Here is a 55118-nt window from a genome sequence, read left to right as displayed (position 1 = left end):
TCTTGTCCAGTCCCATCAGGGGCGCGGCGATCACCTTGCCGCCGATGAAGATCAGCAGCACGGCCAGGGCCTGTTTCAGATAGGCGAAGCGGTGAATGACCGCCGCCAGGGCGAAATACAGCGCCCGCAGGCCCAGAATGGCGAAGATGTTCGAGGTGTAGACGATATAGGGGTCGGTGGTGATGGCGAAGATGGCCGGCACCGAATCCACCGCGAACACCACGTCCGCCAGTTCGATCATCACCAGGGCGAGAAACAGCGGCGTGACGTGCAGCGCCGTCCGGCCCGTCTTGTTCGGCTGACGCACGAAGAAGGCGTGTCCGTGCAAGGTCTCCGTCACCGGCAGGCGGCGACGCAGCCAGGCCAGCAGCCGATTGTCGGCGATGTCCTGCTCGGTCTCGTGACGGGCGGCGAACATCTTGATCCCGGTAAAGACCAGGAAGGCCGCGAAAAGATACAGCACCCACTCATAGCGGCTGACCAGGGCCGCGCCCCCCGCGATCATCAGGGCCCGCAGGACGATCACCCCGACGATGCCCCAGAACAGCACCCGGTGCTGGTAGATGCGCGGGATGGAAAAGGCCGCGAAGATCATGGCGATGACGAAGACATTGTCCATCGCCAGGCTCTTTTCGATCGCGAAGCCGGTCAGATACTCCAGCCCCTTTTCCGACCCCAGCTCCCACCAGACGAAGCCGCCGAACGCCAGGGCGATCGCAATGTACATCGAGGACAGCAGCAGGCTCTCGCGAACCCCGATTTCATGATCCTTGCGGTTCAGAACGCCCAGGTCGAGCGCCAGCAGCAGGGCTACGATTCCGATAAAGCCGACCCACATCCAAGCGGGCTTGCCCAGCCATTCGGCCAGCAGAAAATCCACGTCTACCTCCACCAATGTCGAGAGGCGGCCGACATCGCGATCGGGAGGGATCGCCAGAGGGGCCCGGATCGCCGCCTCTTATGGCTAAGACAGAGCCGATATCGCGTCAACGGGCGCGACAAACGGTCTCGCCGGGTCCACATAGGGGCCAGTGGAACCCTGCCGATAACGCCTCGCTAGATCCCCATGACGCAAACCGCTTCCTCCTCTCCCGCCGCCGCATCGCGGCGCCGCCACGACATCGTCATCATCGGCGGCGGCGCGGGCGGGCTTGAGCTCGCCGCACGCCTCGGCCGTCGGTTCGGTCCGCGCGAGGGCCGTCGGCGCGTCCTGCTGATCGACCGCTCCATCTTCCACCTGTGGAAGCCCAGCCTGCACGAGGTGGCGGCGGGGTCGCTGGACAGCCATCAGGAGGGCCTGTCCTATCCGGTCCTGGCGCGCCGCAACCATTTCAGCTTCGCCTTCGGCGACCTGACCGGCCTCGATCCGGCGAACAAGACCCTGACCCTGGGCGAAATCCGCGATCAGGACGGCGCCGTCCTGGTCGCCCCGCGCACCCTGGCCTTCAACACCCTGGTGCTGGCGATCGGCAGCGGTTCGAACCTGTTCAACACGCCGGGCGCGGCCGAACACGCCCATCTTCTGGAAGACGTCGCCGACGCCGAGGCTTTCAACAAACGTTTGACCAGCGCCTTCCTGGCCGCGGCCTATTCGGATGATCGCAGGCTGAGCATCGCCATCGTCGGTGCCGGCGCCACGGGGGTGGAGCTGTCCACCGAACTGATCGAAGGCCATGACGAACTGTCTGCGGGCCTGACGCCGGACCAGAGGTTCGACATCGACGTCACCATTGTGGAGGCCGCGCCCCGTATCCTGGGCGGTCTTCCGGAACGGGTTTCGACCAAGGCGGCCCAGGCCCTGGAGGCCAAGGGGGTGAGGCTGCTGACCGACGCCAAGGTCCAGGCCGTCCATGCGGACCGGCTGGAGACGTCCAGAGGCGCGGTCCCCGCCGACCTGATCGTCTGGGCCGCAGGGGTCAAGGCCGCCGAGACCAACCGCGACCTCGGCCTGACGACGGGACGTCTCAATCAGTTCGTCGTAGACGACCGGCTGCGGACCTCCGCCCCCGACATCTACGCCCTGGGCGACTGCGCCGAAGCGCCAGGCCCCGACGGGCGCCCGGTCCCCGCCCGCGCCCAGGCCGCCGCCCAACAGGCCGCCTATCTGGCCCAGGCCCTGGCGGACCCGGCTCGCGATCCCGGCCCCTATGTCTATCGCGACCGGGGGTCGCTGGTGTCGCTGGGCGGGGACCGGGGCGTGGGATCGCTGATGGGCAATCTGAGCGGGCCGAACTTCCTTATCGAGGGGCTGATCGCCAAATGGGCCTATATGGCCCTGCACCTGGACCACCACCGGGCCATTCTGGGCGTCCGTCGCACCGTCATCCTGGCCTTGTCACGGCTGCTGCACCGCCGCGTCTCGGGTCGGCTCAAGCTGCACTGAGGCGCCGTGATCAGTGCGGCGGCTCCTCCGCGCCGCGTGGCGGGGCGTGGGCGCGCACGCACCAGATGACGCTGACGATCATCATCAGTATGGCCAGTATCTCCACCAGGGCCGGCCCCCGCCCCTCCCAGACATAGCCGTAAACGAAGGCGAACACCGTCTCGAACACGATCATCTGGCCCAGCATGGACAGGGGCAGGCGGCGGCTGGCCTGGTTCCACAGGGCGTTGCCGATGATGGAGGCCAACAGGGCCACGCCCAGGCAGACCCCCGCCAGATGCAGCCATTGCCCCCCGCTCCAGCCGTGGGCGGTCCAAACCGCCGGGACCGCCAGGATCAATGCCAGGCCGCCGGTCACGACGCCGGTCAGCAGGGACCAGTCATGGGGCGAGACCTCGGGCAGCCGCGCCATCCAGCGGCTGTTGCCCACCGCATAGGCCGACCAGGACGCCAGGGCGCCTAGGGCGCAGACCAAGCCGATCAGGGCCTGAGCCCCCGTCGGTCCCTCCGCCCCCGCCTCCCCCTGAGCCAGGGCCCGCCAGCCGATCAGGGCCACCGCCAGGGCGGCCAGGACGATGGGGGGCGCCGCACGCGACAGGGACGGTCCGCTGCGGTCCCTCAGCCCCCACAGGGCCACCACCACCGGCACCATGCCGACGATCAGGGCCGAGGCCGCCACCCCGGCCAGATGCACCGCGACCACGACAAAGGCGAAATAGACCAGATTGCCCGCCAGGCTCAGCCAGACCAGGGCGCGCCATGTCCGCCCCTCGATCAAGGGCGCCAGCCGCCGCCAGCGCGGGGCGATCAGGACGGCGGCGATCAGCCCATAGGCCAGATACCGCCCGGCGGTCAGCAGCAGGGGCGAGGCCTCGGGCGCAAACTTCGGCGCCAGGAAGACCAGCCCCCACATCGCGCCTGCGCCCAGGCCGGAGGCGACGCCCCACAGCCGGCCCGAGGATGCCGCCGTCATATCGCGCTCCGCCTTAAACCTGGCCTGCGCTTACACGGTTCGCCTTACAGCGAAAACCGCCCTGGACGTCAGGCCGCCTCGACCGCCTCTTCGGCCGGGACGGTGCGGATCATATAGTCGAAGGCGGCCAGCCCTGCCTTGGAGCCCTCACCCATCGCCACCACGATCTGCTTATAGGGCACGGTCGTCACGTCGCCCGCCCCGAAGACGCCTGGCTGAGACGTCTCGCCCCGGTGATCCACCTCGATCTCGCCGCGCGTCGTCAGGGCCACGGCGCCGTGCAGCCATTCGGTGTTCGGCACCAGGCCGATCTGGACGAAGACGCCTTCCAGATCGACGTCGTGATGGGCGTCGGAGTTGCGGTCCTTGTAGACCAGGCCCGTCACCTTCTCGCCGTCGCCGCGCACCTCGGTCGTCAGGGCCGAGGTGACGATCCGCACGTTCGGCAGGGTCGCCAGCTTGCGTTGCAGCACCGCATCGGCCCGCAGTTCGCTGTCGTATTCGATCAGGGTCACATGGGCCACGATGCCCGCCAGGTCGATCGCCGCCTCGACGCCGGAGTTTCCGCCGCCGATCACCGCCACCCGCTTGCCCTTGAACAGCGGCCCGTCGCAGTGCGGGCAATAGGCCACGCCCTTGTTCTTGTACTGGTCCTCGCCCGGCACGTTCATCTGGCGCCAGCGGGCGCCGGTCGACAGGATGACGGTCCGCGACTTCAGACTGGCGCCGTTCTCCAGCACCACCTCGTGCAGACCGCCCGGAACCTTGGCCGGGATCAGCTTGGCCGCCTTCTGCAGGTTCATCAGGTCCACCTCGTACTCGCGGACATGCTGCTCCAGATGGGCGGCCAGTTTCGGCCCCTCGGTGTGCGGCACCGAGATGAAGTTCTCGATCGCCATAGTGTCCAGCACCTGGCCGCCGAACCGTTCGGCCACGACGCCGGTGCGGATGCCCTTGCGGGCCGTATAGATGGCGGCCGCCGCCCCGGCGGGGCCGCCGCCGACCACCAGGACGTCGAACGGGTCCTTGGCCTTCAGCCGCTCGGCGGCCCGCGCCTCGGCTCCCGAATCCAGCTTGGCGACGATCTGCTCCAGCTCCATCCGGCCCTGGCCGAACAGTTCGCCGTTCAGGAAGACCGTCGGCACGGCCATGATCTTGCGCTCCTCGACCTCGTCCTTGAACAGGCCGCCCTCGATGGCGACGTGTTTGATGCGCGGATTCAGCACGCTCATCAGGTTCAGGGCCTGCACCACGTCGGGGCAGTTCTGGCACGACAGCGAGAAATAGGTCTCGAACACATAGTCGCCCTCCAGGTCCTTGACCTGCTGGATCACCTCCTGCGCCGCCTTGGACGGATGGCCGCCGACGTGCAGCAGGGCCAGCACCAGCGAGGTGAACTCGTGGCCCAGCGGAATCCCCGCGAACCGCACCCCGATGTCGGTGCCCTTCCTGCGGATCAGGAAGCTGGGCTGGCGTTCATCGTCATAGTCGCGGCCCATCTCGACCTTGCCGTGCGAGACCGAGACGATCTCCTCCAGCAGGGTCTTCAGCTCGATCGACTTCGGCCCGGCGCCCAGCGAGGCGACCAGTTCGACCGGATGGACGATGTTCTTGAGGTAGCTCTCGAGCTGAGATTTCAGATTGGCGTCCAGCATGGGGCAGTCCTCGAATTCCAGGGTGACGCGCCGCCTTCGAGCCGATCCCGGCGAGGCTTGCGCGATAGGGTCCGGCCCCCACGAAACAGGGCGGCGGCCGGGTGGGTCCGACCCGAAGGCCGGACCCGATAGGCGTTCCGTCTTAGATCTTGCCGACGAGGTCGAGCGACGGCGCCAGGGTGGCTTCGCCCTCTTCCCACTTGGCCGGGCAGACTTCACCCGGATGCGCGCGCACATATTGCGCGGCCTTGACCTTGCGCAGCAGTTCGGCGGCGTTGCGGCCGATGCCTTCCGAGGTGGTCTCGGTGAACTGGATCACGCCGTCCGGATCGACCAGGAAGGTCGCACGGTCGGCCAGGCCCACGCCCGGCCGCATGGCGTCGAAGTTGTTGGTCACCAGGCCCGAGGGATCGCCCAGCATGGTGTAGGTGATCTTGCCGATGGCCGGGGAGGAGTCGTGCCAGGCCTTGTGCGAGAAATGGGTGTCGGTCGACACCGAATAGATCTCGACGCCCAGCTTCTGGAACTCGGCGTAGTTGTCGGCCAGGTCTTCCAGCTCGGTCGGGCAGACGAAGGTGAAGTCGGCCGGATAGAAGAAGAAGATCGCCCACTTGCCCGCCACATCGGCCTCGGTGACGGTCAGGAACTTGCCGTCCTTATAGGCCTCGGCCGTGAAGGGTTTGATGGTCGTGTTGATGAGGGCCATGCAGGGCTTCCATTCCGTTGGGAGGTTGGGGAGGCCCGCTTCCTACCGCATCGCAACAGATAAGCCCAATCACTTATTTGCAGATGCGTGATAGATTTTGGTTATAGAAAGACCGCACCCCACCCCGTCGTCCTCGGGCTCGACCCGAGGATCCAGAACCCCGGTGTTTGGGCAGCGATCTCAGGACGCAGACAACAGGCAGCCCACCCTGTTTTGCGAGAAAGGGGACGTTTCGACTTGGTGAACAGCGGATCCGGTCCCGACAGCGTCCGTGAGGACTTGATTTTCGCGCTGGACGTGCGTGCTATCGCTTCGGGATTGGAGTGGACAATGGCAGATGGCATCGCCTTAGACGCGTACGTGAAAGAAACCCTGCTGAGCATCGTGAAAGCGGTGATCGCGGCTCAAGACGACGCCACATGTGGCGGCTTCATTGGTCGGGCAGCGTATGGCGGTGCTCACGCGCCAAAGGACGAATCGGAAAACGTCGTGACAAACGTCTCCTTCGACCTCGCAACAACGGTCGAAGACAGGGGCACGGCCGGTGGCGCCGCTGGCGTGAAGGTGATCCCCTTCATCAAGGCGGACATCCAAGGCCAAATCCAATCCGCTCATTCCACCGTCAGTAGGATCGCCTTCACCGTGCCGGTGGCTATTCCGCGCCCAAAAGCCCAACGGGATGAGGATGCTCGTCGCGAAGCCAATGAGCGCGCCCAATTTGAGCGAGAAACACAGATGATGAACAACCGACACAGCGGGTATTGACGCCAGACAGGTAAATCGCCGCCCGCCTTAGTACAGCAGGAACCCCCGCCGCGCCTCTTCCCACGCCGCCTCATCCGGCCGCGTCGCCGCCTCCAGATCGCCCGGCCCCGCCGCCGCGTCGTCCACCCATTCCCGCAGACCCGGTCCGCCGTTGATCACGTCGATGGGCAGTTTCCCGAAGGCATATTCATACGGAAAATCCCGCCACAGGTCGTAATCCGGATACAGCCGCAGGATCGCCTTGAATCCCAGGGCCTGCACCCGCCACGGTCTGAAGGCGGCGTGGTCGTAGCCGGGGTGATCGACATGGAGCTGCACCCCGCTGCACAGTTTGCCGACATGTTTGTGGAAGGTCGGCTCGAACCACATGTCACGCAGCACGCAGCCGCCCAGCCACTCCGGCGCCAGCGCCTGCATCTCGGCGATCACCGCCCGCGCGTCTATGTCGGGCGCCCCGAACAGCTCCAGCGGCCGGGTCGTGCCGCGGCCTTCCGAAAGGGTCGCCCCCTCCAGCATCACCGTGCCGGCGTAACAGCGCGCCATCGACAGGTTCGGCGCATTCGGGCTGGGGTTGACCCAGGCCCGCTCGCCCAGCGGCCAGCCGAAGCCCGGTCCCGCCTCGGGCGCCCAGCCCTGCATCTCCACGACGCGATAATCCACATCCAGCCTGAACTGGTCGATGAACCACAGGCCCAGTTCGCCCATCGTCATGCCGTGCCGCATCGGCATCGGTCCGGCCCCGACGAAACTCTCCCAGCCGGGCTTCAGCGTCATCCCCTCGACCGGCCGCCCCGCCGGATTGGGCCGGTCCAGCACCCAGACCGACTTGCCGTGTTTCGCCGCCGCCTCCAGCACATACAGAAGCGTGGTCACATAGGTGTAGATGCGGCAGCCCAGGTCCTGCAGGTCGATCAGGACGACGTCGAACGTCTCCATCCATTCGTCCTTGGGCCGCCGCACCTCGCCGTACAGGCTGAAGACGGGGAAGCCGTGCACCGGATCGCGATAATCCGGGCTCTCCATCATATTGTCCTGCAGATCGCCCTTCATCCCGTGCTGCGGCCCGAAGGCGGCGGTCAGCTCGATCTCGGGACAGGCGGCCAGGGCGTCCACCGCATGACCCAGGTCCTTCGTCACCGAGGCCGGGTGCGCCAGCAGGGCCACGCGCCGCCCCTTCAGCTGCGCCCTCAGGGCGTCGTCGGACAGCAGGCGGTCGAGACCGAAGTTCATGGCAGTTCCAGCGCGAACGAGTCGGGATGATGAAAGTCCGGCTTATCCGAAGGATGCGCCAGGGCCCAATAGGCGATCGCCCCATCCAGCGCCTCGACCACCGCCGTCAGCCCGACCGGCCCCGTCGCATCCTCGGGCAGCTCCACATCGACCGTCAGAACGAACCGCCCCTGGGCCATGCGCGTGACGATGAAGGGCGCCGCGATCTCCAGCCCCCGCATCCCCTCGCGATAGCCGTCGAACCGATAGGCCGCCCAGGCCCCCGACGGCGACAGATTATATTCGACATAGCCGCCCTCCGTCCGCACGAAGGCCTCGAAACAGGTCGTCCGCCACAGCTCGTCCGTCCGCACCCGCGCCGTCGCCTCGGGCCACCGCACCCTCTCGACCGGCCCGGCCAACAGATACTCCAGGCTCAACACCCGCCCCGCCCGCCGCGCCTCGACCTCCAGCGTCAGCCCGGCGGGGGAACAGGTCGGGTGCGGGATCAGGGGCAGACGCATCCCGTCTTCGTAGCGCAGGCTTGACGCCGGTCAACGCTGCGCCTTATCCAGAACCCATGTTCGCCGCCCGCGCCATCACCGGCCTGTATTACCGCCCGCTGTAAGCGAGCGGCCCGCGAACACGCGCCGCCTTCGCTGGCGACGCGCTCTTCGGAAATGGAAGACGACCGCCGGCATCCCTGCTAACGGAGCCTCCGCCATGACCGACCAAGCCTTCAAATCCGACTTCCTCCGCACCCTTCAGGTGCGCGGCTACATCCATCAGATCACCCATCCGACCGAGCTGGACGAGGCGGCCGCCTCGGGCGTGGTTGCCGGCTACATCGGCTTCGACGCCACCGCTCCGTCCCTGCACGTGGGCAGCCTGATCCAGATCATGATGCTGCGCCGGCTCCAGCAGGCGGGCGGCAAGCCCATCGTCCTGATGGGCGGCGGCACCACCAAGGTCGGCGACCCGACCGGCAAGGATGCGTCGCGCCCCCAGCTGACCCAAGAGACCATCCAGTCGAACATCGACTCCATCAAGACGGTCTTCGCCAAATTCCTGACCTTCGGCGACGGCCCGACCGACGCGGTGATGGTCAATAACGACGACTGGCTGTCGACCTACGGCTACATCCAGTTCCTGCGCGACTTCGGCACCCATTTCACCGTCAACCGGATGCTGAGCTTCGACTCGGTCAAGCTGCGGCTCGAGCGCGAGCAGCCGATGACCTTCCTCGAGTTCAACTACATGCTGATGCAGTCGGTGGACTTCCTGGAGCTGAACCGCAGCCTGAAGGTCACGCTGCAGATGGGCGGGTCGGACCAGTGGGGCAACATCACCTCGGGCGTGGATCTGGTGCGCCGGGTGGACCAGAAGGCCGCCTTCGGCCTGACCACCCCGCTTCTGACCACGGCCTCGGGCGGCAAGATGGGCAAGACCGCCCAGGGCGCCGTCTGGCTGAACGCCGAACAGCTGAGCCCCTACGACTACTGGCAGTTCTGGCGTAACGCCGAGGACGCCGACGTCGGCCGCTTCATGCGCCTGTTCACGGACCTCAGCCTGGAGCAGATCGCCGAATACGAAGCCCTGGAGGGCGCGGCCATCAACGAGGCCAAGAAGGCCCTCGCCGACGCCGCCACCACCCTGCTGCACGGGGCCGAAGCCGCCGCCACCGCCCGCGCCGCCGCCGAAAGCGCCTTCGAGAAGGGCCAGCTTTCCGCCGACCTGCCGACCGTCGAACTTCCGGCCGCCGAGATCTACGGCGCCATGATCGCCGCCGTCGTGACCAAGGCCGGCCTGACCGCCTCCAACGGCGAGGCGCGCCGCCTGGCCCAGGGCGGGGGCTTGCGCCTCAACGACGTCGCCGTCTCCGACGGCGCCCAGCTGCTGACCGAGGCCGATCTGAAGGACGGCGTGATCAAGCTGGCGGCCGGCAAGAAGAAGATCGTCCTGGTGAGGCCCGTTTAATCTCCGTCACCCTCGGGCTTGACCCGAGGGCCGGACCATCCGCCGCTTGTGCGAACAAGCGCCGCACTCCGAGCACCACATCCGATCCTCGGGTCAGGCCCGAGGATGACGGAAGGAGACAGCCCATGTCCACCGATGAACGCCAGCCCGCCCCCGCCCTCGACCTGCCGACCGACAACGGCGGCCGCGTCTCCCTCGCCGCCCTGAAAGGCAAGCCCGCCGTCGTCTACTTCTATCCGAAGGACGACACGACCGGCTGCACCCGCGAGGCCCAGGACTTCACCGCCCTGGCCGCCGACTTCGCCGCCCTGGGCTGCCCGGTCATCGGCGTGTCCAGGGACACGGTGAAGAAGCACGACAGGTTCAAGGCCAAGTACGACCTCGCCGTCATCCTGGCCTCCGACGAGGACGGCGCCGCCTGCGAGGCCTGGGGCGTCTGGGTCCAGAAGAAACTCTACGGCCGCGAATATATGGGCATAGAGCGCGCCACCTTCCTGATCGACGCCCAGGGTCGGATCGCCCGCGCCTGGCGCAATGTGAAGGTCGCCGACCACGCCGCCGAGGTTCTGGAGGCCGCCCGCGCCTTGGGCTGAGAACGCCGAATCGCCTTCAAGGGGAATCCCGTCCAAGCGGGTTCTCGCATTCCGGGATTCTCAAGGCACTTTTGCGTGAAAATGCCCAAAAACGCCTGAAATGATAGTTAACAACAGGTGAACCATCTTGCCGCTGTCATAAAGGCGGCGGATAAACCCCACCTCGACGTGGGGGCGTTGCTTTATGGACCTGGAAGAGAAAGCGCCGAAACGCTCCTTCATGGATCGTTTTTTGCCCGTCCGTTACGTCTATCTCCGCAGCCATGACGAGGTTCGGGCCTACGCCCTCACCGCCCGGCGTCAGATCCTGCTCGGCCTGGCGGCATCGGCCTTCTTGGTCTGGTCTCTGGTCGCCTCGGGTGCCTTCCTCTTCGACATCGTGACCCGGCGCCACGCCGACTCCGAGGTCATCCGCGCGCGCGCCGCGTCAGAGCGGCTGAACGCGGACCTTCAGGCGCGGCTGGAAAGCGCGGTCGTCCGCATGTCCGCCACGAACGGCGCCCTGGACCAGACGGCCGCCATGATCGAGCGGCGTCACGCCGCCCTGGCCCAGATCATGACCGGCTTGAACGGCGTGGACGGGGCGGTTCAGGCCCTGGCGCCCAAGCCGCTGCGCGCCGACATGCCGCCGATCCAGCGCATCCTGGCGGTTCGGCTGGATCAGGAACGGCTGCTGGATCGGGCCGAGACCTTCGCCCAGACCCGCGCCGAACGGCTCCGGCTGGCCTTCCGTCTGGCGGGGCTCAATCCCGCCGCCTATGTCGCCGCCGCCGAACCGCTGGGCGGCCCCCTGGTGGAGGCGCGCGATCCCCGGGCCCTGGCCGCTATTCTGGACGTGGACGAACCCTTCGCCGTCCGCATCCGCCACGCGGCGACCAATCTTAACGAAATGCGGACCCTGTCGGAGGCCGCCGAAGAGCTGCCGTTCAAACGACCGACCCAGGCCCGCACCACCTCCGGCTTCGGCGTCCGCTTCGACCCCTTCAACGGCCGTCCCGCCATCCACCAGGGCCAGGACTTCGCCGCACCGCTGAACACCCCCATCTACGCCACGGCGCCCGGCGTCGTTTCCTTCGCCGGCGTTCGTTCAGGGTATGGCAATACGGTCGAGATAGACCACGGGCGCGGCTTCAAGACGCGCTACGCCCATCTGAACGCCCTGGCCGTCCAGCCGGGGCAGTCGGTCGCGCTCGGCCAGAGGATCGGCGCCATGGGCACCACCGGCCGATCGACCGGCGTCCACCTCCATTACGAAGTCTGGCTGAACGGCCGGCCGCAGAACCCCGCACGCTTCCTCAGAGCAGGAGATCAACTTGTTCAACAAAATTAGCAAACCCGCGACCCCGACGCCGTCGTCGCCTCGTCCTGCGGCCCCGGCCATTCCGCCGCTGCCGGACATGCCGGCCGCCCCGCGCCCCGGCGCAGCCCCGGCCGCCACGACGCCAGGCCGCGGCCTGTCCACCCTGTCCTCCGACCTGGCCTTTGAAGGCAATATCACCGGCGCGGGCGATCTGCAGATCGATGGACAGATCAAGGGCGACGTCCGCGTCGGCCGCCTGATCGTCGGCGAGACCGGCGCGGTCGAGGGAAATGTCCAGGCCGACTATATCGAAGTGCGCGGCCGCATCGTCGGCGGCGTCCAGGGCAAGCAGATCAAACTGGTCGCCACAGCCTATGTGGAAGGCGACATCACCGCCGAACAGCTGTCGATCGACGTCGGCGCCTTCTTCCAGGGCCGCGTCGCCCAGGGCCAGCGTCAGGCCCCCGCCCCCGCGCCGGTCGCCCCCGTCGCGCTCCAGCCGACGCCCGCCCCGGCGAGCGAGGCCAAGGCTGACGTCGTGGCCCTGAAGCCGAACGCCTGATCCGCGTCGCGGCCTGATCGCCGGATTTCAGCGATCAGGCCGCGCCCTCGCCGTCAATCGGCGACCGAGCCCCGCGTCTGGCCGACCCGCGCCGCCAAGGCCGCCCCCATGAAGGCGTCAAGGTCACCGTCCAGCACCCCTTGCGTATCCGAGGTCTCGACCTCGGTCCGCAGGTCCTTCACCATTTGATACGGCTGCAGCACATAGGATCGGATCTGGTGCCCCCAGCCGATGTCCGTCTTGGCGTCGTTCAGGGCCTGGGCCGCCGCCTCGCGCTTCTGCAGTTCCAGCTCATACAGACGCGCCCGCAGCATCTTCCACGCCTGTTCGCGGTTCTGGTGCTGCGACCGGCCGGTCTGGCAGGACACGACCGTATTGGTCGGAATGTGCGTCAGACGCACGGCCGAATCCGTCTTGTTGATGTGCTGACCGCCGGCGCCCGAGGCGCGATAGGTGTCGGTGCGCACGTCGGACGGATTGATGTCGATCTCGATCGTGTCGTCGACGACTGGCGAGACGCCGATCGAGGCGAACGAGGTGTGCCGCTTGGCCGCCGCATCATAGGGGCTGATCCGCACGAGGCGATGGACGCCGGATTCCGACTTCAGCCAGCCATAGGCGTTGGGGCCGCTGATCAGAACGGTGGCCGACTTGACCCCCGCCTGTTCGCCGTCCTCCTGAGCCTCGACCGTGACTTCATAGCCGTGAGCCTTGGCCCAGCGGCTGTACATCCGCAGCAGCATGCCCGCCCAGTCGTTGGATTCTGTGCCGCCGGCGCCGGAGTTGACTTCCAGATAGGCGTCGTTTCCGTCGGCCTCGCCGGACAGCAGGGCCTCCAGCTCGGCCCGCGCCGCCCGCTCCTTGATGCCGCGCAACAGGGCGCGCGCCTCTTCCAGAGCGGCCTCGTCGCCTTCTTCATCGGCCATATCGGCCAGCATGACCCCGTCTTCCAGGTCCTGCTCCATCGCCTTGACGGCGTTGATCTGGCCTTCCAGGCGCGAACGGTCGCGGCTGACGGCCTGGGCCTCTTCCGGCCGGTCCCACAGGGTCGGGTCCTCGACCCGTGCGTTCAGCTCATCGAGCTTTCTGACGGCGACGTCCCAGTCAAAGACGCCTCCTGAGCAGAGCGACGCTCTGCTCGATGTCGGCCTTCATGGCCTCGACATCCGGTCTCATCGCAATCTCCAGCGACACTAGGCCCTCAAGCAGCGCGGCCCGCAGGTCGCGCGATAGGGCGAAAAGAATGAAGAACGGCGCGCCACGAGGACGCGCCGTTCGGAAGGCCTACCTAGAGCCTCAGTACAGTCCGCTCAAGTCCTCGGCCGGCGCCTTCTTCGGCGGCGGCGGGGCGGCGGCGGGCGGCGGGGCGTTGGCGCCGGCGGCCGCCGCCTCCTGTTCGCGACGGATCACGTCATAATAGTTCTGGGGTCCGACCGGCTGGCTCGGGGCCTGGACCGGGGCCGGCGCCTGGCGTTCAGTGCCGGGGCGGAAGGCTTCCTCGATCCCATTCACCGTGCGGAAAACGGCGTTCTTGGGCCGCACGAATGGCCGGGCCGGCCGCTCCTTCAGCGCCGTCTGCATGAATTCGGTAAAGACCGGCACGGCGGCCGAGGCGCCGGCCTCGCCGGACCCCAGCGACCGGTTGTCGTCAAAACCGATGAAGACCCCGACCACTATGTCGGTGGTGAAGCCGACGAACCAGGCCGAACGGTATTCATTGGTCGTGCCGGTCTTGCCGGCGACCCAGCGACCCAGGCCGCGCGCGCTGGCGGCCGTGCCCCGCTGGACCACGCCTTCCAGCATCGAACTCATCTGATAGGCGGTGATCGGATCGATCACCTGGGTTCCGCGCGGCTGAAGACGCGGCGATTCCTGACCGGAGAAGCCCCGCCCGCATTCGCGGCAGTTGCGGGCGTCCGCGCGGAAGATGGTCTGGCCGTCCCGGTCCTGAACATAGTCGATCAGATAGGGGGTCACGCGCCGTCCGCCGTTGGCGAAGGCCGAATAGGCGGCCGTGATCTCCAGCGGCGTCACCTCGCCCGCGCCCAGGGACACCGACAGATTCGGCGTCAGCCCCGGAATACCCATCCGGGCGGCCTGATCGACGATCTTCTTCATGCCGACCGACTGGGCCAGGCGCACCGTCATGACGTTGCGTGACAGCTCCAGCCCGCGCCGCAGCGTCTGGGGTCCGTAATATTCCCGGCTGTAGTTCTCAGGCGTCCAGCGCTGGCCGTTGGGGCCGCCGGCGAAGCTGATCGGGGCGTCCAGAACGATGGAGGCCGGGGTGAAATCCCCCTCCAGCGCCGTCGCATAGACGAAGGGCTTGAAGGCCGACCCCGGCTGTCGCTTGGCCTGGGTCGCCCGGTTGAAGCTGGACAGGGCAAAGGAATAGCCGCCCACCATGGCCAGAACCCGGCCCGACTGGGGCTCGATCGCCACCAGGGCGCCGTTGACGCGCGGCACCTGTTTCAGGGCGAACTGGCCGTTCTTCTTCTCGACGAAGATCAGCTCGCCGCGCCGCAGCTGCCGATTGGCGTTGGCCCAGGCGGCGTCGGCGGCGATCAGGGTTCCGCTCTCGTCGCCCTTGGCCGTGCGGATGCGAACCGTGTTTCCGCTGACGCTCTCGATGGCGGCGGCCTGCCAGCTGCGGCGTTCGGGCGGCGCCTGTTCCTTCAGGGCGGCGGCCTGCCAGCCCTCGGCGAAGTCGGTCGAGCCCCACCCTCCGCGCCAGCCGTGGCGACGGTCATAGTTCTCCAGACCTTGCATCAGCGCCTGGCGCGCGGCTGTCTGCAAGGTCGGGTCCAGGGTGGTGCGCATATAGAAGCCGCCGGCGCGCAACTGGGCGCCGAAATCGGGATTGGCCGCCGCCTGACGCCGCGCCTCCTCCACAAAGAAGTCCGCGTCCTTATATTCCGACCGCTGCGGCGCGTCGCGCGTGACCAGGGGCCGGGCGCGCGCCTCGGCCAGCTGAGCCTGGGTCAACCAGCCGCTCTGCTCCATCTCGCCCAGCACCCAATCGCGCCGGCCCTTGGCCGCGCCGGGGTGGCGCTTGGGGTGATAGTTGTTCGGCCCCTTAGGCAGGGAGGCCAGAAAGGCCGCCTCGTCCGGCGTCAGCTGGTTCAGCGACTTGCCGAAATAGTTGTAGGCGGCCGAGGCGATGCCGAACGACCGGTAGCCCAGGAAGATCTCGTTCAGATACAGGCCGAGAATCTGCTCCTTGGACAGGGTCGCCTCCAGACGATTGGCCAGGATGGCTTCCTTCAGCTTGCGGTTCAGGCTCGATTCATTGGTCAGCAGGACGTTCTTGGCGACCTGCTGGGTGATGGTCGAGCCGCCTTCCAGCCGGCGCCCCTGCGCCAGGTTGAAGACGTTCTTCAGCGACGCCCGGCCTATGCCGCCCACATCGATGCCGCCGTGCTGGAAGAAGTTGCGGTCCTCGGCGGCCAGGAAGGCCTGCACCACCGTCGCCGGAATCTGGTCGTAGGAGACGTAGATTCGCCGCTCGTCCGAAAACTCCCCGATCAGGGTGCCGTCGCCCGCATAGACTCGCGTCGCCGTCGGCGGACGGTAGTCCGCCAGTTCCGAGGCGTCGGGCAGGTCGTGGAACAGCCAGGCCGCATAGACGGCCACCGCCACCCCCGCCAGGGCGATGCCGCCCAGCAGGACCATGCCCGCCCATACGAACCAGCGTTCGGCAATCTTCACGGCCTACTCCGACGACACGCCCCGAATTGGTGCTTTAGCCCGCGTCGGCCCCGAAAGGCTAGGGTGCGGATGCAACGCCCCCCTTCCCTGCCTCGTTCAGCCCCCATCTGAAGCCTTCCCAACACAGGAGACCGCCATGGAAGTTCTGTACCGCGCCCAGGCCACCGCCTCGGGCGGCGGCCGCGAAGACGGCCGCTCGACCACCGACGACGGCAAGATCGACGTCAAACTCTCTACGCCGAAGGAAATGGGCGGAAAGGGCGGCGACGGGACCAATCCCGAACAGCTGTTCGCCACCGGCTATGCGGCCTGTTACCTGGGGGCGCTTCGTCTGGTCAGCGGCAAGGCGGGCACGCCCGTCGGCCCCGACACCAAGATCACCGCCGGCGTCGGCTTCGGCAAGAACACCCGGGGCGAAGGCTTCAACCTGGACGTCGATCTGACCGTCACCGACCACGGCCTGGACCAGGCTGTGATCGAAGACCTGATCGAAAAGGCCCACCAGGTCTGCCCCTATTCCAACGCCACGCGCGGCAATGTGGACGTCCGCCTGGCGGCCAAGTAAGACCTCCGCTCATCCCCGCGAATGCGGGGATCCAGTGCCTTGGGCGATGATCGCCGCCGTCTGCAAAAGCGCATCGCCCAACGCACTGCCGAGCAAAAGAACGGGATCCCCGCTTTCGCGGGGATGAGCGGGGTTTAAGTGATCCCGAACGTGCGCTAATCGCACAGGCATGACCTCCCCGCTCGACGCCTCCCCCGATCCGCTGATCACCCTGGAACCGACCCGCCGCGTGACCCTGCGCGAGGCCTTCGGGATCGACAGCGACATGACCGTGCCCGCCTTCGCCGAGCGCGACAGCCATGTGCCCGAGATCGACGAGGCCTATCGCTTCGACCCTCAGACCACGATCGCCATCTGCGCCGGCTTCGCCTTCGACCGCCGCGTCATGGTCCAGGGCTATCACGGCACCGGCAAGTCGACCCATATCGAACAGGTCGCCGCCCGCCTGAACTGGCCCCTGGTCCGCATCAATCTGGACAGCCACGTCAGCCGCATCGACCTGGTCGGCAAGGACGCCATCGTCCTGAAGGACGGCAAGCAGATCACCGAGTTCCGCGAGGGCATACTGCCCTGGTCGCTGCAACGCCCCGTCGCCCTGGTCTTCGACGAATATGACGCCGGCCGTCCCGACGTCATGTTCGTGATCCAGCGCGTGCTGGAGGCGCAAGGCCGCCTGACGCTCTTGGACCAGAACCGCGTCATCCGCCCGAACAAATATTTCCGCCTGTTCGCCACCACCAACACCATCGGCCTGGGCGACACCACGGGCCTGTATCACGGCGCGCAACAGATCAATCAGGCCCAGCTGGACCGCTGGAACATCGTCACCACGCTGAACTACCTCGACCACGACGTCGAGGCCGAGATCGTCGCCGCCAAGGTCCCCGAATGGTCGGACGCGGAAGGGCGCCGCCGCATCGCCGCCATGGTCCGCGTCGCCGACATGACCAGGAACGCCTTCATGAACGGCGACATCTCCACCGTCATGTCGCCCCGCACCGTCATCACCTGGGCCCAGAACGCCCTGATCTTCGGCGGCGACGTGGCGCTCAGCTTCCGCCTGACCTTCCTGAACAAGTGCGACGAACTGGAACGCCCCACGATCGCGGAATTCTACCAGCGGGCGTTCGGGGAAGACCTGCCCGAGGCGGCGACGCGGGTGAAGGTGGGGTAGGGCCGGATTGAGGGCTCATTAAGGTCCTCCCCTTATGGCGAAGCTCGTAAGAGGGGCGCCGCCGCGTGATCCAGAAAGCCGACTATATCCGGGCCTATGCCGACCGGTATCGCGACATGTTCGCGGTCCGGCTGACGACCATCGTCGCCGTCATTCTGGTGGCCGCCTGGGTGCTGGACTGGGGCTGGGCGGCGAACTTCGGCCTGATCCAGCTGGGCCTCTATGTCCTTTTGTGGCGGACGGTGGAGATCGCCCGCACCCGGCCCGAGGAGCCGGGCGCCGGGCGGCGGTTCCGTCTTCGGACCGAATGGATCACCCTGGGCCTGGCCTCGCACAACGCCGTCTACATCCTGGCCGCCTGGTGGGTTCGGCCCGATACGATCGACTATCTGCGGCTGCTGCTGGCGGGCAATCTGATGGTGGGCGCCCTTCAGGTCCACATCAGCCGGCGCAGCTTCCTGGCGGCCGTGGCGCCGCCGTCGATCGCGGCCATGATCATCGCCGCCCACCAGCCCCAGGCCACGCCGACGCTGAAGTTCGCCGTCGCCCTGTTCGTCCTGGGCATCATCGCCGCCGCCTGGCGTCAGTGGCGCGGCGACCGCGAGACGGTGGAGCTGATGGTGGCCCTGACCGAACGCAGCCGCCAGCTTCAGGCCGCCCTGGGCCAGGCCGAGACCGACCGGGCCGCCGCCGAACGGGCCAACAAGGCCAAGTCCCGCTTCCTCGCCATGATCAGCCATGAGGTCCGCACCCCCCTGAACGTCATCCTGGGCCTAACCGAGGTGCTGCGCGGCCGGCGCCGGCCCAAGGCCGAGGCGGTCATCATCGACGACATGGCCGAGGCGGGCGGCATGCTGCTGCGGCTGCTGAACGGGGCGCTGGACATCTCCAAGATCGAATCGGGTCAGTCCGATCTTCAGATCGGCCCCGTCGACGTCGCCGCCCGGATCGAGGCCATCGCCCGGGTCTGGCGCACCCGCGTCGCCGAACTGGGGCTGACGCTGGAGGTCGTGCTGGACGGCGACCCTGCCGATTTCGCGGTCCTGACGGATCAGGCGCGGGTCGAACAGGTGCTGATCAACTATCTGTCCAACGCCCTGAAACTGACCCCGGCGGGAACCATCCGCCTGGTCGCCCAGGCCCGGCCCCAGGCGGACGGCCGGATCGCCCTGAGCCTGGAGGTCCACGACCAGGGCCCCGGCGTGCCCGAGGATCAGCGCGAGCGCATCTTCCAGCCGTTCGAACAGCTGGCCGCCGGGCGGGCCGCAGGCGGGGCGGGTCTGGGCCTGGCCCTGTGCCGCGCCGCAGCCGAGGGGCTGGGCGGAAGCGTCGGCGTGCGTCCGGCCGAGGGCGCGGGCGCCGTCTTCTGGTTCCGTTTCACCGCCCCGCGCGCCCCCGTCGAGACGGACGCGGAGGCCGCTCCGGCCGCACCGACGCCCGACGCGCCCCCAGCCCTGCGCGTCCTGGCGGCCGAGGACCATCCGGCCAATCGCAAGCTGCTGGCCCTCTTGTTCCAGTCGTTCGGCCTGGACCTCGCCCTGGTCGAGAACGGGCGCAACGCGGTGGACGCCCTGCGCGCCGACCGGTTCGACCTTGTGCTGATGGACGCCATGATGCCGGTGATGGACGGGGTCGAGGCGGTCAGGCTGATCCGCGCCGAGGAGGCCGCCGAGGGCCGCCCCCGCACCCCGATTCACATGCTGACGGCCAATGTGTTCGAGGACGACGTGGCCCGCTATCGGGCCGCCGGGGCCGACGGCGTCCTGGGCAAGCCGATCCAGATCGGCGCGCTTCAGGCCCTGCTGGAACAGACGGCCGCCTCCGCCGTCCCCGCCTGACGGAAACGGTCCGGCCCTGACCGGCGTGGCGCGAATCCCTTCGCCCCCCTATCTTGGCGGGCACATGCCCATTCGCCGTCTCTCCCCCGAAACCGTCAACCGCATCGCCGCCGGCGAGGTGGTCGAGCGCCCGGCCAGCGCCATCAAGGAACTGGTCGAGAACGCCCTGGACGCCGGGAGCCGCAATATAGAGATCCAGGCCGACGGCGGCGGCCTGTCGCGCATACTGATCGCCGACGACGGCAAGGGCATCCCCAAGGAAGAACTGCCGCTCGCCGTCGAACGCCACGCCACGTCCAAGCTGGAGCCCGACGACGCCGGCGACGTGGACCTGCTGCGCATCCACACCCTGGGCTTCCGGGGCGAGGCCCTGCCCTCGATCGGCTCGGTCGCCCGGCTGTCGATCACCACCCGAGCTAGGTCCGATTCCGGCGACGCGACCGAGGCCTGGGTCATTCAGGTCGAGGGCGGCGCGACCCGCCCCCTGGCCCCCGCCCCCTTCCCCGGCCCGCACGGCGCGCGGGTCGAGGTGCGCGACCTCTTCTACGCCACCCCCGCCCGGCTCAAATTCATGAAGTCCGAACGGGCCGAGGCCATGGCCATCTCCGAAGAGATCAAGCGCCAGGCCATGGCGCACGAGGCCGTCGCCTTCACCCTGTCGCTGGACGGCAAGGTCGCCCTGCGCCTGCCCGCCGAACATCCCGGCGACGAGGGCCGGCTGAAACGGCTGTCGGCCCTGCTGGGCCGCGACTTCGAGGCCAACGCCCTCTTGATCGATCAGGAGCGCGACGGGGTGCGCCTGTCGGGCTATGCGGGCCTGCCCACCTATTCGCGCGGCAATGCGGCGCATCAGCATCTGTTCGTCAACGGCCGCCCGGTGAAGGACCGGCTGCTGCAAGGGGCCCTGCGCGGCGCCTATGCCGACTTCCTGGCGCGCGACCGGCACCCGGCCGCCGCCCTCTTCCTCGACATCGACCCCTTGTACGTGGACGTCAACGTCCACCCGGCCAAGGCCGAGGTCCGGTTCCGCGATCCGGCCCTGGTGCGCGGCCTCATCGTCGGCGCCCTGAGGCACGCGCTCCACGCCGCCGGCCACCGGGCGAGCACGACCGTGGCGGCGGATGCCCTGAGCGGGTTCAGGCCGCACACGGGCGTGACGCAGAGTGGCGAGTGGCGAGTGGCGAGTGGCGAGGGCTGGTCCGGGTGGACAGGCTGGTCCCAGCCCGCGGCCGCGGCGCAAGTCCTGCCTGGCCTCCTCGAACGCAGCGCCCGCGTCGAACCCGGCTGGGACGGCGCCTCATACGGCGAACTCGCCACTCGCCACTCGCCACTCGCCACTGCCCCCCAGCCACTCGCCCCTCCCCCTTCCGACATCGACCTGCCCCTGGGCGCCGCCCGGGGTCAGCTGCATGCCAACTATATCGTGGCCCAGACCCGCGACGGCCTGGTCATCGTCGATCAGCACGCCGCCCACGAGCGGCTGGTCTATGAGCGGATGAAGGCCCAGATGGCCGAGGGGGCCGTGACCCGCCAGGCCCTGTTGACGCCCGAGGTGGTCGAGCTTGACCCGGCCGAGGCCGAGCGCGTCGCCGCCCGCGCCGAGGAACTGGCCGAGATGGGCCTGATCGTCGAGGCCTTCGGCGCCGGCGCCGTCCTGGTGCGCGAAACCCCGGCCCTGCTGGGCGACACCGACGTGCAAGGGCTGATCCGCGACATCGCCGACGACCTGGCCGAACACGGCGCCGCTCTTACGCTGAAGGAGCGGATGGCCGAGGTCTGCGGCACCATGGCCTGCCACGGCAGCGTCCGCTCCGGCCGCATCCTCACCGCCCCCGAAATGAACGCCCTGCTCCGCCAGATGGAAGCCACCCCGCATTCGGGCCAGTGCAACCACGGGCGCCCGACCTATGTGGAGCTGAAGCTGCACGATCTGGAGAAGCTGTTCGGGCGGCGGTGACGGAAGGGGCCAAATCGCCCTCGCGTCGTCAGAAGTCCCGCGTCAATCCAAGCTCGAACCTCTGTCGAGAATAGTCGCCAAGAGGCACGTTGGACCAGGATTTGGACGCTACGACCTGAACGTAGGGAAAGGCGCCTTGGAAGATCAAGTTTCGTTTGGACAGCCGCAACGACAGGCCGACCTCTCGATCATCACGGCGAACGCCGAACACGGTCGATGATCGTTCGAAAACCCGGCGCCTTACATAGGGTTCGACGTAGGCTGAGACCCCAAAGGCCAAACCCGTAAGCCGACCCACCGCCAGTTGGGTGAGATCATAGTCCGCATCCGCCCCAGCCAGATCATATGAGGCGGTCGCTAGACTGGCTCGCCATAACGCATTCGGTCCCAGGTATCGCGTGCGGCTGAGTTGACCGCCGTAACTCCAACCATCGAGACCGTCATCGCGCCTGTTGTCTATCCTGTCGACAAAGACGGTGGCGGCAAGCCCAGTTTGGGCGTCGAGGTAATTCGTCCCTGAAACACGAACCCCATGAGACGATTCGTAGGCGGCTCGGTTCAGGCCGGTTTCCCGGTAGGTCACCGTCGCGCTGAGGGCGCGCCTGATCCCGGAACGAAGTTCTGGACCAATCGACAGATTTAGCTGGTGCTGATCGAAGGTTCGGTTTGGCGCGTCAAGAAAGGTGAACGATCCTCCCGCCTGAATGGAAAGCGCCTCGCTTACAGGCCATCGACGCTCGACGCCGACGGCCATCGACGCGGTCACGCCCGACTGCCGCCTTGCGTCTTCCGACAGCGTGAACGGCAGCCCGAACAGGTCGATGGTGCCGGCGCTGGTGGCGCTATTCAAATTGCTGTCCGGCGCGACCGACACCGTGACCGAGACACGCGAATTCCGCGCAGATTCAATCTCTGCCAGACGAGCTTGCGTGATCTGCTTACGCACGGGGTCCAGCGCGCCCGACAGCGCTAGACGATAAGACAATCTCGCCGGTGCGAGCCGGCCGGCGGCGAAGTGAATTTCCCCGACTTGAAATCTCGCCAGCGCGTCGCCGCCATTTGCGGCCATCCAGCTTTCGAGAAGCGCCATAGCTTCATCGTTTCGCCCCACCCGGGCCAATAAAGCCGCCTTCAGCCGGATACCGTCCGCTCTCGCCGAAATGTCCGGTCTGGTCTCCAAGAGCGCCAAGGCCGCCCGGTAGTCATCGGAAGCCAATGCCTGAGCCAAGGACGATGAGAAGTCGCGCGTTTCTGCAGAGACGGCCTCAGTGGTCTGAGGCGCTTCTTTCGCTTGAACCAGAGAGGCCTGCGACGTGAAGAACAACGTAGCGACAAGATGCAGATATCGCCGAAACGAGGCCGATATCACCTTATTCTTGCGCCGCCGACACCGACCAGTTTCGCGCCGCCTGTGTCGTTAAGCGAGAAACCAATGCCCGCCTCTGTCGGCGAGCTCGCGCCGTAAAAAGCGCCGTCAACGGAGCCGGTCATCGCCGATCCCGTCGCTGAACCGGAGAAAGAGGTGCCGGAGATGGTGGCGGACATGCTGAAGTTCAGATTGTAGGACGGGGTCACCGACGCATTGTTCACGTCGATCATCCTAAAATTTGAAGCCGAGCCCGTGACGGCGCCGGTGCCGAAATTTGCGGTCAAGCTGAGATCACTCGCTGTGGCGTAGGATACGCCTGCCCCGTTGATATACTCGCCCCGGGTTCCCCCCTGGTACTGCGCCGTGCCCGTCGTCGGCATGATCGTAACCGAAGGAATCTGACCGACAGCGAAATAAGTATAGGCTCCGTTTGCAGGATTAGGCGATATCCGCCCAAGTTGCACGTAGTCGAGACCGCCTTGCAGGACCGAGGTGATATCGTAGAGAGTCAGTGTACTGCTATCTCCGGTCACGAAATCGCCGTTGATATTGCGTGCAACGTTAGTTGCGACACGAATGTTGCCTAACGCATCAGTTCGGGTCTGCGGGTTAGTGTAAAATCTATCGACTACAGCGACCCCTTCAATATTCCTGAAGGTGTAGATGTCATCGCTGGTCGCGCTGGTCCCTCGACGATCAATCGTGAAGAGCTGGAATGCTGAGTTGGTTGAGACGCCATCAGAGCGAACGCCGACTTGGGGACCCTCAACCCGGATCGAGCCAGACTGGCAGGAAAGCGCGGTGGGGGTGGTCGAACAGTTGGATGCATAGGGGGCCGGAGGCGTCGGCGGCGTCACGACATGAGGCGCCCCCTTCCTGATCCCTCGTTTTGAGTGAGAGTCCGTTTCATCAAGGAGACGGACGTGAAGAAGAGCAGGTTCAACGAAGCGCAGATCATAGGCGTGCTGCGCGAGCAGGAGGCCGGAAGCCCGACGGCGGAGGTATGCCGAAGGCACGGGATCAGCGAGCAGACCTTCTATCGGTGGAAGGCGAAGTACAGCGGCATGAGCGTGTCGGACGCCACGAAGCTGAAGGCGCTGGAAGACGAGAACCGGCGGCTGAAGAAGCTGCTGGCGGAGTCGATGCTGGACGTGTCGGCGCTGAAGGATCTTCTGGGAAAAAACTGATCGGGCCTGCAGCGCGCAGAGCGGCCGTGCTTCGTCTGATGGCGGAGCGCGGCTTCTCCCAGAAGCGCGCCTGCGGGCTGGTTCAGATCGATCCGAAGACGGTGCGTCGCGAGCCTGAACAGGGCGATGTGGAGGTGCGCGAGCGCCTGCGCAGCCTGGCGGCTGAGCGCCGCCGGTTCGGCTACCGGCGCTTGGGCATTCTGTTGCAACGGGAGGGCCTCAGCATGAACAAGAAGCGGCTGTTCCGGCTCTATCGGGAGGAAGGCTTGGCGGTGCGACGGCGACGGGGCCGCAAGCGGGCCACCGGAACCCGTGCGCCCATGGCCCTGCCGGACGGCCCAAACCAGCGCTGGTCGCTGGACTTCGTGGCCGACAGTCTGTCGTGGGGCCGACGCTTCCGCATCCTGTGCATCGTGGACGACTTCACGCGCGAGGCCCTGGCTCTGGTGGTCGACACCTCGATCGGCGGCTCACGCATGGCGCGCGAGTTGGACCGGCTGATCGCCCGACGCGGGCGTCCGGCCATGATCGTCAGCGACAACGGGACCGAGATGACCAGCCGGGCCATCCTGGAATGGACCAACCGCACCGGCGTGGCCTGGCATTACATCGCGCCGGGCAAGCCGCAGCAGAATGGCTTCGTCGAAAGCTTCAACGGCAGGCTCCGCGACGAGTGTCTGAACGAGGAGGTCTTCGCCACCCTGGCCGAGGCCCGCGCCGTCATCGAGCGCTGGCGCATCGACTACAACCACGTCAGGCCGCACTCGGCGCACGGGGGACTGACCCCGGAGGCGGTGCGCCTGAACCCCGCGGCCGTTCGGCTGCGCAACTTGATCAGCTCCGCCGCACGGCCGCTCCCGTCGGCGAAGCAGATCGGCTATCAACCCCCTGGACTCTCATAATGATCGAGGGACCAGAGGGGGGCGCCTCAGGAGACGGAAATACCAGCCGCGAACGCAACCAGCGATATCGAAACTCTTGAGACCATGTGTTCCCCCCTGTAAGCCCGCTACACGGGTTTACCCCTAACAACAACAGTCTCTACGCACAATCTAGGCGACTTGAACGCTCACGCGACGCGTGGCGAGTTTCTCGATCCGACCGTTGAACTTCGTAGCAGCCCAAGTTCATTTGCGACGCCATGTCGATGTATTTCGTCACCGGCGTGTTACAGCGAGTCCGCCTCAGCAACCCTTAGCCCGCATCCGCAGCTTTGATTGCCCCCATGCCCTCCATCCTCTTCGTCTGCCTCGGCAACATCTGTCGCTCCCCCCTCGCCGAGGCCGCCCTCCGCGCCGAGGCTGAGCGCCTGCGTCTCGACCTGATCGTCGACTCCGCCGGCACGGGGAACTGGCATGTCGGCCATCCGCCCGATCCGCGCGCCCAGGCCGTGGCGCGCAAATATGGGATCGACATCTCCGGCTATCAGGGCCGGCAGGTGAAGCCGGCGGACTTCCGCCGCTTCACCCACGTCATCGCCCTGGACCACGACAACCTGGCTGATCTGCGCCGGATCGCGCCCAGAGACGACGAAGGGGGCGCCGTCGCCGAACTCAGCCTGCTGCTCGACCATGTTCCCGGCCGCGAGGGCCAGGCCGTGACCGATCCCTATTTCGGCGACGACGCCGGGTTCGAGGTCACCTGGGCCGAGGTGACGGCGGGGGCGCGGGGACTGATCCAGAGGCTGGTCCGCGCCTGACACGCCCCGTCGGCGAAAGCCGACGGAGGGGGGCTCGCTCCACGTCCGAGTCTGACGTACCGTCGTTTTACGGACACGGCCATGACCCAGCCCTATCGCATCCGTGAAGCCGCCATCTGGGGCCAGGCCCGCGCCGACTATCTGTCGGGTCTCAGCGCCGAGGCCGTATGTCGGCGTCATGACCTGGGTCTGTCGGCCTTTCGCCGCCGCGCCCGCAAATACGGCTGGCGGCGCAGCGATCAGGTGGAGCCGCCGCCCGGCGAGATCAACCTGTCCCTGTATGAGGACATCGACCTGGACGAGCTGGCGCGCACCGCCCGCCTGCGGTTCATCGAGGCGGTGGAGGGCGGGCGCGCGTCGGACGCCCGGCGCTGGCGCGCCTTGGCCGACGACCTGACCCGCGAGGCCCGCGCCTTCGACGCCGACTTCTTCAGGGGCATGAGCCGCGAAGAGGTGGAAGCCTCGCTGGAAGGGATGCGGCGCGAGATCGACGAGGAGGACGAGGCCCTTCTGGGTCCGCCGCCCGAGGACTGACCGTCCTGCGATCCGCTCGCAAAAATCTGCACGAAAGTGCACTCAAAAAAATCGGAGTGCACTTTCGCCCCGTCAGGCGGCGGGGGCGACCTTCAGGAACAGCACCCGCGCCGCCCCATAGTCGCGCGCGTCCAGCCGGTCATAGCCGGGCGTGTCGATGTCGGGCTCGTCCGAGCCGCGCTCGAACACCACCAGGGCGCCGGGCTTCAGCCAGTTCCCCTCCAGCAGCCGCACAAGGGTCTGTTCCCCCAGCCCCTTGCCGTAGGGCGGGTCCAGGAAGGCCAGGTCGAAGGCCTCGCCGTCCGAGCCGGGACGGACGCCCAGGTCGGTCGCGCTGCGTCGATGCACCCGGGTGCGGCCCATCAGCCCGTAGGCGTCGGCGTTCTCGCGAATCGCGCCCCTGGCCCCGTCGTCGGTCTCGACGAACAGGCAGAAGCCCGCCCCCCGGCTGATCGCCTCAAAGCCCAGGGCGCCCGATCCGGCGTACAGGTCGATGACCCGCAGGCCGTTCAGGCTCTCGCTCCAGGCGGCGTGCTCCAGCACGTTGAACAGGGCCTGGCGCGCCCGGTCCGAGGTCGGGCGCGTGCCCTGCCCCTCCGGCGCGACGATGGCCCGGCCCTTCAGGCTTCCGGCGACGATCCGCATGGATCAGCCGCGCGGCGTGCGGGGTTTGCCGGGCTGCCCGCCGGGCTTGCGCCCGCTGGTCCCCGACGGTCCCGCCGGCTTGCCGCCGCCGCGAGGCCCGCCGCTGCGAGCCCCCTCGCTGCGGCCTGCGGGCTTCCTGCGGTCGTCGATGAACTGGTCGTCGCGGGGTTTGAACACCCGCTTGGGCCGATCGCCGTCGGCGCGGGCGGGACGCTCGCCCTCAGGCGCGGTGCGTTCGCGGGGCTTGAAGCTCTTTGAGTGTTCGAACCTGGGCTTGGCCTTGGCCCAGCCGTCCTTCTTGGGCGCCCGCTCGCGGCGCTCGACCGCCTCGGCCTGGGCCGTCTCGGCGGCGCGAACGCGGCTGGGCTTCCTCGACGGATCCGACATGGCCGAACCGGAGCGCCCCTTGACGATGGGGGTGGCGATCCGGCGACCGGGAATGGGCGCAGGCGTCTCGACCGTATTGCCGGTCGGCAGGTTCTCGGGCCGGATATGGTCGGCCAGCAGCTCGCGGATCACGCGCGGCCCGACCTCCTCCACCGCCCCGACCGGCAGGACGTCCAGGCGGAACGGCCCATAGGCCAGACGGATCAGCCGGTTGACCGTCAGGCCGACCGACTCCAGCACCTTGCGCACCTCGCGGTTCTTGCCCTCGGTGATCGAGACCGAGATCCACAGATTGGCCGGCACCTTGCCGTCCTCGGACTTGGACTCCTTGGCCTTGTCCAGCGTCGCCTCGATGGGACCATAGGAGACGCCGTCCACGACGACGCCCTCCTTAAGCTTGTCCAGCTGTTCCTGGGTGATCTTGCCCCGCGCCCGGGCGCGGTACTGGCGCACCAGGGCGGTCGAGGGCAGTTCCAGCGCCCGGCTCAGCTCCCCGTCGTTGGTCAGCAGCAGCAGGCCCTCGGTCGCCAGATCAAGCCGCCCGACCGAGATCACGCGCGGCAGCCCCGCCGGCAGGGCGTCGAACACCGTCGGCCGGCCCGCCGGATCCTTGTGGCTGGTCAGCAGACCGGCCGGCTTGTGATAGCGCCAGACGCGCGTCGCCTGGGCCCCGCCGATCGGCTTGCCGTCCACTGTGATCACGTCGTCGCGCGTCACCAGGGTGGCGGGCGTGTCCAGGATGCGGCCGTTGACCGCCACCTTGCCCAGGCCGATCAGCCGCTCGACCTCGCGGCGCGAGGCGATGCCGGCGCGGGCCATCGCCTTGGCGATTCGCTCGCTGCGGGCTGGGGCGGCCTCGGCCTTGGCCGGTTTGGCGTCCCGGCCGCCCGCGGGCTTGCCCGCACGGGGGCGGTCGTCGCCCGACTTGGCCGCAAAGGGCTTGCGCGGCTTGTCGCCGAAGGGGGTCTTCCCGTCGCCGCTCTTGCGGGGACCGGAGGATTTGAAGGGCCCAGGCGACCGTCCGTCTTGACGGGCGCGGGGCTTCTTGTCGTTGTCGTTCGTATGGCGGACCATGATGAGCGGTTCATGCGCATGGCGCTGGACCAAGCGCAAGCGGCGGCGGACGCAGGAGAGGTGCCTGTGGGCGCAATTCTTGTCGATCCCGCGTCAAACGCGGTGATTTCGACCGGCGCCAACGGCCCGATCTGCGCGCACGACCCTACGGCCCATGCCGAGATCGTGGCCATGCGGCGCGCGGCGACGGCGCTGCAGAACTACCGCCTCACCGGCCTGACCCTCTATGTGACGCTTGAGCCCTGCGCCATGTGCGCCGGCGCCATCAGCCACGCCCGCATCGGCCGCGTGGTCTGGGCGGCCGATGATCCCAAGGGCGGGGCCGTGCTCCACGGCCCCCGTCTGTTCGAGCAACCCACTTGCCACTGGCGTCCGGCGACGGAGTGGGGTCTGTTGGCCGAGGAGGCGTCCAGCCTGCTCAAGTCCTTCTTCCGTCAACGGAGAGGAACGGCCGCAGGCGGCGGACGTTAGACCGCCGCCCCAAGCGGCGCTGTTGTGAGGAGTATCGCCTTGTCCAAGCCGGTTCTGCGGCCGTCCTTAGCTCTCGGCGGCCTCGCCGCCGTCCTCCTTCTGACGGCCTGCGGCCCTGACCCCGACAAGGCTCCCACCACCGGCGACGAGGTCAAGGAACGCGCCATCGAGGCCCAGACCGCCCGCAAACGCACCGGCGCCGAGGTCCAGGACCGCGTCCTGAACCGGGTCGTCCATACGGTCTATCTGTGCGACAACGGCGAGCGGCTGTCGGTCGACTTCGACAATCCGCGCGAGATGGCCACGGTCCGCAACTCCTCGGGCGAGGCGGTGGATCTCTATCAGGAACGCGCCGCCGACGGCATCTGGTACCGCGCCTCCAACGTCGAACTGCGCGGCAAGGGGGTGCTGGCCACCTGGTCCATCGAAGGCCGACAGCCGACCGAATGCCGGGCCGTCGACTGACCCCATTGCCGAAGCCGACCCGGCTCCCTAGCTGCGGTCCATGTCCCTGATCGAACAGCTTGGCCTGACCGCGCCCATCGTCCAGGCGCCCATGGCGGGCGTCTCGACCCCGGCCATGGCGGCGGCCGTTTCGAACGCCGGGGCGCTGGGCTCCATCGCCGTCGGCGCGACCGACGCGGCGGGGGCCGGCCGGATGATCGCCGAGACCCGCGCCCTGACCGACCGCCCCTTCAACGTCAATCTGTTCGTCCACGCCGCGCCCCGACGCGACGAAGGTGCAGAGGCCGCCTGGCTTCAGGCCCTGACGCCGTCGTTCGCCGCCTTCGGCGCCGCGCCCCCCGCCACGCTGAACGCCCCCTATCGCAGCTTCGCCGACGACGACGCCATGCTGGCGCGCCTGATCGCCGACGCCCCCGCCGTGGTCAGCTTCCACTTCGGCCTGCCCGATGGAGAGCGGATCCGGGCGCTGAAACAGGCCGGCTGCCTGCTCCTGGCCACGGCGACCAATCTCGATGAAGCCCTGGCTTGCAGGGCGGCGGGCGTCGACGCCGTGGTGGCGCAAGGATGGGAGGCCGGCGGCCATCGCGGGATGTTCGATCCTGACGCCGACGACGGCCGCTTGGGGACTCTGGCCCTGACCCGCCTGCTGGCGCTTCACAGCGGCCTGCCGGTCGTCGCCGCCGGAGGGATCATGGACGGCCGGGGCGTCCGCGCCGCCCTGGACCTGGGCGCCGTCGCGGCCCAGTTGGGCACCGCCTTCGTCGCCTGTGACGAAAGCGCCGCCGACGCCGCCTATCGCGCCGCCCTGTTCAGCGACGCGGCGCGTCATACCGTCATGACCAGCGCCGTATCGGGCCGACCCGCCCGCTGCCTGCGCAATCGTTTCACCGAATTGGGGGCGCAGACGACGGCCGCCATCCCCGACTATCCCATCGCCTATGACGCCGGAAAGGCCTTGAACGCCGCCGCCAAGGCCGTCGGCGAATACGGCTTCGGCGCCCAATGGGCCGGCCAGGGCGCGCCCCTGGCCCGCAGCCTTCCCGCCGCCGACCTGATTGCGGCCCTGGTGGCGGAGATGGTCGCCTAGAGCATGATCGTTTCGGACGGAACCGCTTCGCGGTTCCGACAGAAGCGGGAATCATGCCCTCGCTTTAATCTGGAGCCTGATTCACCGAACCGCGAAGCGGTTCCTCCTCAACGGATCAGGCTCTAGCCGAACGCCGCCAGCCTTCGATCCAGCCCGTCCCGCACCTCGGGCCAGTCGTCGTCGATCACCGCGAACATGGCCGTATCCCGCGCCCGGCCGGTCCAGGTGGTCTTGTGCTTCCTCAGAACGCCCTCGGCCTTGGCGCCCAGTTTTCGGATCGCCGCCTGGCTCTGGGCATTGACCGCATCGGTGATGATCTCGACCCGCACCGCGCCCGCGTCGAAGGCATGGCCCAGCAGCAGCCGCTTGCAGGCCGGATTGACCGGCCCGCCCCGCGCCTCGGGCCGATAGAAGGTCGAACCGATCTCACAGCGTCGATAGGCCGGGTGGATCTCGTAAAGGCTGGTCGTCCCGACCACCGCCCCGTCCGATAGCCGCCGCACGGCGTAGGCGATGCGCGTTCCGGCCCCCATGGCCTTGAGGGCGGCGGCCCACCAGCCGTCGAAATGCGCGCCACAGGCGGGCGCGACCATGATCTCCCAGGCGGCCGGATCGCAATCCAGCGCCGCCTTCACCGTCTCCCGCAACCCCTCGGTGAACGGCTCCAGCCGCACGAACCGATCCTCCAGGGGAACGGCGGCGATCTGCATCAGCCCGTCGCCCCTTCGGCGATCAGGAAAGTCCGCACCTTCGCCGCATCCACCCCCTTGGCGACAAAGGCCCGGCCGACGCCGTGCGCCAGGATCAGGGTCAGGGCCCCGCCCTCGGCCTTCTTGTCCCCGGCCATCAGGGCCAGCAGCCGGTCGGCTTCGAAGGCGCCCGCCTGATCCAGCCGCGTGGGCAGGCCCGCCGCCGCGACCACCGCCTCGACCCGCGCGGCGTCCTCGGCCGAACACAGCCCCTCGCGCGCCGAATAGCGCAAGGCCATGCAGCAGCCGAGCGCCACCGCCTCCCCATGGGCCAGGGCGTCTTCGTCGAACCCGACCTCGGCCTCTATGGCGTGGCCGAAGGTGTGGCCCAGGTTCAGCAGGGCGCGGCGTCCCGCCTCCTTCTCGTCCTCCCCGACCACGGCGCTCTTGATCTCGACCGAGCGGATCACCGCCCGTTCCAGGGCCGCCGGATCGCCCGACGCTCCGGCCGCCCCCTCGCCCGCCAGCCAGTCGAAGAAGGCGGGGTCGCAGATCAGCCCGTGCTTCAGCACCTCGGCCCAGCCGGACTTCACCTGCCGCGCCGGCAGGGTCGCCAGAACGTCGATGTCGGCCAGGACCAGGCGCGGCTGATGGAAGGCGCCGATCAGGTTCTTGCCCCGCGGCGTGTCGATGGCCGTCTTGCCGCCGACGGACGAGTCGACCTGGGCCAGCAGGGTCGTCGGGATCTGCACGAAGTCGATGCCGCGCATGTAGAGCGCCGCCGCCAGCCCGGCTAAATCGCCGACCACCCCGCCGCCCAGGGCGATCACCACGTCCTTGCGGTCCAGCCCGATCTCCAGCAGCCGGTCCAGCACCCGCTCCAGCTGAGAGAAGGATTTCGACCCCTCGCCCGGCGGCACGGCGACGATCCGGCTCTGGACCCCCGCCGCCGCCAGGGATGCGGTCAGGGCGGCGCCGTGAACGGCCTCGACCGTCTCATCGGTGATGATCACCGTCCGGCCCCGGGCCAGGGGCGCGATCCGAGCGCCCGCCTGCTGCAGCAGCCCGCGCCCCACGATCACCTGATAGGCGGCGAAGGCGCCGCCGCTGACGGAAATGGTCGTCATGCTTTCGTCTCCGCACGGCGGCGTGTGCGCCAGTGTCGGCGCAGGGTCTTGTGAATGGCGTCCACCGCCTGGCCGTGAGACCCCTGCCCCACGTCCACGGTGACGTCGGCCTCGCCATAGATCGGATAACGGACCTCGGCCAAGGCCGTCAGCACCTCGAGCGGGTCCTTGCCGCGCAACAGGGGCCGGGTGTCGCGCCGCGCCACCCGTTCGGCGATGACCGCCAGATCGGCCCTCAGCCAGACCGTGTCGGCTCTTTCCTTCAGCAGGGCGCGGGTCTCCGGGTTCATCATCGCCCCGCCGCCGGTGGCCAGGACCAGGGGCGGCCCCTCCAGCAGGCGGCGGATCACCCGCGCCTCGCCGGCCCTGAACTCGGCCTCGCCCAAGGCGGCGAAGATTTCGGACACGGTCATTCCCGCCGCCTCCTCGATCTCCACATCGCCGTCGGCGAAGGGCAGTTTCAACCGATGGGCCAGCCGCCGCCCCACCGACGATTTGCCCACCCCCATCAGGCCGACCAGGGCTATGGTGCGGGTCGGGCCCGGATTCGCGCGCCGCCTCATCCGGCGGCTCCGGCGGAACGGACGGTGAAGGAAACGGCGAAGGCGACGGCGCAGGCGGACATGATCGTTGGAACCTCTACACCAAGCCCGGCCTCGCGCCATCCGTTCGCAGGAACGATCGCCGCATGACGCCCCAAATCGAGGCCTTTTTGGAGATGATGGCGGTGGAGCGCGACGCCTCGCCCCACACCCTGGCGGCCTATGGACGGGATTTGGCCGACGCCGAATCCGCCCTGTCGTCGGACGGCGGCCTGATGCAGGCCCCGGCCGAGGCGGTCGAGGCCTGGTTCGCCGACCTGTCGCGTCGAGGCCTGTCGGCGGCCACCGCCGCCCGACGCCGGTCGTCGGTGCGGCAGTTCTACCGCTTCGCCCTGGCCGAGGGCTGGCGGACGGATGATCCGTCGCGTCGGCTGGACGCTCCCAAACAGGGCCGCCCCCTGCCCAAGTCCCTGAGCCGGGACGAGATCGACCGGCTGCTGGCCGCCGCCGCAGCCCGAGACGCCGCCGCCGGCCTGCGGCTGGTCGCCCTGGTCGAACTGGCCTACGCCTCGGGCCTGCGGGTGTCGGAACTGCTGGGTTTGAAGGTCGAGGCCGTGCGCCGCGACCCCGCCTATCTGATCGTGCGCGGCAAGGGCGGCAAGGAGCGGTTGGCCCCGCTGAACCCCGCCGCCCGCACGGCGCTCAAGGCCTGGCTGACGGCGCGCGACGCCCGGCGCAAGCCCGAGACGCCCGACAGCCCCTGGCTCTTTCCATCCTCCGGTCGTTCCGGCCATCTGACCCCGCGCCGGTTCGCCCAGCTGCTGGACGAGGCCGCCGTCACGGCGGGCCTCGACCCGGCGCGGGTCAGCCCCCACGTCCTGCGTCACGCCTTCGCCACCCATCTGCTGGAGGGCGGCGCCGACCTGCGCGTGGTCCAGACCCTGCTCGGCCACGCCGACATCGCCACCACCCAGATCTACACCCACGTCGCCACCGACCGCCTGGCCCAGGTCGTCCAGCAGAACCACCCCTTGGCGCGGGACGAGTGACTGCGACTCACGGCTGTGAAAGCGACATTGTCACCCCGCTTGCCCCACGGCCCCGACCTCTCTAGTTTCCCCCGCCTTCCCCTGGGGCGCCTCGCCCGCCGTTTTCGGACGCCTTTATGGCCACGCACTATCTCGATTTCGAAAAGCCGATCGCCGATCTGGAAGCCAAGATCGACGAGCTGTCGGCCCTGTCCGAGACCTCCGGAGGTTTCGACCACGAAATCGCCGGCCTGCGCAAAAAGGCCGAGCAGCTGCGCAAGAAGACCTACGCCGGGCTGGACCCTTGGATGAAGACCCAGGTGGCGCGGCATCCGCAACGCCCCCACTTCATCGACTATGTCCAAGGCCTGTTCACCGACTGGACCGAACTGCACGGCGATCGCCAGTTCGGCGACGATCAGGCCATTCTCGGCGGGCTGGCGCGATTTCGGGGCCGCCCCGTCGTCATCATGGGGCATGAGAAGGGGCACGACACGGAAACCCGCCTGGCCCACAATTTCGGCATGGCCCGGCCCGAGGGCTATCGCAAGGCCGTGCGCCTGATGGACATGGCCGAACAGTTCGGCCTGCCCGTCCTCAGCTTCATCGACACGGCCGGCGCCTATCCGGGCCTGGGCGCCGAGGAGCGCGGTCAGGCGGAGGCCATCGCCCGTTCGACCGAACGGTGCCTGACCCTGGGCGTCCCCTCCATCGCCACCATCACCGGGGAAGGCGGATCCGGCGGCGCCATCGCCATCGCCGCCGCCAGCCGCGTCCTGATGCTGGAGCATTCGATCTATTCGGTCATCTCGCCCGAGGGGGCGGCCGGCATCCTGTGGCGCGACGGCGCCCGCGCCCGCGACGCCGCCATGGCCATGAAGATCACCGGCCCGGATCTTGTGGCGCTGAAGATCGTGGATCGTCTGATCGAGGAGCCGACCGGCGGCGCCCACGCGGACCGCGACGGCGCCCTGGCCCGGGTCGGCGACGTCCTGGCCGAGGAGCTTCAGTCCTTCCAGGGTCTGTCGCCCAAACAGATCAAGACCCGCCGCGCCGAGCGGTTCTACGCCATCGGCGCCCTCTGATCGAACGCCGTTAACCGCGCATCCACCTCCAGGTTCTAGCCTACAGGACCCGGGGGATTGGAAAGATCGGACATGCCGACACAGTCGGATACGCTCAGGGACAGCGCCGTCTTCAATCTGAGCGGCGCCGTCGTCATGGTGGTCGATGATTCGCCCTTCTCCCTGACCCTGACCACGGGCGTCCTGTCCGGCTTCGGCGTGCGTCCGGCCTATACGGTCGGCAGCGGCGTCCAGGCCCAGAGCCTCCTGGCGGAAAAGCCGATCGACCTCTTGCTGATCGACACCGACATGCCCGACATGGACGGATTCGAACTGGTGCGCTGGCTGCGCCGGTCCGGCCCCAACCCCAACGCCTTCACCCCCGTCATCATGACGGCCAGCCACATCCGACGGGGTCGAGTGGCCGAGGCGCGAGACTGCGGCGCCAACTTCGTCGTCACCAAACCCTTCAGCGCCGCCATGCTGCTGGAGCGCATCCTTTGGGTCGCCCGCGACGCGCGCCCCTTCCTTGAGGTCGGGGACTATCTGGGCCCGGACCGTCGCTTCGTCCGCCCCGAACTCTATGAGGGCGAGGAGCGGCGCGCCGACAGGCTCCGCGACAATATGGTGGAGTTCGCATGACCGTCATCACCCACGTCCAACGCCGCTCGCGCCTGGCGGAGATGGTGGATCGCCCCGGCGGGGTCAGCGTCGGCGTCGCCCTGGCTCAGGCCCAGGCCAATCTGGGCGGGTTGAGGGACCAGGCCTGCGCCATCATCGCCGACAACATCGCCGTCCTCCTGGCCGAGCCGGCGCCGGGCACGATCGAGGCCCTGCGGCTGGACCTGGCCTATTCAGCGTCCAACCAGATCATCGACGCGGCCAGCCCCTTTGCGATGGATGATCTGTGCACGGCCGCCAAGGGGCTGTGCGACCTTCTGGACGCCGCCCCGCGCCAGGGCGGTTTCGACTGGCGTATCGCCACGGTCCACGCCCAGGCGATGAAGCTGCTGCTCAGCCTGCCGACGGACGCTGCGGCGCCCCGCGCCGCCATCGTCGAAAACCTCGCCGAGGTTCTGAAGCGCAAACTGCCCGCCGCGCCCCAGACAGCTCATCAGACGGCTCATCAGGCGGTTCAGCCGGCGGCCTGAATCGTCCTGCCCGCCCGCGTCTGTTTGCGCCACAGGGCGGCGTACTCCCCGCCCTGGCGCGCCACCAGTTCGTGATGGGCGCCGCGCTCGACGATCCGCCCCGCCTTCAGCACCAGGATCTGGTCGGCGTCGGCCACGGTGGACAGCCGGTGGGCGACCACCAGGGTGGTGCGTCCGGCGCTGACCCGCCGCAGCGTCTTCTGGATCGCCGCCTCGGTGCGACTGTCCAGGGCGCTGGTGGCCTCGTCCAGGATCAGGATGCAGGGATCGGCCAGCAGGGCGCGGGCGATGCCCACCCGCTGGCGTTCGCCGCCGGACAGCTTAAGCCCCCGTTCTCCGACCCGGGTCTGCATCCCGTCCGGTAATCCGCGGATGAAGTCGGCCAGTTCCGCCGCCTCCGCCGCAGCCCAGACCTGGGCCTCGTCCGCCTCGGGCCGGGCGAAGGCGATATTGGCCGCCAAGGTGTCGTTGAACAGGGCCACGTCCTGCGGCACCAGGGCCACGGCGGCCCGCAAGGACGCCTGGGTCACGTCGCGCACGTCGCGGCCGTCGATCAGAACCCGGCCCTCCTGCGAGTCGATCAGGCGCAGGGCCAGTTTGACGATGGTCGACTTGCCCGCCCCCGAGGGCCCGACCAGGGCGGTGGTGGTTCCGGGCGCCGCCACGAAGCTGACGTCCTCCAGCCCATTGGCGCGGGCGTCGTGGCGGAAGCCGACATGCTGGAACGCGACTTCGGCGCCGCGCGCTTCGGTCGGGCGCGGCAGAGGCTGGGCGTGGAGCGCATCGGCCACCTGGGGCGTCTGGCGCGTCACCTTCAGCATCTCCTCCATGTCGATGAAGGACTGGCGGATCTCGCGATAGGCAAAGCCGAGGATGTTCAGCGGGGCGTACAGGGAGACCATGATCAGCACCGCCGCCGTCACATCGCCCGGCCCCATTCGTCCGGCCGCCGCCTCAAACCCGGCCATCACCGCCATCACCCCCAGGCCCAGGTTCATGATCAGGGCCTGAATCCCGTTCAGCAGGGCCAGGGAGGTGTTGGCCTTCAAGGCCGCCGCCGCATAGTCGCCCAGCGCCCGGTCATAGGTCAGGGCCGCCCGCGCCTCGGCGCCGAACGACTTGACCGTCTCATAGTTCAGAAGGGCGTCGACCGAGACCCCGGCGGCCTCCGAATCGGCGGCGTTCATCACCCGTCGATGCTCCAGCCGCCAGTTCGACAGGGCGAAGGTGGCCGCAGCGTAGATGACCACCACCGCGATCGCCACAGCGGCGAACCGCCAGTCGTACTTGCCGCCCAGCACCGCCGCCGCCAGCACCAGCTCCACCCCGGTGGGAACCAGGTTGAAGGCCAGGATGCGCAGCAGGAAGTCCACGGCCCGCGAGCCGCGATCCAGGGTCCGCGACAGGGCGCCGGAGCGTTTGGTCTGGTGGAAATCCAGCGACAGGCTCAGGGCGTGGGCGAAGCCTTCGGCGGCCGTCCGCCTCTGGGCCGCCGCACGGACCGGGGCGAAGACCACGTCCGAGGCCTGGGGCGCCGCCGCCGACAGAAACCGCACCAGGGCCCAGCCGACCGCAAAGGCGGCGAAGCCCCAGCCCATGGCGACGGCCGTTCCCTGTCCGGCCGCCAGCCGATTGACCGCCGCGCCCAGGACCAGGGGCGCCAGCACGCCCAGACCCTTGCCCGCCAGGGTCAGGGCGATCGCCGCCCCCAGCCGCGCGCGCAGCTGCGGCGCGCCCGATCGCCCGACCAGCCGCACCAGATCCGCCAGCGCCTTCAGCGTCGGCGGGCCTTCCGTCCTGTCCTGCATGCTCCCTGCCTGCTGCGCCTTAACCATCGGGTCGCGCCGACCGCCGGAGCGCTCTCCGCGCATCGCCATCTTGCGCATATGGACAGTCAAGACGGCCGGGAAAAGGCCGCCTGGCGACGGACGGCTCAGTTCAAGCCGGCGATGGCGGCGATCAGCTCGTCCACCGCCTCTTCCTGGGTCGCCCAGGAACAGACGAACCGGACTGATCCGTCGTCGAACTGATAGCAGGCCCAGCCCAGGGCCTTAAGCCTCTGGTGCGCCTCGGCCGGCATGCGGACGAAGACCGTATTGGATTCGACCGGGTGGGCCAGGACGAAGGGCGAGCGCGTCGCGATCCCCGCCGCCAGACGCTGGGCCATCAGATTGGCGTGGGCGCCTCCCGCCTCCCAGTCGCCGCTTTCCAGCAGGCCCAGCATGGGCCCGGCCAGCGTCCGGGCCTTGGACGCCGTCTGTCCGGCCTGTTTCAGCCGATTGTCCAGCCGCCGCGCCAGGCTCTTGTCGAACAGGACCAGGGCCTCGACGCAAGACGCGCCCGCCTTGGCGCCGCCGAACACCAATATGTCCACGCCCAGGCGCGCAATGTCCTTCAGGTCGAACCCGGCCGCAGCCGCGTTGGCCAGCCGCGCCCCGTCCATATGCACCCCATAGCCGCACGCCTTCACCGGCTCGATCAGATGGCGCAGCTCTTCTTCCGTATAGACGGCGCCGTATTCCGTGGCCTGGGTCAGGGACAGGGCGGCCGGCGGCTGGCGATGGCCGACCTCGGGCTCGGTCAGCTGCGCCTTCAGCGCCAGGGGATCGATCCGCCCGGAAAAGCCCGGCAGGCCGATCAGCCCCACCCCCTGGCCGAAGAAGCCCGGCGCCCCCGTTTCATCGGTGCAGACATGGGCGGCGTTGTGCGCCAGCACCGCCTCGAACGGATAGGTCAGCATCGACAGGGCGATGGCGTTGGCCGCCGTGCCGCTGAAGACGAAACGGACGTCGGCGTCGGCGTCCAGCCTCTGTCGAATCTGGTCGGCGGCCCGCGCCGTGATCGCATCGGCGCCGTAGGAGGGAACAAAGCCCGCGTTGGCCTGGATCAGGCCCTCCAGCGCGCTGGGCGCCATTCCGGCGGTGTTGTCGGATCCGAAATCGTAACGCATCAGCGGGTCTTCGTACTCGTCTCTTCGGCCTTGCCCGCCTCCACCGTCCGCACACGGACCACCGGCATGACATCCTCGTCGCCATAGGGCACGGCCACCTGGTGCGGGAAGGGAATCTCGATCTCGGCGGCGTCCAGCGCTTCCTTGCCGCCCTGCATCAGATCGGCCTGGGTCTGCCACCAGTCCTCGACCTTGACCCAGGCGTGCAGGGTGATCTGGACCGCGCTGTCCAGCAGGCCGGTCACCCCGGTCCAGGGACGGGGATCGTGCAGAACCTTGTCATGGGCCGCGGCCATGTCGGCCAGGACGCAGCGCGCCTTGTTCAGATCCTCGCCGTAGCCGACGGTGAAGTTGATCTCGATCCGCCGGGTCTGCTGACCGGTCAGATTGGTCAGGGGGTCGCTCAGGACCTTGGAGTTCGGAATGACGATCTTGTGGTTGTTGGCGTTCGACAGCTGGGTCGTGAACAGGTCCAGCCGCTGCACCGTCCCGGCCATGCCGCCGACGTCCACCACGTCCCCCACGCGGTAAGGCCGCAGGATCAGAAGCATGATGCCCGAAGCCACATTGGACAGCGTCCCCTGAAGCGCCAGACCCACGGCCAGGGACGCCGCCCCCAGGACCGCGATGATGGAGGTGGTCTGCACCCCCAGCCTTTGCAGCACGGCGATCATGCCGATGATAATCACCACCACCCGGACCACCTGAACGGCGAAGCTGAGGACCGTCTGGTCGTGGCGGAAGGCGCCGATCCGCGACAGCGCCCTTCGCGCCAGCCCCGCCGCCCATTTGGCCGCAAACAGGGTCGCCGCGAAGATCAGGGCCGCGATGATCAGATTGATGGCGAAGTCGCCGGCCATGTCGGTCAGCTTGGCGATCATGACGGCGTCGACGGCCACGGCCTGGCGACCGGCCGCCACTGCTTCGGCGAGAGAGTTGTCTATGGACATGGTCGCGGGTCTAACGCCTTAAGTCCCGATTGGAACCCCATCGGCTCAATTTACCGCTCCTTCCGCTTATGTCGCCTTCGCGCAAAGACGGTTGGCGGCGGCCCGTTCGGCCTGATAGCGTCGCCTTATGACTCGCACCCTGCCGATCCTCCTCGCCGCCCTCGCCCTTTCCGCCTGCGCGACGCGCGGGACGCCGGTCTCCTACGCCGAAACGGCCTCGGCGGCCGCCCGCGCCGCCGCCCAGGTCGAGGGCCAGGCCGGACAGACGCCGCAGCAGGCCTGGGACGCCGGAAACCAGGCCTATCTGGCGTGGAACGGCGCCCGGCGCGGCTGGACCACCACCGCCAGCGGCCTGCAATACCGCCGCGTGGGCAAGGCCCATCCCGAGGGCGCCCAGCCGTCGGCGACCGATACGGTCAAGGTCCATTATCGCGGGACCTTCATCGACGGGCGGGAGTTCGACAGCTCCTACGCTCGCAACGAACCAGCCGAGTTTCCGCTGAACCGGGTCATCAAGGGGTGGACCGAAGGGGTCGCCCTGATGCGGGTCGGCGAGACCTATGAGTTCGTCATCCCCCCGGCCCTGGCCTATGGCTCGCGCTGGGTCGGCGGCGATCAGCTTCCGCCCAACTCCACCCTGCGCTTTTCGGTGGAGTTGCTGGACGTGACCCCCGGCGCCTGACGCCTGGGTCCGGGCGAACGAGATTTTCGGCGTCCGATCGGCCCGACCGCTTGACGATCCACGCGGTGCGGCGGACTGTCGCGCCTCTCCCTTTCCTGAGTTCGAAAGTCCGCGTCCATGATCCGCACCCGCCTTCGCGCCGTCGGCCTCGCCCTCCTGCTGGCCTCCGCCGCACCGGCCGCCCTGGCGCAACAGGCGTCGACGGCGGCGCCCGCCCTGCCGGCGCCCCTGACGCCCATCCCAGCGGCGCGCGACGTCGCCTATCCGGGGGTGATCGGTCTGGAAATCGACGCGACCAACCTGGGCCAGCACATCTTCTCGATCACCGAGACTCTTCCCGTCGCCCAGAGCGGGCCCATGGTCCTGTTCTTCCCCGAATGGCTGCCGGGCAACCACGGTCCGGTCGGGCCGATCACCCAGCTGGCGGGGATCGAGATCACCGCGAACGGCCGGCGGGTCGAATGGGTCCGCGACACCCTCAGCCCCTTCGCCTATCACATCACGGTTCCGGCCGGGGCGACCGAGCTGAAGATCGCCATGCAGCACCTGTCGCCGACCAGCGGCGCCCAGGGCCGGGTGACGATGACGCCCGAGATGCTGAACATCCAGTGGGAGAAGATGCTGCTCTATCCCGCCGGTCACTGGTCGCGGAACATCATGGTCCATCCCACGGTCAAGTTCCCCACCGGCTGGCGCTTCGGCACGGCGCTGGAGCCGGAAACCAAGACCGGCGACGTCCAGACTTTCAAACCGGTCAATCTGGAGGTCCTGATCGACAGCCCCGTCTTCGCCGGCCTCCACTATCGCCAGATCGACCTGGACCCCGGCGGCCGCTCGCCGGTCCGCGCCAACATCGTCGCCGACGAGGCCAAGAGCCTGGAAGCCACCGACGAGCAGATTCAGATTCTGCGCAACCTCGTGACCCAGATGGACCGCCTCTACGGCGCGCGCCATTTCGACCACTACGACTTCCTGATCGCCATGACCGACAAGCTGGGCGGCATCGGTCTTGAGCATCATCGCTCCTCCGAGAACTCGGTCGATCCCGAGTTCTTCACCGGCTGGGCCACCCATCTGGGCGACCGCGATCTGCTCAGCCACGAGATGAACCACTCCTGGGACGGCAAATGGCGTCGCCCGGCGGACCAGTATGTGCCTAACTTCAACAGCCCGATGCAGAACAGCCTGCTGTGGGTCTATGAAGGCCAGACCCAATACTACGGCCAGGTCGTCGCGGCCCGTTCGGGCCTTCTGACCAAGGAACAGGCCATGGACTCCCTGGCCATGACGGCGGCCTCCTATGACTACCGGGTCGGGCGCGCCTGGCGCGCGCTTCAGGACACCACCAACGACCCGATCATCAGCCAGCGCCGGCCCAAGGCCTGGCTGTCCTGGCAGAGGGACGAGGACTACTATTCCGAGGGCCAGCTGATCTGGCTCGACGTCGACACCACGATCCGGGAGAAGACCGGCGGGCGCAAGTCGCTCGACGACTTCGCCCGCGCCTTCTACGGCGTTCAGGACGGCAGTTTCGAACCGGCGCCCTACACCTTCGAAGACGTGGTGGCGGCCCTGAACGGGGTGGTCGAGAACGACTGGGCGGCCTTCCTGCGCGCGCGGCTGGACGCCGTCGGCCCCGACGCCCGCGCGCCGCTGGACGGGCTGGAGCGCGGCGGCTGGCGGCTGACCTACGGCGAGACCCCGACCGCCTATCAGAAGACCCTGTACGGCGAGTTCAAGCGCAACGACTTCACCTATTCCCTGGGCCTGCAGACCGGCGAGAACAATGCGATCCGCAGCGTCCAGTGGGGCAGTCCGTCCTTCAAGGCCGGCCTGGCGCCGGGCATGGAGATCGTCGCCGTCAACGGCCAGGCTGCCAAGCCGGACCGACTGGCCGAGGCCGTCACCGCCGCCAAGGACCCCGCCGTGCCGATCACCCTGATCGTCAAGGACGGCGACCAGTACCGAACCGTCGTCCTCGACTATCACGACGGCCTTCGCTACCCGCGCCTGGAACGCATCCCCGGAACCCCGGACCGGCTGGGCGACATACTGACGCCGCGCAAGCGTTGACGCCGGCAGCCCCCTCCGTCTCTCCGTTTCGCACCGAGCCACCTCCCCATCGTTTCGCGACGGGGAGGAGACAACACCGTCTCCTCCCCATAGGGTGGGGAGGTGGCGCGGCGCCGCTTAGCGCCGTGACGGAGGGGCTCTAAACGCCGCACCGCGTCGGCTGCACTTGACGCCCCTTCCCCGCTCCCCGACGGTGCAGGCCTGCCCTCACGTTCGGATGACCTGATGCCGCCTACCCGCCTGACCGCCGCCGCCTGCCTCGCCGCCCTGATGACGGCCGCCCCGGCCCTGGCCCAGGATTTCCCGTCGACGCCGGTGGTGGTCGAGGCGCGCGACGCGGCCCTGGCCCTGCCCCGGCCCCAACCGGCCATCCCCGCCCCTGCGGACAGGCCCTATCCGGGCGTCATCCAGTACCGGGCCGACATCACCGACCTGGACCGGCGAATCATCCGCGTCAGCCAGACCATACCCGTCGCCGCTCCCGGCCCCCTGACCCTGCTCTATCCGAAATATCTGCCGGGCAACCATGCCGCCACCGGCCCCATCCAGCTGCTGGCCGGCCTCACCGTCACGGCGAACGGCCAGAGGCTGGAATGGCTGCGCGACACCCTCGATCCCTACGCCTTCCATCTGGAGGTCCCGGCGGGCGTGACGGCGATCGAGGTCGCCTTCGAACAGCTGACCCAGCCGGACAGCTCCAACTGGCGCGTCCTGATGACCCCGGCCATGGTCAATCTGCAGTGGGAGAAGGCCATCCTCTATCCGGCCGGCTATTTCAGCCGCCAGATCCGGGTCGCCCCCTCCATCCGCCTGCCCGCCGGCTGGAACTACGGCACGGCCCTGAAGACCGAAGGCCGCGACGGCGACCTGGCCCGGCTGGAGACCACCGACCTCTACACCCTGATCGACAGCCCGGTCTTCGCCGGCGCCCACTACCGCCGCGTCGATATCGACCCGAACGGCGCCCCGTCTGAATCAAGGGTCCACCTGAACCTCCTCGCCGACGAGGAGAAAGGTCTCGCCGCCACCGAAGAGCAGTTGAAGCTCTACGAGAACATGGTCCAGCAGGCCGACCGCCTGTTCGGCGCCCGCCACTTCGACAAATACGAGTTCCTGTTCGCCCTGACCGACCAGATGGGCGGCATCGGCCTGGAGCATCATCGCTCCTCCGAGAACACCGGCGCCCCCGGCTTCTTCACCGACTGGGCCAAGAGCGCCGGGGACCGCGCCCTTCTGCCCCACGAATACACCCACTCCTGGAACGGCAAGTTCATGCGCCCGGCGGATGAGCTGACCGCCAACCACAACGTCCCGACCCAGAACACCCTGCTGTGGGTCTATGAGGGCCAGACGGAATATTGGGGCGATGTCCTGGCCGCCCGTTCGGGCCTGCATTCCAAGGGGGTGGCCCTGGCGACCCTGGCCTCGATCGCCGCCTTCTATGACAACCAGCCCGGCCGTCAGTGGCGCGCCCTTCAGGACACCAACAACCACAATCTCCTGGGCTACCGCGTGCCAGGCCAATATCCCTCCTGGATGCGGGGCACCGGCGACTACTATCGTGAAAGCCTGCTGGTCTGGCTGGACGCCGACACCCTGATCCGGGCCGAGACGAACGGGCGCAAGTCGCTCGACGACTTCGCCCGGGCCTTCTTCGGCCACAGCGACGGCGCCTGGGCGCCCCAGGGCTACACCTTCGATCAGGTCGTCGCCGCCCTGAACGCCGTCCATCCGCACGACTGGGCCGGCTTCCTGCGCGAAAGGCTGGACGCCGTCGGCCCTGACGCCCACGCGCCCCTGGCGGGGATCGAACGGGGCGGCTGGCGCCTGACCTATACCGACACGCCCAACGCCGACGAAAAGGCGGTGAACGGCGGCTGGGCCAATGACTTCCAATATTCGCTGGGCTTCAGCCTGTCGAGTGACAAGCTGACCAATATCCGCTGGGGCGGCCCGGCCTTCGAACAGGGGATCGGCGCCGGCTGGTCGCTTGTCGCCGTCAACGGCAAGGCGGGCTCGGCCGAGGTTCTGCGCGACGCCGTCACGGCCGCCAAGGGGACGGACGCCCCCCTGGAGCTGCTGATCAAGTCCGGCGACCGGTTCCGCACCGTCGCCTTCGACTATCACGACGGCCTGCGCTATCCGCGTCTGGAGCGGATCGAAGGAACCCCGGACCGGCTGTCCGACATCCTGGCCCCGCGCCGGCGCTGAGGTCTCAGCCCGGCTTTCTGAAACGATAGACGAACTGGTCGGTCTTGCCGCGGATGGCGGCGTCGAAGACGTTCAGACTGTGGTCGTCGTCGGGGTTGGCGACCGCCCGGCTCTCGGCCTCGAAGACGAAGCCGGCCGCCTCGACCTCGCGCCTCAGATAGTCGCCCTCGATCCGGTGCAGGGTCTGGACCGCCGAAATCCCCGTCCCCGGCGCCGCCTGATGGTCGATCACCACATAGCGGCCGCCGGGCTTCAGGACGGCGAAGACCGCGGCGTTCATCCTGGCCACATCGGTGTTGAAGCCGGGAATGTGGAAGTCGTGGTACTCCTGGCTCATGAAGACCAGGTCCAGGGGCTGGTCATAGGTCATGGAGTCCAGCAGACCATTGACCCGCGTCACATTGGGATAGGCCGCGACCAGGGCGTCGGCCTGGGGGTTCTCCCGCGCCATCGTCCGTTCGGGCACGAAGGCGTAGACCCGGCCCGTCGGCCCGACCACGTCGGAGAACAGACGGGTGAAATAGCCGGCGCCGGGGCGGATGTCGGCCACCTTGTCGCCGGGCGCGACCTGGGCGAAAGCCAGGATCTCGGCTGGATGACGCAGAGGATCGCGCGCCACCTCCTCGGCCGGGCGCTTCGGATCGGCGACGGCGTCGGCATAGAGGGAGACATAGGCGGGGGCGGACGAGGACGCGCTGTCCACGACCACCGTCCGGTCGCCGCCGTCGGAGGCGATGATGATACATCCCGACAGTCCCGCCGCCAGGGCCAGAACCGCCGCGCCCGCCGCCCATCGTCTCATCATCTTCGTCTCCCTCAGTTCGTCGCGATAGGCTCGCATTTCGGCGCCCGGCGCAAGCCGGTATCCCGCTTGAAACGATCCGAATCCTCACGCGATTTGCGCCCCGGCCCCGGCGGCGCTAGTCCGGCGACAGATTTCCAAGGTCTCGCCATGCTCCCCTACCAGCCTGCCCCCTTCCCGCTCGCCCGTCCCCGGCGTCTGCGCGCCAGCCCCTGGGTGCGCCGCATGGTCGCCGAGACCGTCCTGACCCCGGCCGACCTGATCTGGCCTTTGATCGTCCACGACGGCGCCGAGGACCGCGTCCCCGTCGCCTCCATGCCCGGCGTCTTCCGCCTGTCGCCCAAGGAAGCCGCAAAGGCGGCGATCGAGGCGCGCGATCTGGGCATTCCGATGCTCGCCCTCTTCCCGAATATCGACGGCGCCCTCAAGGACGCGGTCGGCACGGGCGCCACCGATCCCGACGGCCTGATCCCCGACTGTATCAGGGCGATCAAGGACGCCGCGCCCGAGATCGGGATCATGACCGACGTCGCGCTCGACTGCTACACCGACCACGGCCACGACGGGGTTCTGGAGGGCGAGCGGATCGTCAATGACGCCACCCTGGACCGCCTCGCCGAACAGGCCTTCATCCACGCCCATGCCGGCGCCGACGTCGTGGCCCCGTCGGACATGATGGACGGCCGCATCCAGGCCGTCCGCGAGGCCCTGGAGGCCAACGGCTTCCACGACACCCTGATCCTCTCCTATGCGGCCAAATACGCCTCGGCCTTCTACGGCCCTTACCGCGACGCCGTCGGCTCTTCGAAAGCGCTGAAGGGCGACAAGAAGACCTATCAGATGGACTACGCCAACTCGGACGAGGCCCTGAAGGAGGTCGCCATGGACCTGTCGGAGGGGGCCGACGCCGTCATGGTCAAGCCGGGCATGCCCTATCTCGACATCGTCCGCCGCGTGTCCGAGACCTTCCGCGTCCCGACCTTCGCCTATCAGGTGTCGGGCGAGTACGCGATGATCCAGGCCTCGGTCGCCAACGGCTGGCTGGACCAGGACCGGGCCATCCTTGAGACCCTGCACGGGTTCAAGCGGGCCGGCTGCGCGGGCGTCCTGACCTATTTCGCCCCCCAGGCCGCGCGGCTGCTGGGCTGATGCGGCCTGACGTTCAGATCCGCGAGGCGACCCCCGCCGACATGGCGGCGATCACCGCCATCTATGCCGACAGCGTCGCCAACGGGCGCGGCACCTTCGAGCTGGAGCCGCCGGACGAGATCGAGATGACGGCCCGGTTCGCCGCCGTCCAGGCCCTGGGTCTGCCCCGGCTGGTCGCCGAAATCGACGGCGTCGTCGTCGGCTACGCCTACGCCGGCCCGTTCCGCACCCGCCAGGCCTATCGCTACATGGTCGAGGACTCGATCTATGTCGCGCCCGAAGCCCGTGGCTGCGGCGTCGCCGGCGCCCTGCTGGATCAACTAATCAATCATTGCGAGGGGCTCGGCCTGCGCCAGATGGTCGCCGTGATCGGCGATTCCGAGAATGAGGGCTCCATCGCCCTGCACCGCGCCCGCGGCTTCGCCGACGCCGGGGTGTTCAAGGCGGCGGGCTGGAAACACGACGACTGGCGCGACGTCGTCTTCATGCAGCGGGAGTTGGGCGCCGGCGGCCGGACCCCGCCCGACGCGCCGGGCCTGCCCCTGATCGACAAGAAGCCCGTCCGATGATCCATTGCCGCGCCCCGTCCCCCGCCCTATCCTGACCCCGTGAAGATCGTCTCGTCCCTTCTGCTGTTGATCGGCGCCCTGGCGGTGCTGACCCTGGGCGCCGTCAGCGTCTCGGCAGGCCCAGCCATGGCCGGACCGCCCTGCCATGAGACGAGCGCCGAGGCCCGCCATACAGCGTCGGACCAGGCGCCCGCTCACCAGAACAAGGCGATGAAGGCCATGGCCTGTTGCGCCGCCTGCGTCACGGCGCCGGCGCTCGACCCCGCCGGCCGCCCCGGCCCGACCATCGCTCCCGCCCGCCTCGCCGCCCCCCTGATCGACTTCCCCGCCGGCCGCCTGCTCTCGCCCGAGCCCGGCCCGCCCCGCCTCCTGGTCGCCTGAACCCCTGCGCCCCTCGCGGCGCCCTCAGTCACGATCATTCAAGGAGGCCATCATGGCTCCTCATACCCTCGTCGGCGCCCTCGCCGGCGTCTCCCTGCTCGCCCTCGCTCAGGTCGCAAGCGCGCAGGACCACTCCCACCACCAGACGGCGCCCACGCCGACGACGCCCCCGGCCGCCGATCCCCACGCCGGCCACGACATGGCCGACATGCCGGCCGCCTCCCACGTCATGACCAGCCCCTACGGCCCCTGGCCCATGAGCCGCGACGCCTCAGGCACAAGCTGGCAGCCCGACGCCGGCGAGCACGCCGGGATCCACACCGTCCGAGGCGACTGGATGGTGATGACCCACGCCCTGCTGAACCTGACCTACGACACACAGTCCGGCACCCGCGGCGGCGACAAGACCTTCGTCTCGGGCATGCTGATGACCACGGCCCGCCGCGACTTCGACGACGGCTCGATCCTGAACCTGCGCGCCATGCTCAGCCCCGACCCCCTGATGGGCAAGTCCGGCTATCCCCTGCTGCTGGCCGCCGGCGAGACGGCGAACGGCGTCGATCCCTTGGTGGATCGCCAGCATCCGCACGACTTCTTCATGGAGCTGTCGGCCAGCTATTCCAAACGCCTGTCCGACAAGGACAGCCTCTACGGCTACATCGGCCTGCCCGGCGAGCCCGCCTTCGGCCCGCCCGCCTTCATGCACCGGATGAGCGCGATGGACAGTCCCGAGGCGCCCATCACCCACCACTGGCTGGACTCGACCCATATCGTCTTCGGCGTCACCACCCTGGGCTGGGCCCACGACCGGTTCAAGATCGAGACCTCGGCCTTCAAGGGGCGCGAGCCGGACGAGGAACGCTGGGGCATAGATGAGCCGAAGCTGGACAGCTGGTCGGTGCGAGCCTCCTGGAACCCATCGTCCGACTGGGCCCTCCAGGCCTCCTACGCCGATGTCTCGGCTCCCGAACAGCTCGAGCCTGACGAGGACGAGACCAAATGGTCGGCCAGCGTCCTCCACACCCGCCGCCTGGGCGAGACCGGCTGGTGGTCCTCAACCCTGGCCTGGGGCCGCAAGACCAACAGTCACGATGAATCCAAGGACGGCTGGCTGCTGGAATCCGCCCTCCATCCGAACGACCGCTGGACCGTCTTCGCCCGCGCCGAGCGGATCGAAACGGACGAACTGGTTCCCGGCGACCACGGCGGCCATGGCCCGCTCTATACGGTGGGCAAGGCGTCTGTGGGCGCCGTCCGCGACTGGCGGATCGCCCCGCGCGTCCGCTTCGGCCTCGGCGCCCTCTATGCGATGAACCGCGTGCCGGACGCGCTGGAGCCGATCTACGGCGGTGATCCGGACGGCGGCATGATCTTCATGCGGCTGAAGATCGACTGACGGCTCAGGCCCGCCCGGTTTGCGCCGGGTGGGCCGACGCCGCCGCCAGGCCGCGAACGACCTCATAGCCGATCACGCCGACGCCGAACATGAGCCCAAGACCCGCGACAATGAGCACGAGGCGGACATGCCGGTGCAGGTGATAGAGCAAGGCGCCGATCATCGACGGTCCATCCTGTCGGATCATCCTAATTCGATCCGTTCCAGGCATTTTATCGCAAAAAGGACGCCAACTGGAATCGCAGGTCCGTGAGCGCCGTTCTCACACCAGCCGGCTCTGCACCACGGCCGCCGCAATGAAGCTGGCGAACAGCGGATGCGGCGCGAAGGGGCGGCTCTTCAGCTCCGGGTGATATTGGACGCCGATGAACCAGGGATGGTCCGGCCGCTCCACTGTTTCGGGCAGGACGCCGTCGGGCGACAGCCCGGCGAAGACCAGACCGGCCTTGGCCTCGATCGCCTCGCGATAGTTGATGTTGACCTCATAGCGATGGCGGTGCCGTTCGCTGATGGTCGTGGTCCCATAGATTTCGGCGATCCGAGACCCTTCGGCCAGGGTCGATTCATAGGCGCCCAGCCGCATGGTGCCGCCCAGGTCGCCGCCCTGCTGGCGCAGGACGCGCTGGTTGCCCTGGGTCCATTCGGTCATCAGACCCACGACCGGCTCGGTCGTAGGCCCGAACTCCGTCGAGGAGGCCTTGGGAAAACCGGCCAGGTTCCGCGCCGCCTCGATCACCGCCATCTGCATGCCGAAACAGATGCCGAAATAGGGGATGTTGCGTTCGCGTGCGAACCGCGCCGCCTCAATCTTGCCTTCCGAACCGCGCTCGCCGAAGCCGCCGGGCACCAGAACCGCATGGGCGCCCTGAAGCCGCTCCTCACAGGCCTCCGGATCGCCTTCGAAGGTGTCGGCCTCGACCCAGTCGATATTGACCTTGACGTTGTTGGCGACCCCGCCGTGGTGCAGGGCCTCGATCAGGGACTTATAGGCGTCCTTCAGCACGGTGTACTTGCCGACGACGGCGATGGTGACCTCGCCATCCGGGTGCAATCTGCGGCGAGCGATCTCCTTCCAGCGCGTCAGATCGGGCTCGGGCGCGTCCTCAATGCCGAAATGGGCCAGGACCTCCTTGTCCAGCCCCTCGCGGTGATAGTCCAGCGGCACGGCGTAGATGTCGGCCGAGTCCATCGCCTGGATCACGCCGCTTTCGCGGACGTTGCAGAACTGGCCGATCTTGCGCTTCTCTTCGGGCGGGATCGGCTGTTCGCAGCGGCACAGCAGGATGTCGGGCTGGATCCCGATCGAGCGCAGCTCCTTGACCGAATGCTGCGTCGGCTTGGTCTTCATCTCACCGGCCGTCTTGATGAAGGGCAAGAGGGTCAGGTGGACGAAACAGCTCTTGCCGCGCGGCAGGTCCTGGCCCAGCTGGCGGATGGCTTCGAAGAAGGGCAGGCCCTCGATGTCGCCGACCGTGCCGCCGATCTCGACCAGGACGAAGTCCACGTCCTCGCCCGCATCCGTCAGGGCCGGGGTCAGGCAGAAGGATTTGATCTGGTCGGTGACGTGGGGAATGACCTGGACGGTCGCGCCCAGATAGTCGCCGCGCCGCTCCTTCTCCAGAATGGTCGAATAGATCCGGCCGGTGGTGATGTTGTCGGACTTGGCCGCCGACACGCCGGTGAACCGCTCATAGTGGCCCAGGTCCAGATCGGTCTCGGCGCCGTCGTCGGTCACGAAGACCTCGCCGTGCTGATAGGGGCTCATCGTCCCCGGATCGACGTTCAGATAGGGGTCGAGCTTGCGCAGGCGGACCTTGTAGCCGCGCGCCTGCAGAAGAGCGCCGAGAGCGGCGGAGGCGAGGCCTTTTCCAAGCGAGGAAACCACGCCGCCGGTGATGAACACATAGCGAGCCATGGGCGGACACCTTACTCCATGATTCGCGAACGACGCATGGGCCTCGGCGAATCGAACTGTTGATCAAAAGAAGAAAGCGCGCCCTGCGGCGCGCTTTCGGAACTCTGGGTCGGCGGGGCCTTACTGGGCCGGGGTGGGGGCCGGCTGCTGCGCCGGCGCCGCCGACGGCAGGCTGGCTTCCAGATCGTCCAGCGACGGGGCCGACGGTTGGGCGGGGGCGGCCGGCTGGGCTTGGGCGGGCTGTTGTTGCTGGGGCCGGGGCGTCGTGGCCAGGGAGCCCACGGCGTCGGCGTCGATCACCGAGGTGGAGGCGCGATCCATATTGCCGACCACGGTCAGGATGATGGTCAGGCCGAACAGCAGGGCGGCCAGAACCCAGGTCACCTTGGTCAGCAGATTGCCCGCGCCGCGCGCGGTCATGAAGCCCGAAGGTCCGCCGCCCATGCCCAGGGCGCCGCCTTCCGAGCGTTGCAGCAGAACGACGCCCGTCAAGGAGACGGCGACCAGGATGATGGCGACGAGCAGGATGGTCTGGAGCATGGCGTCATTCATGTGGGCGCGGAGCTGCGCCGATCAAGCGGCGGCCTCTATCACCGATGCCGCCCAGGGGCAAACCTATAGCCGCGCCCGACCGCGCGGCCTTGTCGTTCAGGCCGCGCGGATGATCGGAAGAAAGTCTTCGGCCTTCAGCGAGGCGCCCCCGACCAGGGCCCCGCCGACCTCCGCCGTCGCCAGAATATCGGCCGCATTGTCCGGCTTGACCGAACCGCCGTACAGGATCGGGACCCGGCGCGCCGCCTCGCCCAGCCGGTCGATCAGGGCGCTGCGGATCGCCGCATGGACCTCGGCGATCTGTTCTAGGCTCGGGGTCAGGCCGCTGCCGATCGCCCAGACCGGCTCATAGGCCACCGCAAACGTCCGCTCCGCCAGTCCGTGGGGCAGAGAGCCCGCCACCTGGGCGCTGACGACCGCGACGGCCTGGCCGGCCTGTCTCTGTTCCAGCGTTTCGCCGACGCAGACGATCGGCTCCAGTCCCGCCGCAACGGCGGCCTTAACCTTGTCCGCCACCTGGGCGTCGGTCTCTCCAAAGGCGGCCCTGCGTTCGGAATGGCCCAGGATCACCAGCCCGGCCCCCGCATCCGCCAGCATTTCCGCCGAGATCGAGCCGGTGAAGGCGCCCGACGGCTTGTCATGACAGTCCTGCCCGCCGGTCTCGATCGCGCTTCCGCTCAGAACCGCGCTCATCTGATGAACCAGGGTGGCGGGAGGGCACAGGGCCACGCGGGCCTCGGTCGGCGTGGCGGAGAGGGCGGTCTTCAGCGCCTCGGCTTCGGACAGGGCGGCCGTCAGGCCGTGCATCTTCCAATTGCCGACGATCAACTTCACGGATTGTTTCATCGCCCCTGTCTAGGGGGCGAAAACCGCCGCGCCAAGAGGGTCGCCCCAATCTGGACATCAAGCCGTTCTTGCGGCGGCCCGCCCGGGCCGACTATACGCCGAAGCGAAGCCATCGTCGGCAAGTCTCCGGGTCCACGAATGATCACCGCCTTCCGCGCCTTCTCGCGCTCCAAATGGGCCGCCGCCCTGCTCGTCCTGATCGCGATCAGCTTCGTGATCGTGGGGGCGCGCATGGACGTCTTCGCCAACCTGGGACCGAAACACGTCATCGACGCCGGCGACCGTTCGATGAACGAGGCCGAGTTCTCGGCCGCCTTCGGACGGGTGCGCGAGAACATTCAGCAGCAGGCCGGTCGTCCGGTGACGAACGAGGATCTGATCGCCGAAAACATCCATGTCCGCTTTCTGGAAAGCCAGACCGAACAGCTGGGCTTCCTGAACTGGGCGTGGAAGGCGGGCATCCGCCCCGGCAAGGAGTTGATCGTCAAACAGATCCGCCAGATCCCGGCCTTCTTCAACTCGGTCACGGGCCAGTTCGACCAGAAGGCCTATGAGAGCGCCCTGGCCCAGCAGAACCTGACTCCCGCCATGCTGGAACAGGACCTGCGCGACCAATATGCGACCGAACATTTCAACGCCGCCGTCTTCGCCGGCGCCCGTGCGCCCCGGATCTACGGCGCCCTCCTGGCCGGCGCCGCCTTCGAGAGCCGCGACGGCCGCTGGTTCGAAATCACCCCCGCGATGGCCGGCGACATCCCCGCCCCGACCGACGCCCAGTTGAACGCCTTCATCCAGGAGAACGCCGCCCGGCTGCGCGCGCCGGAGTTCCGCATGGCCTCCGTCGTCCTGTTCTCGCCGGAGCCCGGCGCCGCCCCGGCCGTGTCGGAAGAGCGGATCCGCGAGCGGTTCGAATTCAAGAAGGACAGCCTGGGCAAACCCGAGACCCGCACCTTCGTCACCCTGACGGCGCCCAGCCGCGACGCGGCCCAGAAGATCGCCGCCGCCCTGCGCGCCGGTCAGTCGCCCGCAGACGTCGGCCGCGCCAACAGCATCCAGCCGGCCCAGTTCGACGCCACGCCGCGCTCCGCCATCGGCGACGCCGCCACGGCTGCGGCCGTGTTCGGCCTTCAGCCCGGCCAGGTGTCGGACCCGGTCCAGGCGGGCGTTGGCTTCGCCGTCGCCAAGCTGACGGCGGTCCAGCCCGGTCAGCCCGCCAGCCTCGAGGGTTCGCGCGAACAGATCATTCAGGAACTGCGCGCCGAGGACATCAAGGGCCAGACCTACGCCAAGGTCGAAAAGTACGAAGCCGCCCGCACCGCCGGCAAGAGCCTGGCCGACGCCGCGCGTGAAGCCGGGGCGCGGATCGTCGACCTGCCCCCCTTCACCCAGGACGGCAAACTGCCGAACGGCCAGCCGCTGAACGCCCCGCCGCAGCTGTTCGAAACCGCCTGGTCCCTGACCAAGGGCGGCGAAAGCGATGTGGTGGACGCCGGTCAGGGCCAATATTTCGCGGTTCGGCTGAACGACATCCGTCCCTCCGCCCTGCCCACCCTGGCCGAGGTGCGCGAACCCCTGGCCGCCCAGTGGAGACAGCGTGAGATTTCGCGCCGGCTCGCCGCCAAGGCCGAGGAGCTGGCCGGTCGCGTGCGCCAAGGCCAGGACATCGCCGCCGTGGCCCGTTCCGTCAACGCCCCCCTGACCGTCCGCACCGGCGTCGTCCGTGATCAGGCCACCCAGGAGGCCCTGGGTCAGGGCGTGCTGCAAGGTCTGTTCGGCCAGTCCAAGGGCCAGGTCTTCTCGCAACCCGGCCAAGGCGGTCTGGTGATCGGCCGGGTGGACGCCATCCACGCCGCAAATCCGGCGGTCGCCGGTCCGCTCGCCGAACAGGCCCGCCCGCGCATCACCCAGGAGATCGTCCAGGCCATGGTTCAGACCGAGATGGCGGCGGCGGCCAAACGCTCCAAGGCCAAGCATGACGTCGGCCTGGCGCGTCAGGCCCTGGGCCTGTCGGCCGAACCGACCGCGCCCGCCGCTCCGGCGCAATGACGCAGGCGGACAGCGGGCCCGATTTCGACGCCTTCGCCGCCGGCCTCTCGGCCGGTCGGCCCCAGGTGATCGTGCGTCGGGTGATCGACGACCTGGAGACCCCGGTTTCGGCCTATCTGAAGCTGGGGCTCCACCGGCCTTACGCCTGCCTGCTGGAATCGGTCGAGGGTGGCGCCGTCAAGGGCCGCTATTCGATCCTGACCCTGGACCCGGACGTGGTCTGGCGCTGTCGGTCGAACGCGGCGGAACTGGCGCGCGGTCCTGCCGTCGCCGAAGGCCGCTTCATTCCCGAGCCCCTGCCCACGCTTCAGTCGCTGCGCGCCCTGATCGCCGCCTCCAAGTTCGACCTGCCCGAGGGTCTGCCGCCGATGGCGGCCGGCCTGTTCGGCGTCTTCGGCTATGACATGGTGCGTCTGCTCGAGCCGCTGGGCGAACCCAATCCCGACCCGCTGAACCTGCCCGATGCGGTCCTGACCCGACCGTCGCTGGTGGCGATCTTCGATTCCGTCGGCCAGGAGATCATCCTGGTCTCCGCCGCCTATCCCGACACGGGCGGCGACGCGCGGCAAGCCTTCGACGCCGCCGTCGCCAGGCTGGACGCTTTCGAGACGGGCCTGCGCGAGCCCTTGCCGGTGCGCGCCGCGCCGCAGCCCACGCCCGCCCCGACCTTCGCCTCGCCCGTGGACGAGGCCGGATTCGGCGAGATGGTGGC

Annotated in this window: 53 protein-coding genes (2 of these 53 cut by a window edge); 29 read left to right on the top strand and 24 right to left on the bottom strand. The window is 68.3% G+C overall.

The features are described from left to right. Nucleotides 1-880, bottom strand: the 5' portion of a protein-coding gene (locus ACW178_RS09565; protein WP_287104389.1) for a TerC family protein. The gene continues 98 nt to the left of window position 1, outside the view; only the first 880 of its 978 coding nucleotides appear in the window; the start codon lies at nucleotides 878-880; the stop codon falls past the left edge of the window. Nucleotides 881-1066: 186 nt separating this feature from the next. Here ACW178_RS09565 and ACW178_RS09560 point away from each other — a divergent pair, with 186 nt between their 5' ends. After that, entirely contained in the window at nucleotides 1067-2383 is a 1317-nt protein-coding gene (locus ACW178_RS09560; RefSeq protein ID WP_492024500.1) for an NAD(P)/FAD-dependent oxidoreductase, read from the top strand. A 10-nt stretch (nucleotides 2384-2393) separates the two neighbouring features. Here the strand turns inward: ACW178_RS09560 and ACW178_RS09555 are convergent, their stop codons facing one another. The 3 genes from ACW178_RS09555 to ahpC all read right to left on the bottom strand — a co-directional run bounded on the left by ACW178_RS09555 (nucleotide 2394) and on the right by ahpC (nucleotide 5717). Then, nucleotides 2394-3356, bottom strand: a complete 963-nt coding sequence (locus ACW178_RS09555) for a DMT family transporter (RefSeq protein ID WP_287104386.1) — start codon at nucleotides 3354-3356, stop codon at nucleotides 2394-2396. A gap of 68 nt (nucleotides 3357-3424) precedes the next feature. After that, the gene (gene ahpF, locus ACW178_RS09550; protein ID WP_287104385.1) at nucleotides 3425-5011 is read right to left on the bottom strand and encodes an alkyl hydroperoxide reductase subunit F; all 1587 of its coding nucleotides are present in this window, start codon (nucleotides 5009-5011) and stop codon (nucleotides 3425-3427) included. A gap of 142 nt (nucleotides 5012-5153) precedes the next feature. After that, the gene (gene ahpC / locus ACW178_RS09545) at nucleotides 5154-5717 is read right to left on the bottom strand and encodes an alkyl hydroperoxide reductase subunit C (RefSeq protein WP_054765617.1); all 564 of its coding nucleotides are present in this window, start codon (nucleotides 5715-5717) and stop codon (nucleotides 5154-5156) included. Nucleotides 5718-6047: 330 nt separating this feature from the next. Between ahpC and ACW178_RS09540 the strand changes: the two genes are divergently transcribed. Next, nucleotides 6048-6482, top strand: coding sequence for a hypothetical protein (locus ACW178_RS09540; RefSeq protein ID WP_287104384.1), 435 nt, complete (start codon nucleotides 6048-6050; stop codon nucleotides 6480-6482). A gap of 27 nt (nucleotides 6483-6509) precedes the next feature. Here the strand turns inward: ACW178_RS09540 and ACW178_RS09535 are convergent, their stop codons facing one another. Together ACW178_RS09535 and ACW178_RS09530 are read right to left on the bottom strand one after the other, a co-directional pair. After that, entirely contained in the window at nucleotides 6510-7712 is a 1203-nt protein-coding gene (locus ACW178_RS09535; protein ID WP_492024499.1) for an exo-beta-N-acetylmuramidase NamZ family protein, read from the bottom strand. Continuing rightward, a complete protein-coding gene (locus ACW178_RS09530) occupies nucleotides 7709-8215 on the bottom strand; it encodes a DOMON-like domain-containing protein (protein WP_287104381.1) in 507 nt (168 codons plus the stop codon). Before ACW178_RS09530 ends, ACW178_RS09535 begins: the two co-directional genes overlap by 4 nt. 199 nt (nucleotides 8216-8414) lie before the next feature. On the opposite strand from ACW178_RS09530, the gene tyrS reads away from it, so the two are divergent. Together tyrS and ACW178_RS09520 are read left to right on the top strand one after the other, a co-directional pair. After that, nucleotides 8415-9668 carry a tyrosine--tRNA ligase gene (gene tyrS, locus ACW178_RS09525; protein WP_287104379.1) on the top strand — a complete coding sequence of 418 codons (1254 nt, stop codon included), beginning with the start codon at nucleotides 8415-8417 and terminating at the stop codon, nucleotides 9666-9668. A gap of 125 nt (nucleotides 9669-9793) precedes the next feature. After that, nucleotides 9794-10261, top strand: coding sequence for a peroxiredoxin (locus ACW178_RS09520; protein WP_287104378.1), 468 nt, complete (start codon nucleotides 9794-9796; stop codon nucleotides 10259-10261). Nucleotides 10262-10321: 60 nt separating this feature from the next. Here the strand turns inward: ACW178_RS09520 and ACW178_RS09515 are convergent, their stop codons facing one another. Continuing rightward, a complete protein-coding gene (locus ACW178_RS09515; protein WP_191555693.1) occupies nucleotides 10322-10483 on the bottom strand; it encodes a hypothetical protein in 162 nt (53 codons plus the stop codon). On the opposite strand from ACW178_RS09515, the gene ACW178_RS09510 reads away from it, so the two are divergent. Together ACW178_RS09510 and ACW178_RS09505 are read left to right on the top strand one after the other, a co-directional pair. Continuing rightward, on the top strand, nucleotides 10482-11591 hold the full coding sequence (locus ACW178_RS09510; protein WP_231681266.1) for a peptidoglycan DD-metalloendopeptidase family protein: 1110 nt from the start codon (nucleotides 10482-10484) through the stop codon (nucleotides 11589-11591). The two genes, ACW178_RS09515 and ACW178_RS09510, sit on opposite strands and share 2 nt — an antisense overlap. After that, on the top strand, nucleotides 11575-12123 hold the full coding sequence (locus ACW178_RS09505; protein WP_224762143.1) for a bactofilin family protein: 549 nt from the start codon (nucleotides 11575-11577) through the stop codon (nucleotides 12121-12123). The genes ACW178_RS09510 and ACW178_RS09505 overlap by 17 nt, the downstream gene beginning before the upstream one ends. 53 nt (nucleotides 12124-12176) lie before the next feature. On the opposite strand, the gene prfB is transcribed toward ACW178_RS09505, so the two are convergent. Further along, a protein-coding gene (gene prfB, locus ACW178_RS09500) for a peptide chain release factor 2 (RefSeq protein WP_152950166.1) occupies nucleotides 12177-13299 on the bottom strand; the annotation gives its coding sequence in 2 pieces (ribosomal slippage) (nucleotides 12177-13229 and nucleotides 13231-13299; 1122 coding nt in all). 120 nt (nucleotides 13300-13419) lie between these two features. Continuing rightward, nucleotides 13420-15831: a penicillin-binding protein 1A gene (locus tag ACW178_RS09495; RefSeq protein ID WP_152950164.1), complete on the bottom strand. Its 2412-nt coding sequence runs from the start codon at nucleotides 15829-15831 to the stop codon at nucleotides 13420-13422. A 136-nt stretch (nucleotides 15832-15967) separates the two neighbouring features. On the opposite strand from ACW178_RS09495, the gene ACW178_RS09490 reads away from it, so the two are divergent. The 4 genes from ACW178_RS09490 to mutL all read left to right on the top strand — a co-directional run bounded on the left by ACW178_RS09490 (nucleotide 15968) and on the right by mutL (nucleotide 21365). Further along, nucleotides 15968-16396: an organic hydroperoxide resistance protein gene (locus ACW178_RS09490; protein ID WP_152950162.1), complete on the top strand. Its 429-nt coding sequence runs from the start codon at nucleotides 15968-15970 to the stop codon at nucleotides 16394-16396. Between the two features lie 169 nt (nucleotides 16397-16565). Beyond that, nucleotides 16566-17570, top strand: coding sequence for a cobaltochelatase subunit CobS (gene cobS / locus ACW178_RS09485; RefSeq protein ID WP_054765606.1), 1005 nt, complete (start codon nucleotides 16566-16568; stop codon nucleotides 17568-17570). 65 nt (nucleotides 17571-17635) lie between these two features. Continuing rightward, nucleotides 17636-19408, top strand: coding sequence for a response regulator (locus tag ACW178_RS09480; RefSeq protein ID WP_492024498.1), 1773 nt, complete (start codon nucleotides 17636-17638; stop codon nucleotides 19406-19408). A 64-nt stretch (nucleotides 19409-19472) separates the two neighbouring features. Further along, complete coding sequence (mutL, locus tag ACW178_RS09475) at nucleotides 19473-21365, top strand: DNA mismatch repair endonuclease MutL (RefSeq protein ID WP_492024497.1); 1893 nt, start codon at nucleotides 19473-19475, stop codon at nucleotides 21363-21365. 28 nt (nucleotides 21366-21393) lie between these two features. Here the strand turns inward: mutL and ACW178_RS09470 are convergent, their stop codons facing one another. Together ACW178_RS09470 and ACW178_RS09465 are read right to left on the bottom strand one after the other, a co-directional pair. Continuing rightward, entirely contained in the window at nucleotides 21394-22455 is a 1062-nt protein-coding gene (locus ACW178_RS09470) for a surface lipoprotein assembly modifier (protein ID WP_492024496.1), read from the bottom strand. A gap of 275 nt (nucleotides 22456-22730) precedes the next feature. Beyond that, on the bottom strand, nucleotides 22731-23591 hold the full coding sequence (locus ACW178_RS09465; protein ID WP_492024495.1) for a transferrin-binding protein-like solute binding protein: 861 nt from the start codon (nucleotides 23589-23591) through the stop codon (nucleotides 22731-22733). A gap of 66 nt (nucleotides 23592-23657) precedes the next feature. Between ACW178_RS09465 and ACW178_RS09460 the strand changes: the two genes are divergently transcribed. From ACW178_RS09460 to ACW178_RS09450, 3 genes are all read left to right on the top strand, one after another. After that, a protein-coding gene (locus ACW178_RS09460; RefSeq protein ID WP_191559183.1) for an IS3 family transposase occupies nucleotides 23658-24823 on the top strand; the annotation gives its coding sequence in 2 pieces (ribosomal slippage) (nucleotides 23658-23916 and nucleotides 23916-24823; 1167 coding nt in all). Nucleotides 24824-25146: 323 nt separating this feature from the next. Further along, nucleotides 25147-25620 carry a low molecular weight protein-tyrosine-phosphatase gene (locus ACW178_RS09455; RefSeq protein WP_287104246.1) on the top strand — a complete coding sequence of 158 codons (474 nt, stop codon included), beginning with the start codon at nucleotides 25147-25149 and terminating at the stop codon, nucleotides 25618-25620. An 81-nt stretch (nucleotides 25621-25701) separates the two neighbouring features. Next, a complete protein-coding gene (locus ACW178_RS09450) occupies nucleotides 25702-26154 on the top strand; it encodes a hypothetical protein (RefSeq protein ID WP_287104244.1) in 453 nt (150 codons plus the stop codon). A 72-nt stretch (nucleotides 26155-26226) separates the two neighbouring features. Here ACW178_RS09450 and rsmD read toward each other — a convergent pair whose 3' ends face one another. Together rsmD and ACW178_RS09440 are read right to left on the bottom strand one after the other, a co-directional pair. Continuing rightward, a complete protein-coding gene (gene rsmD / locus ACW178_RS09445; RefSeq protein WP_183215661.1) occupies nucleotides 26227-26799 on the bottom strand; it encodes a 16S rRNA (guanine(966)-N(2))-methyltransferase RsmD in 573 nt (190 codons plus the stop codon). 3 nt (nucleotides 26800-26802) lie between these two features. Next, nucleotides 26803-28260, bottom strand: coding sequence for a pseudouridine synthase (locus ACW178_RS09440; protein WP_191558906.1), 1458 nt, complete (start codon nucleotides 28258-28260; stop codon nucleotides 26803-26805). 12 nt (nucleotides 28261-28272) lie between these two features. Here ACW178_RS09440 and tadA point away from each other — a divergent pair, with 12 nt between their 5' ends. Genes tadA through ACW178_RS09425 form a run of 3 tightly spaced genes read left to right on the top strand, consistent with a single transcriptional unit; the run spans nucleotide 28273 to nucleotide 30283 of the window. After that, nucleotides 28273-28731: a tRNA adenosine(34) deaminase TadA gene (tadA, locus tag ACW178_RS09435; RefSeq protein WP_054766924.1), complete on the top strand. Its 459-nt coding sequence runs from the start codon at nucleotides 28273-28275 to the stop codon at nucleotides 28729-28731. Between the two features lie 39 nt (nucleotides 28732-28770). Then, nucleotides 28771-29196 (top strand): MliC family protein, encoded by a 426-nt coding sequence (locus ACW178_RS09430; protein ID WP_191558905.1) that lies wholly within the window; start codon nucleotides 28771-28773, stop codon nucleotides 29194-29196. A 40-nt stretch (nucleotides 29197-29236) separates the two neighbouring features. After that, complete coding sequence (locus ACW178_RS09425) at nucleotides 29237-30283, top strand: NAD(P)H-dependent flavin oxidoreductase (protein ID WP_287104238.1); 1047 nt, start codon at nucleotides 29237-29239, stop codon at nucleotides 30281-30283. Nucleotides 30284-30405: 122 nt separating this feature from the next. On the opposite strand, the gene ACW178_RS09420 is transcribed toward ACW178_RS09425, so the two are convergent. The 3 genes from ACW178_RS09420 to ACW178_RS09410 are packed head-to-tail and all read right to left on the bottom strand — an operon-like array spanning nucleotide 30406 to nucleotide 32662. Then, nucleotides 30406-30993 carry a GNAT family N-acetyltransferase gene (locus ACW178_RS09420; RefSeq protein WP_054765596.1) on the bottom strand — a complete coding sequence of 196 codons (588 nt, stop codon included), beginning with the start codon at nucleotides 30991-30993 and terminating at the stop codon, nucleotides 30406-30408. Further along, a complete protein-coding gene (gene aroB, locus ACW178_RS09415) occupies nucleotides 30993-32099 on the bottom strand; it encodes a 3-dehydroquinate synthase (protein ID WP_287104235.1) in 1107 nt (368 codons plus the stop codon). The genes ACW178_RS09420 and aroB overlap by 1 nt, the downstream gene beginning before the upstream one ends. Further along, nucleotides 32096-32662 (bottom strand): shikimate kinase, encoded by a 567-nt coding sequence (locus ACW178_RS09410; protein ID WP_182714836.1) that lies wholly within the window; start codon nucleotides 32660-32662, stop codon nucleotides 32096-32098. Before ACW178_RS09410 ends, aroB begins: the two co-directional genes overlap by 4 nt. A gap of 125 nt (nucleotides 32663-32787) precedes the next feature. Here ACW178_RS09410 and ACW178_RS09405 point away from each other — a divergent pair, with 125 nt between their 5' ends. The 4 genes from ACW178_RS09405 (at nucleotide 32788) to ACW178_RS09390 (ending at nucleotide 35884) form a co-directional block, all read left to right on the top strand. Continuing rightward, nucleotides 32788-33690, top strand: coding sequence for a site-specific tyrosine recombinase XerD (locus tag ACW178_RS09405; protein WP_492024494.1), 903 nt, complete (start codon nucleotides 32788-32790; stop codon nucleotides 33688-33690). 116 nt (nucleotides 33691-33806) lie between these two features. After that, nucleotides 33807-34754: an acetyl-CoA carboxylase carboxyltransferase subunit alpha gene (locus ACW178_RS09400; protein WP_287104871.1), complete on the top strand. Its 948-nt coding sequence runs from the start codon at nucleotides 33807-33809 to the stop codon at nucleotides 34752-34754. A gap of 72 nt (nucleotides 34755-34826) precedes the next feature. Next, nucleotides 34827-35375, top strand: coding sequence for a response regulator (locus ACW178_RS09395; protein ID WP_152950134.1), 549 nt, complete (start codon nucleotides 34827-34829; stop codon nucleotides 35373-35375). Beyond that, nucleotides 35372-35884, top strand: coding sequence for a chemotaxis protein CheE (locus ACW178_RS09390; RefSeq protein WP_182714830.1), 513 nt, complete (start codon nucleotides 35372-35374; stop codon nucleotides 35882-35884). The genes ACW178_RS09395 and ACW178_RS09390 overlap by 4 nt, the downstream gene beginning before the upstream one ends. Here ACW178_RS09390 and ACW178_RS09385 read toward each other — a convergent pair. The 3 genes from ACW178_RS09385 to ACW178_RS09375 form a co-directional block, all read right to left on the bottom strand. Continuing rightward, the gene (locus ACW178_RS09385) at nucleotides 35869-37755 is read right to left on the bottom strand and encodes an ABCB family ABC transporter ATP-binding protein/permease (protein ID WP_492025052.1); all 1887 of its coding nucleotides are present in this window, start codon (nucleotides 37753-37755) and stop codon (nucleotides 35869-35871) included. The two genes, ACW178_RS09390 and ACW178_RS09385, sit on opposite strands and share 16 nt — an antisense overlap. Before the next feature lie 62 nt (nucleotides 37756-37817). After that, nucleotides 37818-38834, bottom strand: a complete 1017-nt coding sequence (locus tag ACW178_RS09380) for a threonine aldolase family protein (protein ID WP_054765588.1) — start codon at nucleotides 38832-38834, stop codon at nucleotides 37818-37820. Then, nucleotides 38834-39784 carry a mechanosensitive ion channel family protein gene (locus ACW178_RS09375; protein WP_287104874.1) on the bottom strand — a complete coding sequence of 317 codons (951 nt, stop codon included), beginning with the start codon at nucleotides 39782-39784 and terminating at the stop codon, nucleotides 38834-38836. Before ACW178_RS09375 ends, ACW178_RS09380 begins: the two co-directional genes overlap by 1 nt. A 127-nt stretch (nucleotides 39785-39911) precedes the next feature. Between ACW178_RS09375 and ACW178_RS09370 the strand changes: the two genes are divergently transcribed. The 3 genes from ACW178_RS09370 to ACW178_RS09360 all read left to right on the top strand — a co-directional run bounded on the left by ACW178_RS09370 (nucleotide 39912) and on the right by ACW178_RS09360 (nucleotide 44750). Continuing rightward, nucleotides 39912-40466, top strand: coding sequence for an FKBP-type peptidyl-prolyl cis-trans isomerase (locus tag ACW178_RS09370; protein ID WP_287104875.1), 555 nt, complete (start codon nucleotides 39912-39914; stop codon nucleotides 40464-40466). A gap of 117 nt (nucleotides 40467-40583) precedes the next feature. Beyond that, nucleotides 40584-42539 (top strand): M61 family metallopeptidase, encoded by a 1956-nt coding sequence (locus ACW178_RS09365; protein WP_287104876.1) that lies wholly within the window; start codon nucleotides 40584-40586, stop codon nucleotides 42537-42539. Nucleotides 42540-42764: 225 nt separating this feature from the next. Then, entirely contained in the window at nucleotides 42765-44750 is a 1986-nt protein-coding gene (locus ACW178_RS09360) for a M61 family metallopeptidase (protein ID WP_492024493.1), read from the top strand. 4 nt (nucleotides 44751-44754) lie between these two features. On the opposite strand, the gene ACW178_RS09355 is transcribed toward ACW178_RS09360, so the two are convergent. After that, nucleotides 44755-45555, bottom strand: coding sequence for a class I SAM-dependent methyltransferase (locus ACW178_RS09355; protein WP_492024492.1), 801 nt, complete (start codon nucleotides 45553-45555; stop codon nucleotides 44755-44757). Between the two features lie 147 nt (nucleotides 45556-45702). On the opposite strand from ACW178_RS09355, the gene hemB reads away from it, so the two are divergent. The 4 genes from hemB to ACW178_RS09335 are packed head-to-tail and all read left to right on the top strand — an operon-like array spanning nucleotide 45703 to nucleotide 49047. After that, entirely contained in the window at nucleotides 45703-46701 is a 999-nt protein-coding gene (gene hemB / locus ACW178_RS09350; protein WP_287104434.1) for a porphobilinogen synthase, read from the top strand. Further along, a complete protein-coding gene (locus tag ACW178_RS09345) occupies nucleotides 46701-47270 on the top strand; it encodes a GNAT family N-acetyltransferase (RefSeq protein WP_287104428.1) in 570 nt (189 codons plus the stop codon). The genes hemB and ACW178_RS09345 overlap by 1 nt, the downstream gene beginning before the upstream one ends. 39 nt (nucleotides 47271-47309) lie before the next feature. Beyond that, nucleotides 47310-47651 carry a hypothetical protein gene (locus ACW178_RS09340; RefSeq protein ID WP_492024491.1) on the top strand — a complete coding sequence of 114 codons (342 nt, stop codon included), beginning with the start codon at nucleotides 47310-47312 and terminating at the stop codon, nucleotides 47649-47651. 52 nt (nucleotides 47652-47703) lie between these two features. Further along, entirely contained in the window at nucleotides 47704-49047 is a 1344-nt protein-coding gene (locus ACW178_RS09335; protein WP_492024490.1) for a hypothetical protein, read from the top strand. A 4-nt stretch (nucleotides 49048-49051) separates the two neighbouring features. Here the strand turns inward: ACW178_RS09335 and ACW178_RS09330 are convergent, their stop codons facing one another. The 4 genes from ACW178_RS09330 to tpiA form a co-directional block, all read right to left on the bottom strand. Continuing rightward, nucleotides 49052-49234, bottom strand: coding sequence for a hypothetical protein (locus tag ACW178_RS09330; protein ID WP_492024489.1), 183 nt, complete (start codon nucleotides 49232-49234; stop codon nucleotides 49052-49054). A 75-nt stretch (nucleotides 49235-49309) separates the two neighbouring features. Continuing rightward, complete coding sequence (pyrG, locus tag ACW178_RS09325) at nucleotides 49310-50962, bottom strand: CTP synthase (protein ID WP_492024488.1); 1653 nt, start codon at nucleotides 50960-50962, stop codon at nucleotides 49310-49312. A 120-nt stretch (nucleotides 50963-51082) separates the two neighbouring features. Beyond that, entirely contained in the window at nucleotides 51083-51502 is a 420-nt protein-coding gene (secG, locus tag ACW178_RS09320; protein WP_370513356.1) for a preprotein translocase subunit SecG, read from the bottom strand. Nucleotides 51503-51610: 108 nt separating this feature from the next. Beyond that, nucleotides 51611-52360: a triose-phosphate isomerase gene (gene tpiA / locus ACW178_RS09315; protein ID WP_287105851.1), complete on the bottom strand. Its 750-nt coding sequence runs from the start codon at nucleotides 52358-52360 to the stop codon at nucleotides 51611-51613. Nucleotides 52361-52498: 138 nt separating this feature from the next. Between tpiA and ACW178_RS09310 the strand changes: the two genes are divergently transcribed. Continuing rightward, nucleotides 52499-54406, top strand: coding sequence for a peptidylprolyl isomerase (locus tag ACW178_RS09310; RefSeq protein WP_287105852.1), 1908 nt, complete (start codon nucleotides 52499-52501; stop codon nucleotides 54404-54406). Then, nucleotides 54403-55118, top strand: partial view of an anthranilate synthase component I gene (trpE, locus tag ACW178_RS09305; protein ID WP_287105854.1) — the 5' portion only. It continues 799 nt past the right edge of the window; only the first 716 of its 1515 coding nucleotides appear in the window; it begins with the start codon at nucleotides 54403-54405; its stop codon lies beyond the right edge, outside the window. Before ACW178_RS09310 ends, trpE begins: the two co-directional genes overlap by 4 nt.

The organism is Brevundimonas sp. AVps4, assembly GCF_058681525.1.
The sequence above is the reverse complement of the archived record's forward strand: the minus strand, read 5'-3'. Positions and strand labels throughout refer to the sequence as shown.

What these genes read in the sequence shown, in the direction of transcription:
- ACW178_RS09560 (WP_492024500.1), top strand. Translation starts at nt 1,067, where the DNA reads ATGACGCAAACCGCTTCCTCCTCTCCCGCCGCCGCATCGCGGCGCCGC.
- ACW178_RS09555 (WP_287104386.1), bottom strand. Translation starts at nt 3,356, where the DNA reads ATGACGGCGGCATCCTCGGGCCGGCTGTGGGGCGTCGCCTCCGGCCTG.
- ahpF (WP_287104385.1), bottom strand. Translation starts at nt 5,011, where the DNA reads ATGCTGGACGCCAATCTGAAATCTCAGCTCGAGAGCTACCTCAAGAAC.
- ahpC (WP_054765617.1), bottom strand. Translation starts at nt 5,717, where the DNA reads ATGGCCCTCATCAACACGACCATCAAACCCTTCACGGCCGAGGCCTAT.
- ACW178_RS09540 (WP_287104384.1), top strand. Translation starts at nt 6,048, where the DNA reads ATGGCAGATGGCATCGCCTTAGACGCGTACGTGAAAGAAACCCTGCTG.
- ACW178_RS09535 (WP_492024499.1), bottom strand. Translation starts at nt 7,712, where the DNA reads ATGAACTTCGGTCTCGACCGCCTGCTGTCCGACGACGCCCTGAGGGCG.
- ACW178_RS09530 (WP_287104381.1), bottom strand. Translation starts at nt 8,215, where the DNA reads ATGCGTCTGCCCCTGATCCCGCACCCGACCTGTTCCCCCGCCGGGCTG.
- tyrS (WP_287104379.1), top strand. Translation starts at nt 8,415, where the DNA reads ATGACCGACCAAGCCTTCAAATCCGACTTCCTCCGCACCCTTCAGGTG.
- ACW178_RS09520 (WP_287104378.1), top strand. Translation starts at nt 9,794, where the DNA reads ATGTCCACCGATGAACGCCAGCCCGCCCCCGCCCTCGACCTGCCGACC.
- ACW178_RS09510 (WP_231681266.1), top strand. Translation starts at nt 10,482, where the DNA reads ATGGATCGTTTTTTGCCCGTCCGTTACGTCTATCTCCGCAGCCATGAC.
- ACW178_RS09515 (WP_191555693.1), bottom strand. Translation starts at nt 10,483, where the DNA reads ATGAAGGAGCGTTTCGGCGCTTTCTCTTCCAGGTCCATAAAGCAACGC.
- ACW178_RS09490 (WP_152950162.1), top strand. Translation starts at nt 15,968, where the DNA reads ATGGAAGTTCTGTACCGCGCCCAGGCCACCGCCTCGGGCGGCGGCCGC.
- cobS (WP_054765606.1), top strand. Translation starts at nt 16,566, where the DNA reads ATGACCTCCCCGCTCGACGCCTCCCCCGATCCGCTGATCACCCTGGAA.
- mutL (WP_492024497.1), top strand. Translation starts at nt 19,473, where the DNA reads ATGCCCATTCGCCGTCTCTCCCCCGAAACCGTCAACCGCATCGCCGCC.
- ACW178_RS09470 (WP_492024496.1), bottom strand. Translation starts at nt 22,455, where the DNA reads ATGGCGCTTCTCGAAAGCTGGATGGCCGCAAATGGCGGCGACGCGCTG.
- ACW178_RS09455 (WP_287104246.1), top strand. Translation starts at nt 25,147, where the DNA reads ATGCCCTCCATCCTCTTCGTCTGCCTCGGCAACATCTGTCGCTCCCCC.
- ACW178_RS09450 (WP_287104244.1), top strand. Translation starts at nt 25,702, where the DNA reads ATGACCCAGCCCTATCGCATCCGTGAAGCCGCCATCTGGGGCCAGGCC.
- rsmD (WP_183215661.1), bottom strand. Translation starts at nt 26,799, where the DNA reads ATGCGGATCGTCGCCGGAAGCCTGAAGGGCCGGGCCATCGTCGCGCCG.
- ACW178_RS09440 (WP_191558906.1), bottom strand. Translation starts at nt 28,260, where the DNA reads ATGGTCCGCCATACGAACGACAACGACAAGAAGCCCCGCGCCCGTCAA.
- tadA (WP_054766924.1), top strand. Translation starts at nt 28,273, where the DNA reads ATGCGCATGGCGCTGGACCAAGCGCAAGCGGCGGCGGACGCAGGAGAG.
- ACW178_RS09425 (WP_287104238.1), top strand. Translation starts at nt 29,237, where the DNA reads ATGTCCCTGATCGAACAGCTTGGCCTGACCGCGCCCATCGTCCAGGCG.
- ACW178_RS09420 (WP_054765596.1), bottom strand. Translation starts at nt 30,993, where the DNA reads ATGCAGATCGCCGCCGTTCCCCTGGAGGATCGGTTCGTGCGGCTGGAG.
- aroB (WP_287104235.1), bottom strand. Translation starts at nt 32,099, where the DNA reads ATGACGACCATTTCCGTCAGCGGCGGCGCCTTCGCCGCCTATCAGGTG.
- ACW178_RS09410 (WP_182714836.1), bottom strand. Translation starts at nt 32,662, where the DNA reads ATGAGGCGGCGCGCGAATCCGGGCCCGACCCGCACCATAGCCCTGGTC.
- ACW178_RS09405 (WP_492024494.1), top strand. Translation starts at nt 32,788, where the DNA reads ATGACGCCCCAAATCGAGGCCTTTTTGGAGATGATGGCGGTGGAGCGC.
- ACW178_RS09400 (WP_287104871.1), top strand. Translation starts at nt 33,807, where the DNA reads ATGGCCACGCACTATCTCGATTTCGAAAAGCCGATCGCCGATCTGGAA.
- ACW178_RS09395 (WP_152950134.1), top strand. Translation starts at nt 34,827, where the DNA reads ATGCCGACACAGTCGGATACGCTCAGGGACAGCGCCGTCTTCAATCTG.
- ACW178_RS09390 (WP_182714830.1), top strand. Translation starts at nt 35,372, where the DNA reads ATGACCGTCATCACCCACGTCCAACGCCGCTCGCGCCTGGCGGAGATG.
- ACW178_RS09385 (WP_492025052.1), bottom strand. Translation starts at nt 37,755, where the DNA reads ATGCGCGGAGAGCGCTCCGGCGGTCGGCGCGACCCGATGGTTAAGGCG.
- ACW178_RS09380 (WP_054765588.1), bottom strand. Translation starts at nt 38,834, where the DNA reads ATGCGTTACGATTTCGGATCCGACAACACCGCCGGAATGGCGCCCAGC.
- ACW178_RS09375 (WP_287104874.1), bottom strand. Translation starts at nt 39,784, where the DNA reads ATGTCCATAGACAACTCTCTCGCCGAAGCAGTGGCGGCCGGTCGCCAG.
- ACW178_RS09370 (WP_287104875.1), top strand. Translation starts at nt 39,912, where the DNA reads ATGACTCGCACCCTGCCGATCCTCCTCGCCGCCCTCGCCCTTTCCGCC.
- ACW178_RS09365 (WP_287104876.1), top strand. Translation starts at nt 40,584, where the DNA reads ATGATCCGCACCCGCCTTCGCGCCGTCGGCCTCGCCCTCCTGCTGGCC.
- ACW178_RS09360 (WP_492024493.1), top strand. Translation starts at nt 42,765, where the DNA reads ATGCCGCCTACCCGCCTGACCGCCGCCGCCTGCCTCGCCGCCCTGATG.
- ACW178_RS09355 (WP_492024492.1), bottom strand. Translation starts at nt 45,555, where the DNA reads ATGATGAGACGATGGGCGGCGGGCGCGGCGGTTCTGGCCCTGGCGGCG.
- hemB (WP_287104434.1), top strand. Translation starts at nt 45,703, where the DNA reads ATGCTCCCCTACCAGCCTGCCCCCTTCCCGCTCGCCCGTCCCCGGCGT.
- ACW178_RS09345 (WP_287104428.1), top strand. Translation starts at nt 46,701, where the DNA reads ATGCGGCCTGACGTTCAGATCCGCGAGGCGACCCCCGCCGACATGGCG.
- ACW178_RS09335 (WP_492024490.1), top strand. Translation starts at nt 47,704, where the DNA reads ATGGCTCCTCATACCCTCGTCGGCGCCCTCGCCGGCGTCTCCCTGCTC.
- ACW178_RS09330 (WP_492024489.1), bottom strand. Translation starts at nt 49,234, where the DNA reads ATGATCCGACAGGATGGACCGTCGATGATCGGCGCCTTGCTCTATCAC.
- pyrG (WP_492024488.1), bottom strand. Translation starts at nt 50,962, where the DNA reads ATGGCTCGCTATGTGTTCATCACCGGCGGCGTGGTTTCCTCGCTTGGA.
- secG (WP_370513356.1), bottom strand. Translation starts at nt 51,502, where the DNA reads ATGCTCCAGACCATCCTGCTCGTCGCCATCATCCTGGTCGCCGTCTCC.
- tpiA (WP_287105851.1), bottom strand. Translation starts at nt 52,360, where the DNA reads ATGAAACAATCCGTGAAGTTGATCGTCGGCAATTGGAAGATGCACGGC.
- ACW178_RS09310 (WP_287105852.1), top strand. Translation starts at nt 52,499, where the DNA reads ATGATCACCGCCTTCCGCGCCTTCTCGCGCTCCAAATGGGCCGCCGCC.